This window comes from Desulfovibrio sp. TomC (assembly GCF_000801335.2).
Classification (GTDB): Bacteria; Desulfobacterota; Desulfovibrionia; order Desulfovibrionales; family Desulfovibrionaceae; genus Solidesulfovibrio.
Map to the genome: position 1 here is coordinate 1 of NZ_JSEH01000028.1, position 57,157 is coordinate 57,157.

Below are 57,157 nucleotides of genomic sequence, written 5' to 3' on the forward strand. Positions count from 1 at the left end.
CCAAAGGGGTCACCCCTTTGGCCGCCGAAGCAACGGTGGTTCCCGTCAGGCATCGACTTCGGCTGTCCCGGTCCACCGCCGACCAGATTGACAGCCAACGCAAAGAACCCATAACCCTTTGAAAATTTTTCCCATCCAGGGGGTCCGGGGGGGATGATCCCCCCGGCCGCCGGAGGCACTCTTATAATTCAAGCTGCCCTTTGGTCGCCGGGAGCGCCATGAAATACGTCACCATTGCCTGTATCGCGGCCATGCTGGCCTACTGCGGCTATCTGACCATGCTCTATGTCGGCCAGGACAGGATGGTTTTCCCCGGCCGGGCGGCCAATCCGGGCCGGGTGGACGAGATCAAGCATTATTACCCGCGGTTGGAACCGTTTGATCTGCCGGCTGCTGACGGGACGATGCTTCGCGGCTATTATCTGCCGCGCCAGCGCGACGGCCGCCTGCAGCCCGCGGTGCTCTATTTTTCCGGCAACGCCGAGGAACAGACCGGCTTTTTCCTATGGTCGCCCAACGAACTGCGGGCCTACACCGTGGCCGGCGTGGACTATCGGGGCTATGGCGGCTCTGACGGCAAACCGTCCGAGGCGCTCGTCAAAGCCGATGCCCTGGCCGTCTACGACGCGCTCATGCAAAAGCTCGGCCCGGACGGGCGCATCGTGGTCATGGGCCGCAGCCTTGGCTCGGGCGTGGCCGCCTTTGTCGCGGCCAACCGACCGGTGGCCGGCGTCATTTTGGTCACGCCCTACGACTCCCTGGCCGCCGTGGGACAGGCCGCCCATCCCCTGGCCCCGGTGCGGCTTTTAATGAAACACCCCTTTGACACAGCCCCGGATGCGGCCCGGATCACGGCTCCGAGCCTGTTTCTGGTGGCCGGCGACGACCGTCTCATCCCGCCGGTCCATGCCGAGCGGTTGTCAGCGCTGTGGCCCGGACCCAAGACCTACGAGGTCATTGCCGCCGCCACGCACAACAACATCATCGACAATCCTCAATACTGGAACATCATTCGGGAATTTCTCAAAGGGTGCCTGGGCTAAAGATGTTGCCTGAAATATCTTATCACACGTATTGATTTTTGCTTTGGCTGGTGTATTCCCCCGTAAAAGGCCCTGACCGGGCCGGGAGGGGACTATGCGCATTGACGCCCATTGCCACGTCTTCACTTTTGCGTCGTTTCTGACCGCAGCGGCTGAAACGAATCTCAAGGCCCGGCTCAAAAGCCGGCATCTGTCCGACGCAGCCTGCAATGACATTGTCGCTTTTGCCAAGGATGTGTTGTTTGGCGGCGCTGCCGAGGCGCGTCTGGCGGCTTTGGCCAAGAAATTCGGGTTGGTCGGCCATCCGGTGCTGGAGTTTTTGCGGCGCGGCTGTCGGCCATCCATCAGCGAGGTGACGGACGCGCTCATGGCCGACACCAAGGCTGCGGCTGCTCCGGATGGGGAGTACATGGCCGTGGCCCTGATGATGGATGTTGTTGACGGCGAGTCCTCGCAGCAGGACAAGGAACGCTTCGCCAGACAATACGACGATCCGTTGTTTCCATCCAAACCGTGCGCCGGGCAATACCATGACACGGTGTTGCAGGCCGTGCGCTATCCGGGCCGATTGCTTCCCTTCGTGGCCGTCAATCCCCTGCGCGGGGACGAAGCCCTGGCCATCATGCACCATGCCCTGGACAGCGGCGAGTGCGTGGGCGTCAAGCTTTATCCATCTTTGGGCTATGGCATAGACAATCCCATGGTGCAAACGATCATGCAGGAATGCGAGGCCTATAACGCGCCCATCACCATGCACTGCAACGACGGCGGATTTTGTGGGGCTGAGCAGCATGATTATTTCTACTGCTCGCCGGTGAGCTGGCGGGATGTGGTCAGGGACTACGAGGTTCGCTTCAATTTTGCCCATTTCGGCGATCAGACGCCGGGTAAACCCGGCTCCGACGTGTCCTGGCGGGATATCATCACCGCCGCGATGGACCGATGGCCAAAGCGCGTTTTTGCCGACGTGTCCTACCAGTCCGGACCTCTGGGCGACTCGGCCGCCCAGGACGCGTACGGGTCCTGGCTTGCCGCCCAGATGGCGACCGCGCACGGCCGCAACATCCTGTTTGGCACCGACTCCTTCATGCTGCTGCAGGTGGCCAGGGCCGTTGACTACTGGGGGTTCTTCAAGACTCGCCTGGGGGCCGACTTCAGCCGGCTGGCCTGCGCCAACCCCGCCCGTTTCCTCGGTTTCCAGTGGGACGGGGACGACTGCCCGCCAACCGATGCGGCCTGGGGGGTCGTTGCGGACAGCTCCCTGGAGCGCCACGCCCTGTACCTCCGGGACCGGCAGGCTGATCCGGCCTTTGGCACAGGCGCGGCCCCGGCTGACTGGCTTAAGCGTTGCTGGGCTGCGTTTCCGGCTCCGTCTCCAACGGGTTCGTAGTCTCGATTTTCTGGCGGGTCGGGCCGACATACACGCCCGGCCCGCTGCGCACCCGGTCCAGGATGGCTGTGGTCAGTTCGCCAAGGCCGTCGCGGGTCCTGGCCGAGAGCGTGATGGCCTCGGGAAAGAGGTTTCGCAGCGGCGCGCGCAGATCCTCGGGCACGGCGTCCCATTTGTTGAGCACAAACAGGCGCGGCACATCCCCCAGCTCCATTTCCTGTAAAATATCGGCCACGGCCGCGGCCTGCGCTTCCACTTCGGGATGGGAGGCGTCGGCCACGGCAATGAGCAGATCGGCCGCTTCCAATTCTTCCAGCGTGGCCCGGAAGGCCTCTTTGAGTTCCTTGGGCAGTTCGCGGATAAACCCGACGGTGTCGGTCAGGATGATCTCGTGGTCGCTGGGGAAACGCAGCCGGCGGCTGGTCGGGTCCAGCGTGGCAAACAGCCGGTTTTCCGCCAGCACGGCACTGCCGGTCAGCGTATTTAACAGCGTGGATTTGCCGGCGTTGGTGTAGCCGACCAGCGACACGACGGGCAGCCCGGCCCTGGCCCGGCCGGCCCGGGCGGCGGCCCGGCGCTTGCGCAGTTCTTTGAGTTCGTCCTTGATGCGGCCGATCCGTTCCCGGATGCGCCGACGGTCCACTTCGAGCTTGGTTTCGCCCGGTCCCCGGCCGCCGATGCCGCCCATGAGCCGGGACATGGCCCGGTCCTGGCGAACGAGGCGGGGCTGGAGATATTTGAGCTGGGCCATCTCCACTTGGAGCTTGCCCGAGCGGGTGGCGGCGTGCTGGGCAAAGATGTCGAGAATGAGCTGGGTGCGGTCGATGACCCGAAGCTGGGTCACCTCGGCCAAGTTTCTGATCTGGGACGGGGACAGTTCGCCGTCAAAGACGAGGAGCGAGGCCCCGGCCCGCAGGGCCGCGATCTCGATTTCGGCCAGCTTGCCCTTGCCCAGGAGAAATTTCGGATTGACGTTGGCCACGCGCTGCACCACCCGCTCGGCGATGTCCAGGCCGGCCGTGTCGGCCAGAGCGGCCAACTCGTCCAGCGACGCTTCCTGGGCGGCCTTGGGGGAACTGGCCACGCTGACCAGCACGGCGCGGTCCCGGCCCGAGGCGGATTTGCCCGGCGTGTCGATGCGCTCGCCCTCGCGGGACAGCTCGGCTTCCAGCGCCTCGGCCAGGGCGGTGAAATCCTCATCCACCCGGTCATAGGGGCGCGGCGGCAGTACGTCATAGGGCGCGTCCCCGGCCCCCGGCGGCAGCAAATGGGCCACGTGCAGGGCGACCGGCGCGGCCATGCCGTCGATGGTCAGCGCCGCCACCGAGTCCAGGCGCAAAAAGAGCATGTCGGTCAGGTCTTCTTCGTTGAGCGGCTCGCCGGCGAGGTGGACGTGCAGCAGGCGCAGCCCGCGTAACCGGCCGGCGCTTAAGCGCGCTCGGTCGAGTTCCGGTATGAGGATGCCCTTCTGGCTGCCGACGATGATGTGGGCCGGGCGGCCTTTGCGGTCGATGAGCAGGCCCACCTGTCGGCCGATGCCGTAGGCGATGGCCGCCAGTTCCCGGGCCTGATCGATGGTATAGCCGCCAACGGAGGGATACCGCCGTGTTCCGAGCCGTTCCAATGCTTTGAGCTGACTGGGCTTAAGCCCGATCACATTGCCGATGACCTTGGCAGCGATGGCGAATCCTTTTTGTTGGAGGGGGGGGCCGCAGAGGCGGCGACCGTGCGGCAAGAGCCGTACGCCGGGATTATAACGCGGCGACGGACCATCCGGCAAGAGGGGGCGGGCGGGCAGAACCTTTAGGCGGGGTCTGGAGAACGCGGCAAGTGAGTGAGAATGAGTTGCTGGACGCGCAGGGATGCAGCAAAGGCCTGCCGTCCATCTTCCTCGTCAGGCTCGTAGATGTCATCGGGATACCGGGATGCCGTGCCAAAATAGGCCAAGCTGCGGCAGGACGTTTCCAATGCGGTAAGGTCCGGTGTGAATTCCACACACAAAGCGAGCAGGGCAATCAGGTCGTGTGAGCGCGGCGGCAATGCGCCCTGGGCGACCAGGAAAGCTTTCAGGTATTTTTCTGCGGCCTGTTGGGCGTGAAAGCAGACGGTGTCCCAGGGAATCAGGGCCGCGTGCAGGTTGTTCCGAATATTGAGCAGATCATTTTCGGCTTTGGCCAGCCAGCGCCGGGCTGCGGCGTCAGCGCCGTTCATGGAGCACCACGCCTTCGGCCTGGATGCGCGAGAGAAACGAAGTCGGCTGTTGCGAAAGCCGCCGCGCCTCGGCCGGTGTGTGGACCAGCACGTCCAGCGACCATGTCCGCAGTCCGAAAAGAGCGGCAATGGCGGCGGTCCGGGCCGGCGGCCGCAAATCCGTCTCCATCTCCACATACAAATCGAGGTCGCTCTCCGGTCCGGCCTCGCCACGGGCATGGCTGCCGAACAGGATAATCCGGTTCGGGGCAAAAGCCTTGGCGATGGTGTCGGCGACGGTTTGAATATGGGTGCGGTCCATGGCAGCAATCAAGCATACGGCGGGGCGGCTGTCCAGGGGGTGCTGGAACAGAGACCTGCGGGCGGGATTGGGCGGTGGGGTAAAGGCAGAACGGCCTTGTCCGGACGCTTCGGTGGCGGTGCGGCTGTTCGATCTGCTGCACGCCCCCGAGGCGTCGGACACCTCGGCGCTGAAAAATTCCCCCTACCGCCGGGCCGACGTCGGGGAGTATCGCATCGTCTACCGCGTTGAGGATGATGTGTTGCTGGAGCCGCTCATTGGGAAACGGAACGACGGGGATGTATATAAGCGGTTGGGGCGGATGGGGTGAGTTGCGAGAATGAATTGGCAGATATTAAGTCGGCCGCTCCATGAACATGGAGCGGCCGACAGTTTTTGTTAGTTAAAATTAAATCGTTTCCACGGAATATTGCCGGGATGGACATGTGAAAGGAACGTCACGATGTCTGTCCTGCCTTGGTATTCGGGGAGGCCACGATGATCTTGCTTCATCAGTACAATGGGCATCCCTGGAAAATACCGTTGAAAGGCTGACCGGGCGTCATCCAGGCAGTTTTGGGAGTTAAATACGAATGGTTTGACCGCAACTACGGCAAACATGACATCTTGCTCTTTGATTACGGCAGCTTCGATGGTGGTCATAGCTTTTTCCACCTAGCCCCGGGGCGGACAGTCATCATTTCCATGACTGTCTTTCTGGCCGATCTGGCCGTTTTTGTTATGGATTACAAGTTCTGAGCCGATCTTGCTGCTGTGTTCCCGCGCCCAGTCAGTCGTTTCGCTCTTCTTGTCAAAGTGACGGGAGACGCGGGAGTTGCCGCTGTCCTTGGAATCCCAACCGCCGCGGGAGGAATTGGGGACAACATGTGTACTTTTAGCCATGATAAGTCCTTGTCCTGTTTTCACAGGATTTGGGCGGACTCAAGCTTGACATGGGAGGGTTGCGTGGCTAGAGATATAAGTGCAAGTTAATCTTAGCATGCAACCCGCATGCCAAGGGCCGCGAGTCCGCCGCGTGTGGGCAAGCGGCCTTTGTCTTTTTATATTGTCGGAGCCTTTTCAGGCTTCGTTGGTCAATTTTTCAAGCTGATTGCGCACCAACCCTTGGCCGACATGCTGGGCCAATATCCTATAGTTTTTCTGATCATGGCGAACTCTACCTGCGACAATAGCATCATGAATATGCAATTTTCGGGCTAAACTCTTGATGGAAGCAATGCGTGCGCTTTTAAAAGCGGTGTGCCCCATTTCAGTGCCGGGGATTGCCGCCTCTAACGCGACTGCATCCGCTTCACTCTCCTGCCCCGTAAACTCGATGTCGAGGTCGTCGAGATAGTAATCATCCTCTTCGGCTAAGTGTCCGCAAGCGAGATGTGCAAGCTCATGTAAAAGAACAAACCAAAAATTATCCAAGCGGTCATATCGGCATGTTTGTGCGATAATCGGCTTGCCGTCAACAAAAAAAACAGCACCATCAAGGTAAGTTCTTCTAAAGTGAGATAAATATATGTGCCCAATACCCTTGGTGCGCAACACCTCTAGGGCTTGATCAATGCCATCGGGTAAGGCACTCTTTTGAACAATATTACGTAAAAACTCAGTGGTTATCTCGGCTTGATTGAAATCGGTACCAGGGATTGCATTGCGCGCACGAGCCTTGGCGCAGAGCAACCAAGCTTGCGTAGCATAGGTGTCAGCCTTGGCACTCAAGCGGTTACCTTGTCGGAGGCATGCAGCCAGTGTCTTGTCGCAGGCAACGCCAGCCATGCGGCATGCTTCCGCCATGATTTCCTGGGCATCATTTTTATAGTCGAATTTTCCAGCAATTCGTAACGCCGCAGCAACTTCCTTGGTCGGATAGCGCGTCCAATCTATTGATATGGATGAATTCGAAGTGGTTTCATCTTCGCCAATCAACAGTTCCAGGGGGATTCCTAGATGCCTGTTCAGCGCACGAATCATCGAGAGCGTCAGGGGACGTTTTTCGGAGAGGACTGAAGAGACTTGGCTTCTGCTTCCAAGGAAAGGTTGCATATCTTTCGGGTTTAGGCGGCGATTGGTCATCACGCACCGGATGATTTCCAGTGGCGTTGGCTTCGCAGGCGAGCTAAAAATATGTAAGCGTTCATACTTACGCATTTCTGCCAGCAAACTTTCCAACGATTCGTACTCTGGGGAGTCCGGTGGTGTGCCGACAAGCGCTAAAAGCAATGTTCGGGCCTGCTCATACTGAGCGCCCGTCTGGATTGCTTTGATGGTTTGAACCCTGCTCATCGCCTAAACACCTGTCATTAAATGCTATATATTTGATAGCTGTAAAAGAGCGCGGGAAACACCCGCTGTCAACATGACGAATAGCCCGTCTCAAAATGCGTGTCAATCCCCAGATCCTCAACTTGGGAACAGATAGAATCGCAAGTAAATAAGGTTCCAGAGAACAGACGCAGTGGGCTTAAATAATTAGCAAATCTCCCCATACGTCAACCGTTCCTCGTATTCCGCCTGCTTGCCTTTGTTCCACAGCGACACCGGGCGATAATACCCCACGATGCGGGTGAACACTTCCGAGGCGGCGCCGCAGTCCGGGCACTCGAAGTGCTCGCCTTTGATGTAGCCGTGGGTCTTGCAGATGGAAAACGTCGGCGTAATCGACAGGTAGGGGATTTTCGTCAGGGTAAAGGCCTTGACGATAAACGACTTGAGCGCCTCCACATCGGCCACGGCTTCGCCTAAATAGGTGTGGAACACCGTGCCGCCGGTGTAGAGCGGCTGGAGCTTGTTTTGATGCTCCAGGGCGGCGAACACGTCGCGCGACAGCCCGACCGGCAGGGTGGTGGAATTGGTGTAGTACGGCGTGCCGTTGCCCGAGGCTTTGATATCGGCGTAGAGCGACTTGTCGATCTTGGCCAGACGGTAGCTGGTGCCCTCGGCCGGGGTGGCTTCGAGATTGTAGAGGTTGCCCGTTTCTTCCTGAAAGCCGGCGGTCAGCGTGCGCAGATGTTCAAGCATCCGGGTCATGAGCCGCACCCCGGCCTCGGTCTCGATGCCCTTGCCCAGGAGGTTTAAGCAGGCTTCGTGCCCGCCGACCAGCCCGATGGTGGAGAAATGGCCCTTGAAGCCGTTGGTCAGGTAGCGCTTGGTCCAAGGGAAAAGGCCGCGCTCCAGGTTGTCGCTGATCATCTTGCGCTTGAATTCCAGGGCGTCCTTGGCCAGCTCGGCATACTCGCCAACGAGATCGAGGAAGTCTTCCTCGCCCTGGGCCAGAAAGGCCAGCTTGGGCAGATTGAGCGTCACCACGCCGACCGATCCGGTCAGGTCGCCGGCCCCGAAAAGTCCGCCCACCTTGGTGCGCAACTGGCGCAAATCCATCTGCAACCGGCAGCACATGGAGCGCACGTCCTCGGGCGACAGATCGGAATTGATGAAGTTCTGGAAATAGGGCGCGCCGTACTTGGCGGTCAATTCCAGCAGCAGCCGGCCGATTTCGCCGTCCCAGGGAAACTCGGCCGTGATGTTGTAGGTGGGGATGGGAAACGAGAAAATGCGGCCGTCAAAATCCCCCTCGCCCATGACCTCCAAAAAGGCCCGGTTGATCATCTCCATTTCCGGCCCGAAGTCGCCGTAGACCGCGTCCTGCAGCACGCCGCCGATGATGACGGCCTCCTTGGCCAGATGCTTGGGCGGGGCCAGATCAAAGGTGAGGTTGGTAAATGGGCTTTGCCCGCCCCAGCGCGAGGTGGTGTTGAGGTTGAAGATGAATTTTTGCATGGCCTGGCGCACTTCGCGGTAGGTGAGCGCATCGTGGCGGATAAACGGGGCCAGGTAGGTATCGACGTTGTTGAAGGCCTGGGCTCCGGCCCATTCGTTTTGCAGCGTGCCCAGGAAATTGACCATCTGGCCTAGAGCGGTGTCGAAGTGGCGGGCCGGGCCGGCGCTGGAACGGCCCTGGAGATTGAAGCCTTCGAGCAGCAGATCGCGCAGGCTCCAGCCGGCGCAATAGCCGGCCAGCCCGAAGGACAGGTCGTGGATGTGGAAATAGCCGTGCTCGTGGGCGGCCCGGGCCTCTTCGGGATATTTGCCCAGGGCGTAGCGGGCCTGGACCGTGCCCGAGAGATGGAGCATGAGGCCCTGGAAACTGTGGGTCATGTTGGCGTTTTCCGCCACCCGCCAGTCGGTCTTGGCAATGTAGTTGTCGATGACGTCGGCGATGTCCAGGAAGGCGGCCTTTTGCTCGCGCAGCTCCCGGCGTTTTTCCCGGTAGACGATGTAGCGCCGGGCCACATTGTACAGCCGCGATTCCATGAGCACCAGTTCCACGGCATCCTGGACCTGTTCCTGCTCGGGCACGTCGTTGCCCAGTTCCGTCAGCTTGCCCTCCACCTTGCCGGCCAGCCGGGTGGCTAAAAGCGGGTCCTTGACGCCGCTGGCCTTGAGGGCTTTCAAGATGGCCTGGGCAATGCGCTGGGTGCTCCACGTTTCCAGACAACCGTCGCGTTTGCGAATCTGCTTAGGCATGTTCCCTCTCCTTCCCATGGCTGGCAATCGGTCTGAACGGTTGGAGCGTGAGCGCGTGTCCGGCCGGCAGCAGCGAGGCGATCTCCCGGAGGTCGGCTTCGGACAGCTCGGGCACGCGGGTGGTGCGAAACCGGATGCGCCCGGGATGGGCCTGGGCCAGGGCAAAGACCTGCTCCAGGCTGTGGCGGGCCGTGGCGGCATCGACGCGGTTGCCGGTAACGAGCGGATAGCTGGCAAAGGGGGCTTTGACGTCCACGGCCAGATGCACGTCCGGGTGGCCGGCTAACAGCGCGGCCAGGACGTCCGGACGCAGCCCGTTGGAATCGACCTTGACCGGCAGGCCCGAGGCGGCAAGGCCGACGGCCAGATCGACCAGCCCCGGGGTCAGGGTGGGTTCGCCGCCGGTGATGACCAGCCCGTCGAGCCAGCGCCTATGGGTGGCCACGAACCGGCGCACGTCTTTCTCGGCCACGAGCGGTCCGGCCTGGGCCGACCAGGCCAGGGCGGCGTTGTGACAATGGGGACAGCGCAGGTTGCAGCCGCCGAAAAAGAGCACGGCGCAGAGGCGTCCCGGCCAATCGCACAAGGACATGGGCTCGATGCCGCGCACGAGCGTCCAGGCGGATAAGTAGGTCATTTTGTAAGCGATGCCAGCGTGATGAAAAGGTGCGACCCCCGGCCCGCTCCCCAACGCGCCGAGGCTGGGACGTCCCCAACACTCCCCAAGCCGCATCTGTCATACGCCCGGGAACGGTGAAATCAAGAGGCCGGCCGGCCCTGCGGCAGATCGAAACCGGCAAGGCCGCGCCCTGCCGGGTAATCTTTTTTCAAGACATGTTTACACGGCGGCAATGTCCTCGCCGTCCGGAAGGTCCAGACGCACGGGCATGATCATAAACGGCATGCCCAGCCGGTAGATTTGGCGTTGCAGGGAGAAGACGACGTAGTTGTGCAGGAAGCGGGTGAAAAAGGTGTCGTGTTCAAAGACGATCTGGCCGCCGAAAAAGATGGCCTTGGGGAAGCGGTCCCGCAGGGGCGGGGCCAGCTCCAGGACCTCCTGGACGATGTCGGTGCCGACGGCCCAGTGGGCTTCGGCGTGGTAGCCGCGCTCGGTCATGACGCTGACGTATTTGCCAAGCCCTTCTTCCATCTCGGTCTTGAGCTGGTTGAGCTTGTCCGTGCCGCGAAAGACCGCCGCATCCACCACGCCGATCTGCACGAAGACGTAGTTGGCGATGTCCTTGCCGAAAAGGCGCACCACCGAAAGCAGGGTATGGACGCCCAGGCCGCTGAATCCGTTGACGAAGATGACGGCGGTCGGGGCCTGGGGATCGGGCTTGGGGCCGTGGGCGCTTTTGGGAATAGGCCGGGTGTAGGGGTTTTCGGGATCGATGACGGCGCGCAGCACGTCGAGCTTGCGGATGCTCTTCCACACCCGGTTGTAGTGGCGTTTGACGGCAAGGGCGGCCAGCACCAGCGCCCCGGTGATGACGATGGTCACCCAGCCGCCGGCATCGAATTTGACGATGGTCACGGTGATCAGGATAAAGCTCGTCAGGGCCAGTCCGAGGCCGTTTAAGAGCATGCCCTTGCCCCAGTGGGCGGAGGAGCCGCGCACCTGCCACCAGTGGCGCACCATGCCGAGCTGGGACAGCACGAAGGTGACAAAGACGTTGATGCTGTAAAGGACGATGAGGATGTCCACGGCCCCGTCGGTGGCCAGAAGCAGGATCAGGCCGGCTACCCCCATAAGGGCGATGCCGTTTTGGGTGACGAGGCGATCCGAGAGCAGGGCAAAGCGGGTGGGAAACCAGCGGTCCAGGGCCATGTTGGACAACACCCGGGGGCCGTCGACAAAGCCGGCCTGGGCGGCCACGAACAGCAACAGGGCCTCGGAGACCAGGGTGATAAGGACGAAGCCGCCGCCAACCGTCGGTCCGAAGCCGGCGGCCATGCTCTCAAACAGGACGGCGTTTAAGGTTTTGCCCGGCACGGCCGTCACCCGGTAGAGGATAAAGCACAAAATGAGTCCGACCACGGTCAGGGACAGGGACAGGGCCATGTAGAGCATGGTCCGCTTGCCGGTTTTCTCCTTGGGTTCGCGCAGGATGGGCAGGCCGTTGGACACGGCCTCGATGCCGGTATAGGTGCCCGCGCCCATGCTGTAGGCGTGCAGCACCAGGAGCAGCATGCCGACTGTGCCCAGTTCGCTTCTGGCCGCGCCGACATCGGCCCCAACCCGGGTGACCACGGCCGGCAGGTCCATGGCGTGGGACCAGAGGCCGTAGCCGATGCCCAGGGCGTGGGTGACGACGAAGACCATGAAGACCGGCACCAGGACCAGCACCGATTCCTTGACCCCGCGCAGGTTTAACAGCGTCAGGGCGATGATGCCGGCCGCAGCCACGGGCAGCCGGTAGGGCAGCCACTCGGGGGGCAGGAAGCTGAAAACGGCGTCGGCCCCGCTGGCAATGGAGATGGCGATGGTCAGCACGTAGTCGATGAGCAGGGCGCAGCCCGAGACCATGCCCACGGTTGGCGACAGGAGTTTGCTGGCCACGAGGTAGCCGCCGCCGCCCGAGGGAAAGAGTTCGATGATCTGGGAATAGGCGGCGCTGATGATGATGATGGTGGCGGCCGAGGCCAGGGCCACGAACACGGCCAGGAAGCCGTGCTGGCCCAGGGCCAGGTAGGCCTCGGCCGGGCCGTAGCAGGAGGAGGACAGGCCGTCGGCCCCAAGGCCCACCCAGGCGAAAAAGGCGATGAGCGAGAGATTATGGAATACCGAGTGGTCGGCCAGATTGAGCGAGCGGCCAAACAGCACGCGGCGCAACCAGGCCAGGGGCCGGATGGGGGAATCGGACATGGTTTTTCCTCGCAACGACGCAGGCACGGGCCATTGGCTGGTCACAACCAGCCAACAGAGGCGAAAAGGGGAGCAGGGGAACGGGGCCAGCCTCAGACGACGGCGAGGAGGCGTCCTGGCGGATGGGCCTTGGCAAGGAAGGCAGGACGAAAAGGATCGGGATCGGACAGGAGCGGGCGCAGCCCGGGAGCATGGGCGTCGAACAACATGAGGCATCCCTCCGGAGACCGGTTGCGGGAAACCTGCCTGGCGACAAGCGGTTTCCCCTTCGACGTCTACGAGGTTAGCTGACGGGCTCGGGCCGAAGAGGTTGCCCTACGCCGGAAGACCGGCGATACGCCCCGGGAAAGTGGGTCCCCCGCTTCCGCCACGGGCGGAACTCGACGTTGGAAGCCAGATAACGCCGGCCTTGGCCGGCGTCAAGCGTTTGCCGCCGGGGCCAGGACGGGGGCGTCGTCGTCCTGCCCGGGAAGCAGCCCGTGGCGGGCCAGGAATTGTTCGGGCGTGCCGGGATAGGTGAGCATTTTGTGCGTGAAAATGGCGCTAAACTGTTCGGCAAAGGGTTCGCGCCGACCTTCGCGCTCATAGAGGGCCTCGATGAGCCGGATGAAATCCTGCCGCTGCTCCCGGATTTTGAGCAGGGTGCGCAGCCGCACCACCCGGGGGGACAGGTCCTGGGCGATCAGGTCGGCCACGGCGGCGGCAACGGCCCGGGGGTCAGGTTCCACCACCCGGCTGATTTCCGGATCGAGGAAGGCGTCGCGTCCGCCCTGGCTCGGGGTGGAGACCACGGGCAGACCGCAGAGCATGTACTCGGTGGTGGCGTAATTGCCGCCTTCCACCTGGGACAGGCACAGCCCCACCCTGGCCCGGTTGATGGCCTGGCACATGGCGGCGGGACCAAGCTTGCGGTACGCGCCGTCAACCGGATCATGATTGGGCAGGACCATGCCGGGCATGGTGCGCGTCAGGTGGCGCACATAGGTCTGCTGCTTGTCCGGGTCGGTCGGGTCGAAATAGTACAAAAGCTCCCAGGACGGGATGCGTCGGGCCAGGGTATGGCGTTTGAAGGGGAGCGGCCGGGCGGTATAGACGGCGTCGAGGTCCTTGTTCACGTCCGGCAGGGGACGAAAGATCGCTTCGTCGAGAAAGGCGTTGTGGTGGCACAGGTAGTTGGGCAGGCCGATGCGTTCGAGCAGGGCGTTTTCTTCCTGGGCGTTGGTCAGGAAGATGTACTCATGCAGCGGGTACATGTCACGCATGAGACTGTAGAACTGTTTGGTGCGCACGAGCACGCCGCGATCCAGCAGCGACCACCAGTTGCCCATGAGGAAATAGGCTTTGCGATGCGCCAGATAGGGAGAAAGCTGCATGGGCGCGCCAAGGGGCAGTCCGTAGGAGATGATGATGAGCGGATCCCGGCTGACCAGATGGCAGCGCAGGGTTTCGCGTACGGAAAGGCGGAAGGCAGAGCTTGGCGGCGTGGTCATGCGGCTCCCTCTTGGCGTGGTTTGCCTGTCCGGACATGTCTCGGGCGGGCCGGAGCAAGGAGATGCAGGAACCGGGCCAGGAAAAAGTCGCCACTCGGATCAGAAAAACACGCCCTCCCCCAGGGTCCACAGCTGGGACCAGCGGCCGGTCAGTTCCAGGTCGACGGCCGTCTCCCGGTTTTGGAGCCAGTCCGGGACCGCGAATTCATAGCGGGCGCTGATCGGGGTCCAGTTGTCGGTGTGGTTTTGCAGGGCGAACAGGAGGCGGCGTTGGCCGTCCGGGCGGGTGGCCCAGACCTGCACCATGCCGTCCAGGCCGACCCGGGGGAAAAACGACAACCGGGAGCGGTCGGTTGTCAGCGTCAGATGCATGACGCCGGGCCGGGACGCCAGGGCCGGGGCGACGGCCGACCAGGCTCCCAGGACGTTGTCCGGGATGCCGGCGAGGTTGTCGCGGCCGGTGATGCGGGTGGCCTGGGGCGTGTCGGCTGACTCGGCAAAGCGTTCTTCCAGATAATTTGTCAACTGGTTGGCAATGAGCTGGCCTTCGGCGTCCTTGAGGCAGCCGGCGGCGTCCCGGGTTGGGCAGAAAAAGGCTTCCAGGCCGGTCAGGCGCAGGGTCTCCTGGCTGCCGCCGCTGAGCGTCGGGGTGCGGCCGGCGCCGTGCAGGAGGAGGTCCACGGTCATGACGGCGTAAGGGGCGTCGCGCTGCAGGGCGATCTGACGCTGATGGGTGGGGTCGTAGCCGGTGGAAAGGGGATGGACGGTGGGCGGTTCGTCGTCGAAGCGGACCACGGCGGTCAGGGTGTTGCCCTGGCCGGTGTTGTCGAAAAGGACGTTTAAGCGAATGTCCTGGGGCTCGGGCGGGGCCAGCAGGGCAAAGGCGGCCCGGACCTGTCCCTCGGTCTGGTTGTGGATGGGAATGATGGCCGGCCCCCGGGCGTTTTGGTGGTGGTGGACCCCCTTGGCGATGTTGGCCGTGGCGAAAAAATCCCGGTAGCCCATGGACAGGCCGGCCCGGGCCGGCAGGGCGGTGATGCGGCGAACCGGATCGCGGGGAACGGCCAGGGCCATGACCGTCGAGGTCTCGATGCGGTGGCGCACCGCCCCGGGGCCGAAACGCGCTTCGAAATCGTCGGCGTCTTTGGCCAGATAGCCCCAATGGGCGCCGGCGGCAAAAAGCAGGTTGGCGGTCTGGTCGTCCGGGGTCAGGCCCGGGTTGTCCACGGCGTTTGGCCGGGGCGACTGGTCCAGATACCAGGACACGGCGTTGCCGTAATAGGCGTTGCCAAAGGAGACCACCGTGGCCGGGCCGTACAGCCGGGCAATCCCGGCGGCGGCCAGTTTGTAGTTGTTGCCGATAATCGGCACCTGATAGCTGTCGACGGTGTAGAACTGTTCCCGGTGCCAGACGAGCGGGTCCAGGGCGGCCAGGACCAGCACGGCGACGGTGATGGCCGGCAAGCGGGGGGCCAGTCGGGGCAGGCGGCCCAGGGCGGCGGCCATGGTCAGGGCGATGGGAATGCCCAGGCTCGACAGGTGGCGGGCATAGAGCCCGGTGGCCTTGCCCAGGACCACCAGGATGGCGATCGGGGCCAGGGTGAGGATGGCCAGCAGGAGAAAAGCCCGGCGGTCGGTCCGAAACAGGGTGAAAAAGCCCAGGCCGGCGGCGGTTCCCGCCAACAGCCGGGCCAGGGGAAGGTCGAAGAGGTACAGGACGCCGCCCAGGGCCTCGCCCACGGCCCGGGCGGCGTCGGCTGCGGTCTCGTCGGCTGCGGCAATGAGGGCCGGGGTGGCGCTTGTGCGGATGAGGCCGAAATAGGCTGCGGCAGTAATGGCGGCGCAGCCGGCGGCATAGCACACAATGGCCGGCAGCCGGGAGCGGGGCCGAGCCAGGGGCGGGATGGCCAGCAGGCAGCCGCCCATGGCGGCCAGCAGGGGAAAGGACAGGTAGTGGGTGGCGACCATGAAGGCGGCGCTGGCGAGCAGCCCCCAAATGGAGCGCAACCGGCCGTCCTTGAGGAAGCCGGCCAGGAAATACAGGGCGCACAGGTAGAAAAAGAGCCACAGGGAATAGGGCCGGGCCATGCGCGACAGCCACAGGTCCTGGGGCATGGCCAGCCACAGCGCCGCGGCAAGCAGACCCACGGACCGGGAAAAGAAACGCGTTCCGACAGCCATGACCATGGCCACGCAGCCAAGGCCGGCCAGGGCCGGCAGCAGGCGCACCAGGAAATCGGTCCGGCCCAGGTTGAGAAAGGCCTTGAGCAGCAGGTAGAACAGGGGCGGGTGTTCTTCCAGGGTCCGCGACAGCTCCAGGATGGCTTCGGTCGAGAGATGGGCGTTGAGCGGCGCGGCAACCTCGTCAAGCCACAACGACGGCGTCCCGAGGTCGTGGATGATCAGGAAGGCTGCAACACCAAGAATGAGAAAAGAAACAATGCGGTATGGGCGCATGACAACTGCACCCCACAAATCAGCCACGGTCCACCACCATTCCGCCCTCGACGACCTTAACTGCAATGGATATGATATTATTGAAAAAGTCAATGTGATACAAGGGGTGTGGCTAAAACGTCACGGCCCCGGGCCATAGGGCTGCTCCATTCCTGCCTGCCTGTTTCCCGTCGGCCATCGCCGCCGTTGCTCCCGGGCCGGGCCTCGGCTACTGTGCCCCCATGCAAAGAGCCGGCTTTTCCTTTCTGGTGTGTCCCGACCCGGAAATCATCCGGGAACGGGTGGAGCGTCTGCTGGCGGATTGCGGCCAGTCGTTTGCCCGGGAGGTGTTCTGGGGCGATGAGGAGATTGGCGCGCCGTTTTGGAGCGCCTTGACCGTGGCCAGTCTGTTTGCCGGCCGCCGGGCCGTGGTGGTGCGCCGGGCCGAGGCCTTGCCGGCGGAATTCTGGCCCAAGCTGACGCCGGCGCTCAAGGGGTTTAACGACGCGGTCTGGCCGTTTTTTTGCCTGGAAGGCCCGCTCGACCGCAAAGGCGGACCGAAACTGCCCAAAACCCTGGCCGAACAGCCCTATTTCCAGGTGGCCCAAAAGCGCAAATGGGTGTTTGTCTCGCCGGGCCTGACGCGGCGGGACATGGGACCGCGTCTGTCGGACTGGGCCGCCCGCCGGGGGCTGGTCCTGGGGCCGGGCGTGGCCGAGGCCCTGGCCGGGGCGCTGCCGCCCTCCCTGGCCCATGCCGACAACGAGCTGGCCAAGCTCGAGCTGGCCCTGGGGGATCGCACCAGCCTGGAGCTGGCCGATCTGGGCCTCTTGTCCCACCACGAGGGCATGGACGGCTTTGCCTTTCTCGACGCCCTGGCCGGCGGACGCGACCCGACCCTGGTGTGGCAGGAAATTTTCGACAAGGAACTGGCCGGGGAGGAGATGATTTTCCCCTTTATCGGGCTGTTGCTCTATGAAGCCCGGATGATGTGGCGTCTGGCCGTGGGCGAGGCCGACGACGTGCGCCTGCCGCCCCAGGTGCGCCAGAAAAAAGAGGCCATGGCCAGAAGGCTGGGATCGGCCGGGCTGACCCGGATCTTCGAAGCGGCCTTTGCCGCCGAAGCCGGCATCAAAACCGGGGCCAGAAAGCCGGATCAGGCCATGGAATTTCTGACCGCCGAGCTTTTCCGGCTTTTTAGCGGCCAGATGCGGGCTTCCTCCCGGATTTCGCCATGATGGGGCCGGCCTTTCCCGTGTTTCCGGCCGAAATTTGCCGAGTTTTCCCGCGTATCCGCCACAAACGCCTTGCCCGGACCGCAAACCATGCTTAGTAAGAAAGAATCGCCACACTATATCGGCCACCGCCGCCGCCTCAAAGACCGGTTGCTGGAAAATTCGCGCGCCCTGGCCGATTATGAAGTGCTGGAGCTGGTGCTGGGCTATGTCAATATCCGCCGCGACAACAAGCCCCTGGCCAAGGAGCTCTTGAGGCGGTTTGGCAATGTGCGCGGGGTGCTGACAGCCCGACTGGAAGAGATGCGGGACGTTGACGGGTTTGGCCCGGGCGCCGAGGAATTTTTGACCCTGTGGCGCGAGGTCTGGGCCCGGTTTCACGAGCAGCCGCTCAAGGACCGCATGGTGCTCAACAGCCCCGAGATCGTGGCCGAAATGGGCCGCTCGCGCATCGGGGTCAAGGAGCACGAGGAATTCTGGATGGCCCTGGTGGACACCAAGAACCGGCTGATCGGCTGGGAGCAAGTGAGCAAGGGCACGGTGGACCAGGCGGCGGTCTATCCCCGGGATGTCATTGCCGCGGCCCTGCGCCACAAGGCCAGCGGCGTGATTCTGGTCCACAACCACCCCGGGGCCGATCCCAGGCCCTCGGTTGAGGACGTGGAATTTACCCGGCGCATTGTCAGCGCCGCCAGGGAAATGGACATCCGGGTCCTGGACCATCTGGTGGTGACGGAAAACCGGTTTTTCAGCTTTCAGGCTGAAGGTATGATCTAATCCAAGGAGGCGCTCCATGACGGCGACGGATGCGACGGCCAAGGCGACGCCAAGCCTGCACGCCACCATTTCCGGCACGGTGCAGGGCGTGTATTTCCGGGCCTGGGTTTGTGATCAGGCCGTCAGCCTCGGCCTTCACGGCTGGGTGCGCAATCTGGCCGATGGCCAGGTGGAAGTGCTGGCCCAGGGCGCTCCCGAAGCCCTGGACGCCCTGAAGGAACGCCTGCCCCAAGGTTCGCCCCTGTCCCGGGTGGACCGCGTGACAGCGAACATGATCGAGTATGACAAGGCCTTCACGGCCTTTACCATTCGCGGCTAGGCCGCCATTCCGTTGAGGCCGCCTCCTCCGGGAGGCGTGATCGGCCCCTGTGCCGCTTGCGACGCAGACAAGGAGTCTGAGTATTATGGACAAGGAACACGACCCGAAGGCGGTCTCCGAGACGGAAGCCCCCGAGGCCGACGCGCCCAAGGCCGACACCGCTGCGGTGGCTGCCGGGAACGAAAGCGACGAGGCGACGCCGCCGGATATTCCGACCGAATTGCCGGTGTTGCCCGTGCGCGACATCGTGGTCTTCAATTATATGATCCTGCCGCTGTTTGTCGGCCGCGACAAGTCGGTCCAGGCCGTGGACGCGGCCCTAAACGGCTCGCGCTACATCCTGGTGCTCACCCAGAAGGACGAAAAGGTCGACGACCCCGGGGTGGACGACCTCTACCGGGTCGGCACGGTGGGCATGATCATGCGCATGCTCAAGATGCCTGACGGCCGGCTCAAAGTGCTGGTCCAGGGCCTGACCCGGGCCCGGGTGAAGGACTTCAGCTCGTCTGAGCCGTATCTCCAGGCCTCGGTGGAAGTGCTGGCCGAGCACGACCCCAAGGAAGCGACCCTGGAGCAGGAAGCCATGATGCGGGCCGCCCGGGAGCAGAGCGAAAAGATCCTGTCGCTTCGGGGCATGGCCTCGGCCGACATCATGGCCGTTTTAAACAGCGTCAACGAACCCGGCCGGCTGGCCGACCTGGTGGCCTCCAACCTGCGGATGCGGGTGGAAGAGGCCCAGCGGCTGCTGGAGTGCGAGGACCCGGTGGAGCGGTTGCGGCTGGTCAACGACCAGCTGGTCAAGGAAGCCGAAGTGGCCACCATGCAGGCCAAGATCCAGAACATGGCCAAAGAGGGCATGGACAAGGCGCAAAAGGACTTCTTCCTGCGCGAACAGCTCAAGGCCATTCGCCGGGAACTCGGCGAGGGCGGCGAGGAGTCCGACGACCTTGAGGAGCTCAAAGAGGCCCTGGACAAGGTCGGGATGCCCAAGGAAGTGAAAAAGGAGACGGACAAGCAGCTCAAGAGGCTGGTGTCCATGCATCCCGATTCCTCCGAGGCCGGCGTCATCCGCACCTATCTCGACTGGATGGTGGACCTGCCCTGGAAAAAGATGTCCAAGGACCGGCTCGACATCAAGGAAGCCAAGCGCATTCTCGACGACGACCATTTCGATCTGGAAAAGGTCAAGGAGCGCATCCTCGAATACCTGTCGGTCAGAAAGCTCAATCCGGGCATGAAAGGCCCCATCCTGTGCTTCGTCGGCCCTCCGGGCGTGGGCAAGACCTCGCTTGGCCGGTCCATTGCCCGGGCCCTTGGCCGCAAGTTCGTGCGCATGTCGCTCGGCGGGATGCGCGACGAGGCGGAAATCCGGGGGCACCGGCGCACCTACATCGGCTCCATGCCCGGCCGGGTCATCCAGAGCATCAAACAGGCCGGCACCCGAAACCCGGTCATCATGCTCGATGAGATTGACAAGGTCGGTTCGGACTTCCGGGGCGATCCGTCTTCGGCCCTCCTTGAGGTGCTCGATCCCGAACAGAACAATTCCTTCTCGGACCACTACTTAAACGTGCCCTTTGACCTGTCCAAGGTGATGTTCATCTGTACGGCCAACATGCTCGACACCATTCCGGCGGCGCTGCTTGACCGCATGGAAGTGATCCGCCTGCCCGGCTACACCGAGCAGGAGAAGGTCAAGATCGGCCGGCGCTACATTCTGCCGCGTCAGATCGAGGAAAACGGCCTGACCGCCGACGACGTGTCCATCTCCGATCTGGTGCTGGGCCGGGTGATCCGCGACTACACCCGCGAGGCCGGGCTTCGCAACTTCGAGCGCGAGGTCGGTTCGGTGTGCCGCAAACTGGCCCGCAGAAAGGCCGAGGGCGAGACGCCGCCGTTTCGGGTGACCATCTCGGCCCTGGAAAAGCTGCTTGGACCGGCGCGGTTCATGGACGACGAGCGCGAGGCCGATCTGCCGCCGGGCGTGGCCGTCGGGCTGGCCTGGACCCCGGTTGGCGGGGTGCTTTTGCACATCGAGGCGGCCACCACCCCGGGCAAGGGCGCGGTGCATCTGACCGGCAAGCTTGGCGAGGTCATGAAGGAATCGGCCCAGGCCGCGCTCACCTATGCCAAGTCCCGGGCCAAGGAACTCGGCATCGACCCCGAGGCCTTTGAGAAAAACGACATCCACATCCACGTGCCGGCCGGAGCCACGCCCAAGGACGGCCCGTCGGCCGGCGTCACCCTGGTCACGGCGCTCATCTCGCTTTTGACCAACACGCCGGTGTGCAACGATCTGGCCATGACCGGCGAGATTACCTTGCGCGGCCGGGTGCTGCCGGTTGGCGGCATCAAGGAGAAGATCCTGGCGGCGGTGGCGGCCGGCATGAAGCAGGTCATCATTCCGGCCAAGAATATGAAGGACATCCTGGATATTCCCAAGGATCTGCGCGGGCGCATCAAGATCATGCCGGTGGAGCGCATCGACGAGGTCTGGCCGTTGGCCTGCGCCAAGCCCGGGCTTGCGGCCAAGGCTGCGGCAACGCAGACGCCCGAGGCAACGGCTTAGGCGAAAAGTCTGTACGGACGGCTTGAAAAGGCCGGAGCGGCGACGCTCCGGCCTTTTGGCGTGTGATGGGGATACCGAAGCAGGATCGTTTGCGCGTCTCCCCTCCAGACAGCTTTTCTGGCGGCCGCTTGGGCGATGACGCAAAAGCGATCGAAGGCGCGGCCTCGGCGGAATGTGAAGAGACGTCGGCCGGCAGTCCTCCGAAACGGTCCTATTGGTCGGTGGTCTGTAGAAAACGTCTTGCGACCCATCCCTCTTCGCCTGATGCGAGCGTGGACTTGCACGTATCGCTCGACTTCTGTTCCTCTATTTTAACATGTGCAAAGACAGGTTCGTATCTGTCGACGCTGGAATCATACTCAACGCTGCTCATGAGTGTCAGTGTTGTCCCTTTGCACAGAATCCCTTCAGTTGATCCGTGTCCAAAATAGGGTTGTCTTCTCAGTTTCGTCCTGTCAGCAACAACTATTACTTTGGTGTCTTTTTCCCAGGGAAGGTTGTGGTCAAAGAACATTTCTTCTTCATGACTGGAGTCCCACGATCTTGAGCGGGGCGACGAGTAGATTCTTACAGATGCGGGCAGTTGGTCGGCCGATATCAATGCCCATTTGGCATGATGCGGGCTGGCACTAGCAGCTATTTCGAACACGCCGGAGTCGGATGGACGGATCTGTGTGGCAGTTATTTCCTTGTTAAGCAGTAATTGTTTGATGCAATCTTTGTGGTTGTCTGCTGCATTGCACTTCTCGGTGAAGTAAGTATTTCCCGCTGCAAGGTCTACGAGGATGGAGGTTATTTTTGATTTGTCGATGGTTTTGTTGTCGATCAACTTCGTATCGCTTGTCTGTTTCGCAAAATCCTGCATGATATGATACTGAATATCATATTTCAGTTCGTCGTTAATGGGGAGCAGGACAAACCAGCACTCTTTTGGATCGTAGAATTTCAATATGTCTCCCCCTTTCAGCGTATTGCATCCAAGATAGGTCTTATTGCTCGTCATTTCATCTTCTGTCGACACGTTGTCGGGACGTATCGTCTTTGAGTATACGAGTTGCGGCACCCGGTCTAAGTAGTAGAGGGCCGTATTGTTCGTCTTCTTTAGAAATTCGACTTGTTCCGCGAGGTTTGCCTTTGCATTGTTTGTCGCTATAAAAGTGCATATTGCCGCAATGAGCCCGATGATGATAATGGTAATGCGCAATGAAGCGGAAATTGATTTTTGTGTATACGAGGTTACGGTCTTGAGGTTGTGCATTTCTTGCGAATCGATAATGCCCTGCACGTAATCTGTTTCCAAGAGTGAAAGGAGGAGAGGGAGCGCCGCTAAAAATAAACTGCAAAAGAATAGGAAACCATCGTTCATTTGAAACCTCCTTTTCGAGAAATGCGTATGGAAATAGCCCCGGGAGTGGTATTGCTCTTGATGCGCAGGGGAACTCGGCTGGTCGTCGGAAATGTAATGGCTAAGCGATAGCTTGTCTGCGGAAAAATGTTAATGCCTTTTTTGAAATTGGCAGCGCTTATTTTTTTGTAAGCATATTCCCGAAGTTATGTCGGGCGCGGCAACAGCTTTTTGCTCCCTTCGGCATGTGCGATGGTGGCAATCACCATGGATTTGGTGTACTCATCCGGGCGGGGAGAGGAGGTCGTTTGGCCAATCGCCGAAAGACCAATTTGCTGATATATAAGGCTAAAATTTAAGCCGCCTTCCGGCGGCCACACTTTTTCATGCAACCGAAATCGGTTAGGAACTTCCGCCCATGACCCACCTGCCCTTGCCCGCCGATCTGCCCGAGGCTGCTATCAACGACAACGCCATGGTGGTTCTGTCCAAGCGCTACCTCAAAAAGAACCCAGACGGCTCACCCGAGGAGGATGTCCGGGGACTGTTCTGGCGCGTGGCCGCGGCCATTGCCGCCGAAGAAGCCAAATATCCCGAGTCGTCCTGCACCCCTGAGGCCTTGGCCCGGAAATTTTACGACCTCATGGTCGGGATGCGCTTTCTGCCCAATTCCCCCACCCTCATGAACGCCGGCACGCCGCTTGGGCAGCTGGCCGCCTGCTTCGTGCTGCCGGTGGGCGATTCCATGGACGAAATTTTCGACGCCGTGAAATTTGCCGCCCTGATCCACAAATCCGGCGGCGGCACCGGCTTTTCTTTTTCCCGGCTTCGCCCCAAAAAAAGCCGCGTCGGCTCCACCGGCGGCGTGGCCTCCGGGCCGGTGTCGTTCATGCGGATTTTCAACACCGCAACCGAGCAGGTCAAACAGGGCGGCACGAGGCGCGGGGCCAACATGGGCATCCTGCGCATCGACCATCCCGACATCCTGGAATTTATTTCCTGCAAGGAACGCGAAAACGAGCTGCAAAATTTCAATATCTCGGTGGCGCTGACCGAGCGCTTCATGCAGGCCGTGGAAAAGGGCGAGGACTATGACCTGATCGACCCCCGGGACGGCTCGGTGCGAAGCCGGCTCTCGGCCAACGAGGTTTTTGCCCTGCTCGTGCGCAAGGCCTGGGAGTCGGGCGATCCGGGCATCGTCTTTCTCGACCGCATCAACCGCGACAACCCCACCCCGGCCCTGGGCGAGATCGAATCGACCAATCCCTGCGGCGAACAGCCCCTGCTGCCCTTTGAGGCCTGCAACCTCGGCTCCATCAATCTGTCGGTCTTCTACGATCCCCAGGCCAAGGACGGCATCGACTGGAAGGGCCTGACCGAAACCGTGCATCTGGCCGTGCGCTTCCTCGACAACGTCATCGACGCCTCGCGCTATCCCTTTGAGCAGATCACCGAAATGGTCCACGCCAACCGCAAGATCGGCCTTGGCGTCATGGGCTTTGCCGACCTGCTCTATCTGCTCGGCGTGCCCTACGACAGTACCGAAGCCCTGTCCCTGGCCGAAAAGCTCATGGAAACCATCCAGGCCGAGGCCCGGTCCGCCTCCAAGCTCCTGGCCGCCGAACGCGGCCCCTTCCCGGCCTATCCCGACTCCGTCTACGGCAAGCGCAATCTTGGCCCCTATCGAAACGCCACCACCACCACCATCGCCCCAACCGGCACGCTGTCCATCATCGCCGGCTGCTCGTCGGGCATCGAACCGCTGTTTGCCCTGTCCTTTGCCCGCCACGTCATGGATGGGGAAAAGCTCGTGGAGGCCAACCCCCACTTTGTGGCCGCCCTCAAGGCCGCCGGCGCCCACTCCGACGCGCTCATGGAAGAGGTCACCCGCAAAGGCTCCATCGCCCATATCGGCATGCTGCCCGAGAGCCTGCGCGAGGTCTTTGTCACCGCCATGGACATCGAGCCGGTCTGGCACCTCAAGATGCAGGCCGCCTTCCAGAAATATACCGACAATGCCGTGTCCAAGACCGTGAACCTGCCAGGCTCCGCCACCCAGGAAGACATCCGGGGCATTTACTGGCTGGCCTACGAACTGGGCTGCAAAGGCGTGACCGTCTACCGCGACGGCTGCAAGGCCAATCAGGTGCTGTGCACCGGCGACGGCGCGCCGGTCGATCCGGCCAAGCCGCAAAGCAAGGTGCGCACCCGGCCGGACATCGTCTTCGGCTTCACCCAGAAGGTCAAAACCGGCATGGGCGAACTCTACCTCACCGTCAACGAGATCGACGGCAAACCCTTCGAGGTCTTCGCCACCATCGGCAAATCCGGCCGTTCGGTGACGGCCAAGGCCGAGGCCATCGGCCGCCTCGTCTCCCTGGCCTTGCGCTCCGGAGTCGGCGTGGAAGCCATCGTGGGCCAGCTCAAAGGCATTGGCGGCGAAAACCCGGTGTTCCAGAAAAAGGGCCTGCTGCTCTCCATCCCCGACGCCGTGTCCTGGGTGCTGGAAAACCGCTACATGGAAGGCCGGACCGTGCGCGACGACACCGCCAACCTCGGCCACCCGCAATGCCCGGACTGCGGCGCAGACCTCGTCTTCGAAGAAGGCTGCCACGCCTGCAAGAACTGCGGCTATACCAAGTGCGGTTGAGGCGAGAGAAGCGAAAAGATGCCTCCGGCGGCCGGGGGGATGATCCCCCCGGACCCCGCAACGGGAGAAGTTGTTAAGGGGTTCTTGGCGCTGGCTGCTAATCCGGTCGGTCGTGGACCGGAAGCAGCCCAAGCAGAGGCTTGACGGGAACCACCGTGGCTCCGGCGGCTGGAGGGAAAATAGTCCCCGGCCCGCTTGATAGAAAGGGGGGAGCGCAACGTCGCACTGGCGCGACATCTTTTTGGAAAAAACGTCTGGCCCCCTCGCCCCCCCCGTCAGGGAGGGTCCGGGAGGGGGTTACCCCCTCCCGGCCGCCGGAGGCATCTTCTCTTACGCGAGCACGAGGTTTTTTTGAGTAAAATAGACGACATCATCGCCCGCATGGAGGCTCTGGAAAAGGAGTTGGCGCAGGAGTTCGAGCAGGTCGGCGCCGAGGTCCGCTACACCATCGAACGCAAGAAGGTTCATTTCACCAAGGAAGTACAGCAGCAGCATCAGCTTTTGGCCACAAAGTGGTCGGCGTATGTTGCGGAGTCCGGTTTCCTGAGAATGCTCTCCATGCCGCTTATCTGGGGAGCCGTCATTCCGGCCTTTTTCATGGACGTGACCGTCACCTTTTACCAGTTTGTCTGCTTTCCCATCTACGGCATCCCCAAGGTACGGCGCGGCGAGTATATCGTCATCGACCGCCACGCCCTGTCCTATCTCAATTGGATCGAAAAACTGAGCTGCGTCTACTGCGGCTATTTCAATGGTCTGCTCGCTTTCGTGCGCGAAGTGGCCGCCCGCACCGAACAGTACTGGTGTCCCATCCGCCACGCCCGCACCCCCAAGTCCACCCACTCCCGCTACCGTTTCTTCCTGGAATACGGCGACGCCGAAGGCTACCGGGCGCGCCTGGAAACCGTGCGCCGCCAGTTCGACGACCTGCGCGGACGCGGGAAAGGGTAGGGGGAGAGGGGGAGAAGAGAGGAAAGAGGGCCTCCGGCGGCCGGGGGGATGATCCCCCCGGACCCCTGCAAAGGGAAAGGGGGGGTGAAGCCAGCAGGCACAGGGTGGGTTGCGTGGTCAAGAATACGCCGTGAACCACAGGCCTAACGGGTCGCCGCGCGTCCACCCACCCTTTGAAAAGAAAAAAGTTTTTGGGGAGGGAGGGGTTCCCTCCCCCACATTCCCTCGCCCTCTCGCCCTTTTGCCACCCGTGGCTACTTGCACAACCACAGGGCCGCGTGTTCGATGCCGCGCAGGATTTTAAGGCTGGTGGTGGCGAAGATGTGTTCCAGCGAGGACGGCTTGTGGCTGGTGCGGCCGATGGCCACGGCCGCGTATTTGCCGTTCTCGGCTTCGGCCAGGATGGTCCGGGCCGGGTTGGCCGAGGTGAGCACTTTGACGCTGATGCGCTCATCAGGCACGCCGTTGGCTTTGATTTCGGCCAGGGCGCGGCCGAAAATCTGCTCTGCGTCGACGCAGCGGTCATCACCGCAGACATGCAGCAGGGTGATGGCATGCTCCGGGTCGTGGCGCACCATGAACCCGGCATGGTCGGCCACCCGCATACATTCTTCCGACCCATCCACGCACACCAGCACGTTTTTGCGGCCGCGCTCCGGGTTGCGGCAGATCCAGATGGGAAACGACAGCGATTCCCAAAGAATGCGGTGCGACACTGAATCCGTCACCATCTCCTCAAACCAGGACAGGCCGCGCCGGCCCAGCACCGCCGCATCATAGAGCCCTTCCTCGGATTCCCGGACGATCTCCTTGACCGTGCCGAGTTTGCCCTGGGAAAACTTGACCAGCACCTGCTCTTTGGAAAACCCCATGGAATACAGCCACTCCTTGGCCTTTCCCATGGCCGGCACACCGCGCGTAACCTTGTCTTCCTCGATATGCACGATGGCTTCAGGGTTGGCTTCGAGATCAATGGGGTCAAGCCGCCAGTCGGGCTTGCGCGGCACCACATAAAAGAGCGTGAGTTTGAGGTCTTCGCGGTTGGCGAAAAAATTATGTACGAACCGAAGGCTTTGGGAGGTTTGGTACTCGTTGCTGACGGTCACCAGGAGATGTTTTTCCATGAGCCTGATCCTTGGGGCGCAGGAGCCCGTGTTCAAGGGTGTTCGTTAAATGTTTGCGCGGGAATCCTTACGGGGAAGCCCCCGGCCCCCCCAAAAAAATGGGTCAAGGGGAGTGGCGTTGCCGCGACGGCGAGCGGGAGCGGGGAAAAAATTGAGCGTGCAGTGAACCACCGTTGCTCCGGCGGCCAAAGGGCCGGGACAGTTTAAAACAAGTATGGTTTCAGCATGTTGTCTGCTCGGGCCAAGCCATGCCCGGGATCTGGAAATGGGCTTGGTACAGACGGACTATCAGGTTTGGATAAAACATCTTGCGTCGGGTTGGAAAGCGCTTATTGTCTCTTTCGACGTTGAGAGTCAATTTCAAGGAGTCCGGTCTATGGATACGCTCATCGTGGCTGTGATTGTGGCGGCGGCGGCCTGGTACGTCTTTCGCAAATTTTTCGGCAAAAAGGCCGGGGCCTGCGGCTGCGGCTGTAGCGGCGGCTCCTGCGGCAACGGGACCAGGCCGCAACCAGGCGGCTCGTGTTGCGAACCGGGCAGGCGTCTGTAGAGACGCTGTGGTCTGGGGCTGGTATCGGAGCGCGAAGGGCGCCTGAGGCAACAGACAAACCGGAAAGGCCAAGAGCTTCCGGTTTGTCTGTTTGATGCCGCCCGGGTCGGGCTATTGCCTCTTGTCGTCAGGGCCGGGCCGTTTCGGCCGACTGTCCGGTTGACTTAAAAATTCTCAAACTCGTTTTCATCGTTGGAGCCTGATGTCCCTTGCAGGTCAATGCGTGTGCCGCTTGGCCGAGGCCGGGCGGCGTGGGCCAGGGCTTTCGGAGCCTTCCCCGCGCTCATGGCCCGGCGCGGCGCATCGGCGGCAGGCCGGGGTATCCGCCTCGGGGCCTCGACCTGGAAAAAGGCGATGGTGGCCCGGAGTTGTTCCGACTGGCCGGAGAGTTCCTCGGCCGTCGAGGCCAGTTCTTCCGAGGCGCTGGCGTTTTGCTGGATGGTCTGGTCGAGCTGTTGCAGGGCCTGGTTGACCTGCCCGGCTCCCTGGCTCTGCTCCTGGCTGGCGGCGCTGATTTCCTGGACCAGTTCGGCGGTGCGCTGGATATTGGGCACGAGCTGGGCGAGCAGGGTGTTGGCCTGGACCGCCACCTCGGTGCTGTCCTTGGCCAGTTTGGTGATTTCCGAGGCGGCCTGCTGGCTGCGCTCGGCCAGTTTGCGCACTTCCGACGCCACCACGGCAAAGCCCCGGCCGTGTTCGCCGGCCCGGGCCGCCTCGACTGCGGCATTGAGGGCCAGCAGATCGGTCTGGCGGGCGATTTCCTCAATGATCGAAATTTTCCCGGCGATCTCCTTCATGGCCGCCATGGTCTGTACCATGGCTTCGCCCGAAGACTGGGCATCCCGGGCGGCCTTGACGGCGATGGCCTCGGTTTGCCGGGCGTTTTCGGCATTCTGCTGGATGCCGGAGCTCATCTCCTCCATGGAAGAGGAGGATTGCTCCACCGCCGCCGCCTGTTCCGTGGCTCCCTGGGAGATGGCTTCGGCCGAGGCGGAAAGCTCTTCGCTGCCGGCGGCCACGTTGTCCGTGCCGGATTGCACGTCCACGACAATTTCGGTCAGTGTTTCGATCATCTTGGCCAGGGATTCGAGCATGACGTCGTTTTCCGAGCGTTTGGAAACCTTGACGCGCAGGTCGCCGGCGGCCAGCTGTTTGGCGGCTTGGGCCACGGCTTTTTCCGACGCCGCCAGTTCGCGGATGGACATGAGCAGGGAATCTTCCGGCCCCCGGGGCGTGATCACCACGGAAAGATCGCCTTTGGCAATGTGCGCCGCCACCTCGGCCACCTGTTTTTCCGAGGCCGCAACCAGTCGCAGGGCATCGGCCAGCTGGCCCAGTTCGTCACGCTGCGACACGGCCAGCGTCTGCCCCAGGTCGCCCTGGGCCAGACTCTGGGCAAAAGCGGAGCCGGCAGCCAGCGGGCGGGTGATGGAGCGGGCGGTCATGATGGAGATGAAAAAAGCCAGTACAGCTCCAAGGATGGTCATGGCGGCGGTGATGCGGGTGGCGTCCCGGCGTTGGCTGTCAAAGGCTTCGTCCCCGGTCTGATTGTCTTTGGCCAGGGCATTGGAGATTTCTTCGAGGGGTTTGAGCGTGGCCACGCGGATGGTATCCACCTGCCCGTCCAGTTGCCGGATTTCCTCTGTAAGCGCCTCGGTGGCGCTGCCTTCTTTGGTCGCTGCCGCAAGATCAGCCAGCTTGGGCAGCATCTTTTTTTCGAAGTGGTCGAGGTAGTTCTGGTAATTGTCGGCAAAGTGGCTGGCCAGGGTCCGTTCTTCGGCAGTGTCGGCCAGCGACTGGACGAGACGGATGTCTTTTTTGGCCTGGTCCTTGGCGGTGGCGAAATCAGCTTTGGTCTGGGTCAGATCCCGATTGATCTGGGCATCGGCAATGATGGTGTAGAGCCCGCTGACCCGCAGGGCGACCTCCATCACGGCCTTGTCGTCCAGCGCCCGCTTGGCCCCGGCATCCTGGATGCCGCCCAGATGCTCCAGGGTGACGACCTGATAGACGGCCAGCGCGATGAAGATGGCGATGACCAGGGTGAACCCGCCGAAGAGTTTGGACCCCACCTTGATGTGCTTAAACATGCCGACACCTCATTGTGAAGCATACGACCGTCCGGGCGGGACGTGCCGGGAAAGGTCTGACCGGGGTCAGAGCGTTTGACGAGTGCTCTCCATTTCTAGAACAAAAGGGACGTTGTTGTCTATTGCATGCCCAGAGAGCAGATTGACGTTTGTGTGACCGTTTGCGGTCGGCCGGCCAGGTGGGCGACGCCGCGACTTCCCCGGGACGGGCCGGCCTGCGCCTCGGGAGAACCGGTTGGCGGCTGACCGTCCTGCTGGCTGCAGGCATCACTGGGGACAACCGGGGCAAGGGTTGCCTCCGGAGCAGGCGCTTGATCCGGGGGCTTTCGGGCTGGCAGGGGAAGGCGGGCAAAGGGCGCGACCCGAAAGGCTGATGCCGTATTTCGTGTCGCGCCCATGGGCGTTGGCGCGGTTTGGCCGGTTGCGGGCAGGAGTGTGCGGGGCGCGGGATCGTGGGCGCTAGATGTTCTGGCGTACCCAGGTCACGATGTCGTTGGCGCTTCTGGCCCCGGAAATGCGGGCCTTTTCCTTGCCGGCGAGAAACAGGGCCAATGTCGGCACGCCCTGGATGCGCATCCGGTTGGCGATGGCCTGTTCCTCCTGGGTGTCGCATTTGGCCAGGATCACCCGCGGGTGGAGCATGGCCGCGGCCTGGTCATAGGCCGGAGCCATGCTCCGGCACGGGGCGCACCAGGGAGCCCAGAAATCCACCAGCACGGGCAGGTCGCTTTTGGCCAAAAACACGTCGAAATTGGCTGCCGTCAGGGTGATGGGATGGGGGGCCAGAATGGGGGCGCGGCATTTGCCGCACACCGGGCCGCTGTCCAGGCGTCCGGTCTGGACGCGGTTTATGGCCTGACACTTGGGGCACACCGCATGAATGGAATCGGGCATGGCGTCCTCTCGGGTGTTAGTCGCTCATGGAGAAATCGACGCGGATTTTAAAGAGCCGGTCGGCCGGCAGGTTCAGGATGGAGATGCCGGTCTTGGCCGTGATTTCGGCCAGCCCTTCCCGGATGGCCTCGCGGGAGGGGCCGATCATGGTGAACCAGATGTTCAGCGTGTGGGCGCGCAGATAGTTGTGGGTGACGCCGGGATGGGCGTTGACCACGGCCGTGAAGTCGTCAAGCTTCTCCGGCGGCACCGATGCGGCGCACAGGGTCGATTTGAAGCCGATCTTGGCCGACTGGAAATTGGCCCCGATGCGGCGGATGATGCCCGAGGCCTTAAGCGCCCGGACCCGGGCCAGGGCTTCGGCTTCGGTCAGGCCCACCTGTTCCCCGATGGCCGCATACGGGCGCGGGGCAATGGGAAAACCGGTCTGGATGATGTCGAGAATGCGTTTGTCCGTGGCGTCCATGGTTACCGTACTTCTGTTTGGGGCGGGGATTCTCGCTCCACCCGGTTGCGTCCGCCGGCCTTGGCCCGGTACAGGGCCTCGTCGGCGCGTTTGAGCAGGTCTTCGGGCCTATCGTGTGGCCGGTAGGCCGCCGCGCCAAAGCTGGCGGTCACCGGGCCGGCGGCGGCAAAGGGCGTCTCGGCCACGGCTTGGCGCAGGCGTTCGGCCATTTCCACCGCGCCCTTGGCGTCGATGCCCGGGGCCGTCACCACGAATTCCTCGCCGCCGAACCGGGCCAGGCGGTCCACCTGGCGCAGGCCGGCCGACAAACGGGCCGTCAGTTCCATGAGGACGCGGTCGCCCACGTCGTGGCCGTAGGTATCGTTTATGGCCTTGAAGTGGTCGATGTCCAGCATGACCACGGCCAAGGGCGTGGCGTAGCGTTGGCTCCGGGCCGTCTCGGCGGCCAGGACGTCGCCGAGTTTGCGGCGGTTAAGCGCCTTGGTCAGGGGGTCGCGGTTGGCCAGATCGAGCAGTTCCCGGCGTTCCAGCTCCAGTTCCGTGACGTCGGTCAGGGTGAGCAGGCAGCGGTTGCGACCCGGCAGCCGCGTGACGCCGACCTGGAAGACCTGCGGCGGACTGTGGGGCCGGTCCGGGCGCGCCAGCCGCAGCCGGTGGTCGCGATCCAGGGCGTCGTCGGGCAGGCGGCAGGCCCAGGCGGCCAGCCCCCCCGGCGGCGGCGGATCAGCCAGAAACCGGTCCAGGATCAGGCCCCGGGCCTTGAATTCGCCAAAGCTGCCAAGGCCCATGAAGCGCAGGAAGGCCTGATTGAGGCTGGCCACCTCCGCCCCATGGAGCACGGCCGAGGGGTTGGGCGATTCGTCCAGCAGATGGCGCACGAGCTGCCAACCCTCGTCGGCGAAACGGCGCGCGGCAATGTCGCCGGCCGCCTCGTCCAGGGCCTCTTCCAGGGCCTTTGGGGCAAAGGGCCGGACCAGACAGCGCAGCCCCGGCAGGGCCACGGTGGACAGCACGGCCAAAACGTCCTCGGGCGTGCCGGCCAGGAACACGGGAACAGGCGGCCTGCCGCCCTGCATGGCGGCCAGCAGTCCGGCGACCGGACCATCGGGCAGGCGGGCGGCCACGACGGCCAGATCGGGCTGGCCGGCCAGGACCTTTTCCCGGGCCTCGGCCAGGGTGCCGGCCAGGAGAACCACGGCAAAGCGCGGCTTCAAACTCTCGGCCAACACGTCCCGGACCGCCGGGTCAGGCTCGACCAGCAAGGCGGTGAGGCGGCGGGAGGCGGCGGGCGTCTCCGAGGGCTGGTGGGTCATGGCCGGGTCTCCATAGCGAGAGAAATAAGACGGATGGCAGGCCTTGTCATCGTCTTGCGAATGGGACACAGTGTCATGGTCGGCATTGTCCCGGCAAGGAGGCAAACCATGCGCCGTCATCGTCCATTGCGTCTACTGCTGGTTCTGGCTTTTTGTCTGGCCGGACTGTTGGCCGGCGGCGAGGCTGCGGCCCAGCCGGCCGTAGTGGTCTACCCACCCGGGTATTATCCGCCGCCGCCCGGCTATGGGCCGTACCCGCCGTATCCGCCGTATCCGGCCTATCCCGGCTACCCGGCCTATCCCTATCCTGCCTACCCCGCGCCCGGTCCGGGCGTTGTCGTCAATCCCTGGGGCGCGCTGGGACTTATCCCCGGTCCCGGCTACGGTCCCGGTCCCCGGCCCGGTCCTGGTTACGTTCCCGGTCCCCGGCCCGGCCCCGGCTTCGGGCCTGTGGGACCCGCTCCGGTGCCGGTGCCTGTTCCCGGCCGGGGGATCGGTCCCCGGCCCGGCCCCATCGGTCCTGGTCCCATCGGTCCCGGCCCCATGGGTCCGGGGCGGCCCGGCGGGCGTTGACGCCCCCGGAGCGCCCTTTCGTCGAAAAGCCCGGCCCGGGCGGGCCAAGCCGTTAAGGAGGAGTCGTCCATGCTGCGTATGGTCCCGTTTGTCCTTGTTGTGCTCCTGCTGGCCGGATGCGCCGGCAAGGGGACGGCCTCCCGTCCGGAGCTGGCCGGCACGCCCACGGTCTATGCCGATGTGCTCAGCAAACCCAATCCGCTCCTGGTCGGCTGCTTCATGCGGTCGCGGCCCTCGGAATTCAACCGTCCCAACAGCTACCACTATTGCCTGGTGGAACAGGGCGGGAAATACGCCGTGTATTACAACTGGCGCGACGGCAAATCCGGCGAGGAGCACAAGGGGTGGATGCCGTTTACCGTTGACGGCGACAAGCTCATAAGCGGCACGGACCCCAGTTCCTTTGTGGTCAAAAACGGGTCGGTCTGGCACAGCTACGGCGGCCGCGAAACCCTGCACCGCATGTTGCCGGAATAGGGGCGCCTGCGAAATCCGTTTCTGCGAAGAGACAGGGGAACACCCTCTCATCGGTATTTTTTTAGGGACACCACAGGAGTTTGACGTCTGGCCTGTGAACCGGCGCACGTCGGTTCGCAGGCCCCAACGTGCAGGCCCCAACGCGCAGGCCCCAATGCGCAGGCCCTCGGACCAGACGCAGCGGTGTTTTGGTGCGGGGGCCTGCGCCTGTTTTGGGCCGGGGACAGGGACCTGTTTGGGGGTTCTCCCTCTTGGCCGACCGGACGATTGCTTTCGTGCCCGGGCACTGTGCAGGGTGTCCGGCCGCAGCAGCCGGCGGCCGGCGCCTGACCGGACGGCCCAGCCTCACCCCCGGAGTCCACGCCTCGGGATTCAAAGTTTTTTTTCTTCCAACATGCGTCATTTAAGAGTAATATACAGGAGAATATACATGTTCTCCTTGGTCGTGCCGCCTGGGGCAAGAGCCTGCCGCCGACAGAGCGGCAGGCTGTCGTTTCACGGTATTTGTTGCGTCGCAGATGGCTGTGCAGACGGAGTACATTTAAAACGATGAGGCGGACCATGGCGAAACCAACGAAATTGTTTCATCGAGTAAGCGTCAAACTGTCTTTAAGCTATGCCATTTTGGTCATAGCCCTCATGTTGGTTGGTTTCACCGGGTTCTATGCGGCCAAAGTGATCAGCAGCAATCTGGACGCCCTCTTTGGCCGGTTCCTGCCGAGCATCGATTTCCTCATCGAGGCCGACCGCGACCTCCACCAATTGCTTGTGGCCGAGCGCTCCATGCTGTTTACCGACGTGGAGTCCGAGCAGTTCAAGAAGCTTCTCGGCGTCTATACCCTGAACCTCAAGCAGGCCAAGGATCGCTTCGGCTCATTTAAGGCCCTGGCGACCACGCCGGAAGAAAAGAATCTGGCCGGCCAGTTCGACCAGGCCATGCAGAAGTGGGAAGCGACCTCGGCCAAGGTGCTTAAGTTCCGGCAGGCCAATACCGCCGAGTCGACCGCCGAGGCCATTGCCCTGTCCCAGGGCGAGGCCGACCAGCAGTTCGAGTTTATGCGGGAGTTTATCAACAAGCTCACCGAGATCGAATTGGCCTTTTCCAGCGAGCGCAACACCGAATCCAAGGCCCTGTACGAGCGCACCGTCCAGGTCATCGTGGGACTGACCGGGGCCATGATCCTGTTTGCCATCCTGACAGGCTGGCTGATCGTCCGGGGACTGTTGCGAAAGCTTGGCGGCGAACCGGACGAGATTGCCGCCATTGCCCGGCAGGTGGCTGTCGGCGACCTGTCTCTGGCTTTTCACGACTGCGCCCACCCGGAAAGCATCTACGAGGCCATGCGGGCCATGGTGGCTTCCTCGACGCTGGTGGCCGAGGCCGTGGCCAAGCTGGCCCAGGGCGATCTCAACGTCAGCGTGGCCGAGCGGTCGGACAAAGACACCCTCATGCGCTCCCTGGCCGCGCTTATTGCAGCGGAAACCGACATTGCCGCCCTGGCCGGCAAATTGGCCCTGGGCGATCTCAACGTCACGGTCACCAAGCGTTCGGAAAGCGACCAACTGCTTTTGGCCATCGAGCGCCTGGTGGCGGCGGAAACCGACATCGCCTGCATCATGGGACGCTTAAGCGACGGCGATCTGGCCCTGACCGTCACGCCGCGCGACCCGGCCGACAAGCTGTTGCACGGCCTGCGCGAAATGATCGCCAAGGTCAGCGCAGTCATCCGCGAGGTCCAGGATGGTTCGGTCAACGTGGCCTCGGGCAGCGAACAGTTAAGCGCCTCCTCCTCCTCCCTGTCCCAAGGCTCCACCGAGCAGGCCTCGGCCGTTGAGGAATCCTCCTCGGCCATGGAGGAAATGGCCGCCAGCATCAGCCAGACCGCCGACAACGCCAAGCAGACCGAGGCCATTGCCGTCAAGGCCGCCCGGGACGCCCAGTCTTCGGGCGAGGCCGTGGTGCAGACCATGACCGCCATGAAGGCCATCACCAGCAAGATTTCGATCATTGAGGAAATCGCCCGCCAGACCGACCTGCTGGCCCTCAATGCCGCAGTCGAGGCGGCCCGGGCCGGCGAACACGGCCGGGGTTTTGCCGTGGTGGCGTCGGAAGTTCGCAAACTGGCCGAACGCAGCCAGGCTGCGGCGGCTGAAATCACCGGACTGGCCGCGACCTCGACGGAAATCGCCGATACGGCCGGCCAACTGTTGCAAAAGCTTGTGCCTGATATTCAAAAGACTGCCGAGCTGGTTCAGGAGATCAATGCCGCCAGCCAGGAGCAGAGCCAGGGAGCCGGGCAGGTCAACCAGGCCCTGCAACAGCTCGATCAGGTCATCCAGCAAAACGCCGCCGCCGCGGAAGAGATTGCCTCCACCTCGGAGGAACTCTCGGCCCAGGCCTCCCAATTGCAGCAGACCAGCGCCTTTTTCCAGGTGCAGCGCGACGACGACTACCCGCAGCCCGCCGGTCGCGGCGGCCGGCGTCAGGGCCTGTCCCCCTCGCCCCGGGGCAAGGCCCTGCCGCGCCAGACCCGTCGGACCATGCCGGGCTCGGTCATCGCCCTGGATGATTCCGACCCGGACAACGCGCAATTCGAACGCTACTAAGGCTTGTTGGGCCGGGAGCGCGCCCGGCCCTGCCTGGATACAGGAAGGCCGGCGGGACAGGCGTCCCGCCGGCCTTGTCGTTATTGGACTGAGGCTTCGCTGCGTCTGGCGTCCAGAAAATAGAGCACCGGCACCACCATGCGCGAGAAGATGGTGGCGGCCACTTCCCCGGCCATGAGCGATATGGCCAGTCCCTGGAAGATGGGATCAAACAGGATCACGAAGGCACCGGCCACGACGCTCACTGCGGTCAGCAGCATGGGTCGAAACCGCACCGCTCCGGCCTCTTCCACGGCCTGGGCCAGGGGGACGCCCTCGGCCCGGCGCAGCTCGATGAAATCCACCAGGATGATGGAATTTCGCACCACAATGCCGGCCCCGGCAATGAAGCCGATCATGGAGGTGGCCGTGAAAAACGCCCCGGCCACGGCATGGGCTGGGATGATGCCGATGAGCGACAGCGGGATCGGGGCCATGATGGCCAGGGGAATGGTGTAGGAACCGAACCAGCCCACCACCAGCACGTAAATAAGCACGATGACCACGGCAAAGGCCAGCCCCATGTCCCGGAACACCTCGTAGGTGATCTGCCATTCCCCGTCCCATTTGAGGCTGTAGTCAAAGGTCTGGGTCGGGGTGCCGTTCCAGAGAATGGACAGCGGCGTTTTGGCCGCCTCCTGCCAGACCCCAAGGCCCCGGTTTCCCAGGTCGGCCAGGGCGTCGTTGACCCGGCCGATGGCGTAGATCGGGCTTTCCTCGCTGCCGGCCACATCACCGGTGACATAGACCACGGGCAGCAGGTTTTTGTGATAGATGCGTCCGGGCTGCGTAACCGTGGTCATGGCCGCGATCTGGGCCAGGGACACCATCTTGCCGCCGGCCCCGGCCACGGCCACGGAGTCCAGGCTGCCGGCGTCCGGGCGCGACCGGGGCGGCAGGCGCACCACGATGGGGGCGTCTTCCCGGGCGGCTTCGTCATGGAGCAGCCCGGCCACCGTGCCGGAAAAGGACGCGGCCACGTCGCGGAGCGCCCGGTCCGGGTCGATGCCGGCGGCCAGGGCCTTGTCGCGTTCGATGCGAATGACCTTTTCGGGCCGGGGGTCGTCCACGAACCAGTCCACATCCACCACGTCCGGCGTGGTCAGCATGGTGTCGCGCACTTGCCTGGCCAGTCGTTCCCGGCCGGCATCGGTCGGGCCGTAGATCTCGGCCACGAGCGTTTGCAGCACCGGCGGTCCGGGCGGGGCCTCCACCACCTTGATCCTGGCCCCGTAGCGGGCGGCGAGGGGAATAAGCGTCTCGCGCACGGCCTTGGCAATGGCGTGGCTTTGCTGGCTGCGCTCGCTTTTGGGCAGCAGGTTGAGGCTGATTTCCGCCTCGTTCTGGCCGCTTCGCAGGTAGTAGTGGCGGATCAGGCCGTTAAAGCTCATGGGCGCGGCCGTGCCGGCGTAGATGACGGCGTCGGTGGCGTTGGCCTTGGCGATGGCCGCGTCGGCCAGGACCCGGGAGACGGCCGTGGTCTGTTCCAGGGTCGTGCCGCGCGGCATATCGACGATGACGGAAAATTCGCTCTTGTTGTCAAAGGGGAGCATCTTGACCAGCACGGCCTTGGCCGGAAAAAGCGCGCAGGCCCCGGCAAACAGGGCGGCAACAAGGCCGAGGAAGCCCCATCGCCACACCGGGCGCTTGAGCAGCCGGTCCATGAGGCGCAGATACAGCCGCGTGCCGACGTCGTCGGGGATGGCGGCGTGTTCGGTTTTCCCTGGCCGAAGGGCGCGTTTGGCGGTCCAGGGGGTGACCAGAAAGGCCACCAGCATGGACAGCAGCATGGCCACGGACGCGCCGACCGGCATGGGCCGCATATAGGGGCCCATGAGGCCCCCGACATAGGCCATGGGGGCGATGGCGGCGATGACGGTGAAGGTGGCCAGGACCAGCGGGGCGCGCACTTCGCCAACGGCCGCGACAATGACGTCGGACAGGCGTTTTTGCCGCGCCCCGGGCAGGCCCAGGTGGCGCACGATGTTTTCCACGTCAACAATGGGATCGTCGACCAGGATGCCGATGCAAAAGATCAGGGCAAAAAGGGTCACGCGGTTAAGCGTGTAGCCCATGAGCCAGTAGGTGGCGAGCGTCACAGCCAGGGTGACCGGCACGGCCACCATGACCACCAGACTGGCCCGCAGCCCGAGGAATACGGCCACCACGCCGCCGACGGTCACGGCGGCCAGGATGAGGTGCATGAGCAGTTCGTCGACCTTGTGCTTGGCCGTCTCGCCGTGGTTGCGGGTGACGGTCAATTGCACGTCGGCCGGCAGGATGTAGCCGCGAAGGGCCTCGATGCGCCTAAGCGCCGTGTCGGCCAGTCTGGCGGCGTTTTCTCCGGCCCGCTTGGCAATGGACAGGGTGACGGCCGGGTGGGCCTCGCCCGGGCGCACGACGTCACCAACCGTGGCCATGGCCGGTCCGGGAACGAACAAGACGTAGTCGTCCGGGTCGTCAAAGGCGTCGCGCACCGTGGCCACGTCGCCGAGATAGACGGGCCGGCCGCCCTCGACGGCAATAACGGCCCGGGAAAGCTCCTTTTGGCTGCGAAAGAAATTGTCCAGGCGAACGGCCAGGGCCGTGCCGGTCTGGTAGGTCTCGCCCACGGCGCTGGCGGTGTTTTGTTCGCCAAGGGCCGTTATGACGTCCACGGCGTCCAGGCCCCGGGAGCGCAGACGGTCGGCGTCGAGTTCCACCATGACGGCCCGTTTGCGCCCGCCGGCGACGATGGTCTCGCCAATGCCCGGGATGCGGCGCACCTCGTCGTTGACCGCCGCCGCCATGGTGCGCAGCTGCCGGGAGTCGTAGGGGCCGCCCCACAGGGTCACGGCCAGGATCGGCACGTCGTCAATGGAGCGCGGCTTCAAAAGAGGCCGGCTGCATCCGGGCGGAATCCAGTCGAGGTGCTGGTAGAGCTTGGCATAGGCGGCAATCAGGCTGCGCTCGATGTCGGCTCCCACGGCAAAGCGCACCACGGTCATGGCCTCGCCGTCGCCGGCCGTGGAATAGAGGTATTCCACCCCGGCGATTTCCCACAGGATGCGCTCCATGGGCGCGATCACCCGGTTCTCGATCTCCTTGGGCGTGGCTCCGGGCATGGAGACGTGGACGTCGATCATGGGCACGACGATCTGCGGCTCTTCTTCGCTGGGCGTGGCGTAAACGGCCATGACCCCGGTGAGGACGGCGGCCAGGATAATGAGCGGCGCGAGCTTGGAATCAACGAACAGGGCGGTTATGCGGGTCAGCCAGTCGCCGTGATGGCCATGGGGTTGGGGATCGGTCACTGGGGCGCTCCGGGGAGACGGTCGCCGTCGCGAAGGACGGCGGTTCCCGGGCAGGCCAGTTTGTCGCCGTTTTCCACCCCGCTTATGATTTCCACGTAGCGTTCGTGTTCGGGGCTGGCGTCAAAGGCTTCGGAGTCGGTGACGTAGGTGGCCCCGCCGAAGTCCACGGCCAGGAAGGAGCCGCCGGTTTTGACCACGCCCAGGCGCAGGGTCCCGCCGGAGTCGGCCACGGCCACCAGGGGCAGGTCGCCGCGAAGGCTTAAACACTGGGCCGGCACGAGGAGCTTGGCCACGGTGCGGGCCGGCACGAACACCCGGCCGAACATCCCGGCCCGGGGGGGGCCTGTGGCCCCGGGCACATCGCCTGGCAGGGCGCATTTGAGCTTGAAGGTGCGGTTGCCCGGATCGATCCGGCCGACGATGGCCGAGACGGTGACGGCAAAGGGGCGCGGGGCCAGGGAGGGCACGCCGGCGATGATGGTCTGGCCCTGGCGCACGGCCGTCAGCAGGGATTCGTCCACCTGGGCGGTCAGCTCAAAGCCGCCGGCGGAGGCGTCGATGAGGGCCAGCGGCGCGCCGGCGGCGACATAGGCCCCCTGGTCCACATAGCGCCGGGCCAGGATGCCGTCGAAGGGGGCGGTGATGCGGGTATAACTCTCCAGGGCGGTCAGTTCGCCCAGTTTGGAGACCACGGTCTGTTCCTTGGCCGCGGCCGCGTCGATCTGGCGGGACACGGCGTCGTACTCGGCCTTGGCCTTGTCGAAATCCTCCTGGCTGACCGCCCGCTGGGCCAGCAGCCGGCCGATGCGCTCCATGGTGGTCTTGGCCAGCCCGGCCCGGGCCACGAGCGCCTGGCGTTCCCGGGAAACCTGCTCGCGCTCGGCGAAAAGCCCCTGGCGCTGGCTGAGGAGATCCTTGTCGTCCAGGCGCATGATGGCCGCGCCGGTGGTCAGACGGTCGCCCTCCCGGGCCATGACCGCTTCCACCGTGCCGGAAATCTTGCTGGCCAGGGTAACGCTTTGTTCCGACTCCACCTGGGCCGGAAACGACCGGCATTCCACCACATCGGTTCGAGCGGCGGCGCGCACCGGCACATCGACGACGCGCGCTGCCGGCGTCTGGGAGGATTTATCGCCGGAACAGCCGGTCAGACAGGCTGCGACAAGACACAGGGCCACGAGGATGTATTGCATGATCCAGGCAATTGCATCGCCGGGCGTCCTTGTCAACGCACAGGACGTCTTTTAAACGTCTGATCCTGCAATGGCCCAAAAGGAATTTCATAGAGGAAAGATGGGGAATCGGGCGGTTTACGGGCCGGGAAAGCGCCAGGGCGCGATCGGGGCCAGATTGAGGCCGTCCACCCGCCAGCAGTCCGGGCCGAGATCGAGCAGGTTTAAGCGGCAGTAGTCCTGGCCCAGGCGGAACAGCCGGGACAGGTCAATGCCAAGGGCATGGCACAGGATGGTCCGGTTGACCCCGCCATGGGCCACCACCAGCACGTTGCCGCAAAGCGGCTGCAGTTCGGTCAGGACGGCCACAGCCCGGCTCTGGACGGCGGCAAAGCTTTCGCCGCCCTGGGGGCAAAAGCCGGCAATGTCGCAGCCCCGGCGTTCGTAGGCCCCGGGGTAGCGTTGCCGGACCTCGTCCACGGTCAGGCCCTCGAAGGCCCCCAGGGCAATTTCGCGCAGGCGCGGTTCCGGGCGCACGGCCAGATCGCGTCCGCCAAGGACGATCGCGGCGGTCTCGCGGCAGCGGCACAGATCCGAGGACACGGCGGCGGCAAAGGGCACGTCGGAGAGCACCTCGCTCCACAGGGCGGCCTGCCGGCGGCCGGCCTCGGTCAGGGGATGGTCGGTCTGGCCGATGAACCGGCGGGGTTCCTGCTGGAGGATGGCCCCGTGGCGCAGGAGAAACAGCGTGCTCATGATTGATCCTCCCAGGGCAGGCCGGTTTGGGCCAGGACGTCGGCCAGGGGATGGGCCAGGGCCTTTTCCACCCGGGCCAACACGGTCAGGGCGTTGGCCCGGCGGCGGGTGATGGCGGCAACGGCTTCCGGGTCGTGGGCAAACAGCGCCAGTTTCTGGCCGAAGCGTTCCGGCACGGACACCAGCCGGCTGCCGTGCACGAACTTGTCGGCCAGATAGACGATTTCGGCTTCGGTGATGGGGGCCTGCGGCGGCAGGGCGATGTCGCGGTGGGCGGCGACAATGGCTGCGGCCCGGGAAAAGCCCAGGCTCTCAAGGAGCCGGCCGCCTTCGGCCTCATGGCGGGGCCGGCCCTTGGCCACGTCGTGGAGCAGGGCGGCGGCTTCGATCAGTTCGAGGTCAAGGGCGGCCCCGGCGGCATTGAGCGACCTCGCCAGCGCCACGGCCACGGCGGCCACGCCCCGGGCATGGCCCAGCCCCTGGGGCGGCACGGCCTGGATGGCCAGCAGGGCCTCGGCCTCGGCCGGAGTGGGGCTCTCCAGACGGTTGGCCAGGACGGTCAGGGCGGCGTAGTCCTCCGGGGTGTCCATGTCGGCCAGGGTCAGGCCGTCGGGCACAGGGAGTTCCTCGAAGGGATACGGGGCCAGGGCGGCGCGCAGGCCGCCGCCGCCGTCGTAGGCCAGGATGGCCGGGATGAGGCCGGCGTCCAGGCAGGGCGGGTGGCCGCGCTGGCCGGCAAAGGCCGGGTAGAGGACGGGCGGGGCGCTTGCTGCCTCGGCCCGGTTAAGCAGCCGGGCCACGGTTGCCGGGCGGAAAAGCGGCACATCGGCCGGGGTCAGGAGCAGGCGGCGGCAGTGCGGCCACTGTGCGGCCACAGCCGCCAGGGCGGCCGTGACCGTCGAGAACATGCCGCGCTGGTAGTACGGATTGTTGACGAAGCGCAGGCCGATGCGGGCGGCTTCGGCGGCGACTTCGTCGCCCCGGTGTCCGCCGGCCACGAGGATGTGTTCGACGCCGGCCTGGCGAAAGGTGTCGGCCAGCCGGGCCAGGGGGGTGGCCCCGGCCAGGGGGAGCAGCGGTTTGAGCGGTCCGGCCATGCGCGAGGACAGGCCGCCGGCCAGGATGACGGCGCAGACAGCGGGACGGAGGGCGTCGGGTGGTCGTGGCATGGGGCAAGTGTCGGGGCTGGCCGTGTCCCTGTCAAGACTGGGCGGCCCTGGGAAAGGTCAGGGTGAAGACGGCGCCGCCTTCGTTGCGGGCGGACAGGCCGCCGCCGAGCTGCTGGGCCAGATTGAGGACGAGCTGCATCCCGAGGGTCCCGGTCTGGCTGGGTTCGAAGTCGGGCGGCAGTCCCGGTCCGTTGTCGGCGATAACGATGATCACGTCCTGGACGGTTTCGCGCAGGTCCACCCGCAGCCAAGCCCCTTCCCGGGAGGGAAGGGCGTGTTTGTGGGCGTTGGTCAACAGCTCGTTGACCGCCAGCCCGGCCGGCACGGCCTGCTCAATGGGCACGGTCACCGGGTCGAGCCGGCAGTGGAGGGCTAAGCCCGGGTTGGACGGTGACGAGCCGAAGATTTTTGGCAGCAGGTCCTGGATATAGGTGTCCAGGCGAATGTGGGAGAGATCGGCCGAGCGGTAGATCTCCTCGTGGACCAGGGCCATGGAGGCAATGCGGTTGCGGCTGACCCGGAAACTCTCCAGAGCCACCGGGTCCTCGACCAGTTCGGACTGGAGATAGAGCAGGCTGGAGATGATTTGCAGGTTGTTTTTGACCCGGTGGTGGATTTCCTTGAGCAGGATGTCTTTTTCGGCCAGGGAGGCCCGGATGGCCCGTTCGGCCCGCACCCGCTCGGTGACGTCCTTGTCCACGCCGCGATACCCCTGGAAATGGCCGGTTTCGTCGTGCCAGGCCACCCCGCTGGTCATGAGGCAATGGCGGGAGCCATCGGTCGCCAACCGCCAGTTGACCAGATCGCGGATGGGCTCGCGTCTGGCCCAGGCCGTTTCGATGATCGGGCGCAGGGTCTGTTCCTCGCCCGGGGCCAGGAGGTCGAAGAAGGTTTTGCCGATCAGATCGGCCGGGGCATAGCCCAGGGAGTCCCGGACCCTCTCGCCGACATGGGTGCAACGGCCGCCGGCGTCCATTTCCCAGATCCAGTCGGCCATGGAGGCGGCGATGTGGGCCATGCGTTCCTGGCTTTGGCGCAGGGCGGCCAAGGCCCGTTCCTTGGCCGCGTCATTGGCGGCGAGCAGATCGGCCATGGCGTCCAGGCTGGTTGCCACCTTGGCGATGCCCGACGGCCCGTGGAGCAGGCCGGTGCGGGCCTGGCGTTCGCCCTGGCCGATGCGGGCGGCGGTGTCGGCGATGCGGTCGAGACGCCCGGCAATGACGGCCCCGCCGACCAACCAGGCCACGGCCAGGGCCAAGGCTCCGGCTGCCCCGAGCAGGATCAGGTTTTCCTGCAGGGCCTGCCGGCTGGGGCCGAGCACACTGTCTTCCGGCACGCCGACCACAAAGGTCATGTAGGCCGGCATCGCCGACGACAAATGCAGCTTATGGAAGGCGTAATAACGCTGGACGCCGTCGGAGCCGGGCAACAGGGCCACGCCCTCGGCGCCGCCGGCGTCGATGGCCTGCCAGACTGCGGCCCGGATGGGTTTGCCCGGGAGATTGGTCGCGGTGGTCGGCTGGTGATACAGCCGGACGCCGTTGCGATCGCAGATGCCGAAGACCGACCCGGCCGGCATGCGCAGCTGCCTGAAGGCGGCGTCAAAAGCATCGAGCCTGATGGAAGCTACGACAAGGCCTCCGAGGGTCCCGTCCTGGCTTTTAAACGGCAGGACAAAGGGGAAGGCCGGCTCGCCCGAGGTGCGGCTTATGATATATTCGCCGGCCGTGAACTGCTGCATGGCCATGGCTTCGCGGAAATGCTTGCGGTCGCTTAAATTGACGTGGCCAAAGGGCAGGCCCGAGGCGAAGACGTCGCCCTGGTCGTTGGCGGCCAGGATGTTGGCGTAGATGGGATTCTGGTTGAGCAGGGTGGCAAACAGGCTGCCGCAGGCGGCGCTGTCCATGGCGCGGAGTTCAGGCATGGCGGCCAGGGCGGTCAGGAGCAGGCGGGTGCTGTCGGTGATGTGCTCCTGGACCTGGGCCAGGGCGGCGGCGGCCCGGGAGGCTTCGGCCATGGCGTCGGTGACCAGATGGGCGCGGCGTTTGTGCCCGTCGTAGAGCTGGAGCGCCAGGGCCGGCAGCACGCACAAAAGGGCCAGCAGGACCAGGCCGCCCCGAATGGACATGGTGGAAAAGAGCTTCACCTCGCGCCTCTTGCCGTCCTCATGCCCCGAAGGGGGCAGGGTTTGGACGCCGGTCAGCGCCCGCGGATCCGGGCAACAAACCAGCGGGCGATCCCCAGGCCCAGGGTCAGGTTGTTGAGGCTGCGGGAGAAGGCCGCGCGGCCAAGACTCGCTTCCAGGCGCGCCAATCGGCGGGAGAGCTCTCCCCGCAGGGCAATGGCCCGGCGTTTGTCGGCCAGGGCGCGCAGTTGTCCGTCTAGAAACATGCCCGGTCCTTTTTCAGTTCCTCCACGGATTGGGAAAAGGCCAGGGGCAGCCGGGCCAGCCGGCGGCGCAGGGCAAAAAGGGTCAGCGCCCCGGCCACAAGCAGCGCCGCGCCCCCTCCCGCCGCCACAGCGAGACGCCACTGGGGCGGCAGGGCCAGGAACACGGCCAGGATGGCCAGGGCCAGGCCCATCAGAAACAGGGCTGCGCCCAAAAACGCCAGCAGCATCAGTTGGACGAGGCGGATTTTCACCTCGCGGGCCTCAAGCCCCAACAGTTCCAGGCGGTCTGCGGCGATATCCAAGGCCAGCCCGGCCATGCGCCCGGCCGTGCCCATCAGCTCCGAGAGGGCGGCAAACGTGTCGGCCACGCTACTTGCGGCTCATGAACCAGCCAAGCAGCAGCCCGAAGAGAAACGAGCCGCCCACGGCATGGTAGGGTTTTTCGTGGATGATGCGATCGGCAGCCTGGATTTTGGCATCGAGGATGTCGTCCAGGTCGGCGTATTTGCTCTTGGCGGCCTCCAGCCGTTTCCCCAAAAGTTCGCGGGCCTTCTGGACGCGTTCGTCGGCTTCTTCAGCCGTGGCGTCGACCAGGACGCCGGCATGGCGGATGAGTTCGCGCAGTTCTGCGGCCATGGCCTCGGCGGGGGGTGTCTTTGCAGCCATTGTCATGCCTCCTTGGCAGTGGGCCATTGCCCATTACTCCTCTTACTGCGAATTGCCGGGCATTGTCCATGCAGCTGTATCGGAGGCCGCTGTTCCGTGGTCATCCGGCGCAAAGAGACCGGCCAGCCCGTCCAGGAACGGTCCTTTCTGGATGGGCTTGGTGAGCAGGACGGCGGCCCCGGCGGCGGCGGCCCGACCGCTTTCTTCGCGGAAGGCAAAGGCGGTGACCACCATGATCGGGGTGGTGGGGCGTCCGGCGGCGGCTTCACGCCGGCGGAGCTCCTCAATGACGGTGATCCCGTCGATGTCGGGCAGCTGGATATCCATGATCACGGCGTCAAATTGGGCGGTCTCGAGTCGTTCCAGGGCCTGGGCGCCGGTATGGGCGTAGGTGACGGCCAGGGGCAGGCCTTCCAGAAAGGCTTCATACAACAGGCGATTGGGTTCGCTGTCCTCGACAATGAGCAGGCTGCGCCGATCGGTCGCCGCCGGGCGGGCCTGACGGGCGGAAATGGTCTGGAGCAGCTGGGCGGGCGGCTCATTGTGTCTGCGGGCGTCGCGAGGCAGGGCGCAGTAAAACGCGCTGCCGGCCCCGGCCGTGGATTCCACCCACAACCGGCCGTCCATGCCGTCGACCAGCAGGGAACAGATGGCCAGCCCCAGTCCCGTGCCGCCGTAGGCCCGGGTGGTGGAGGAGTCGGCCTGGGTGAAGGGCTTGAAAATGGCTTCGCGTTTTTCCGAAGCGATGCCGATGCCGGTGTCGGACACGCAAAAGAGCAGATCCTCCCGGGCCAGCCGGGCCGGCAGCACGGACAGGCGCAGGACCACTTCGCCCTTGGCGGTGAATTTCACGGCATTGCCGGCCAGATTGACCAGGATCTGGCTGATGCGCCCCGGGTCGCCCCAGGCCTCCCTGGGCACGTCCGGGGCGGATTCGACGCGCACGACCAGGCCCTTGGCCGTGGCCTGGGGAGTGAGGAGGGCGGCGGCGTGGTGCAACAGTTCGACCGGATCATAGGCTTCCCGGGTCAGTTCCAGGACGCCGGACTCGATCTTGGACAGTTCGAGAATGTCGGTCAAAAGAGCCATGAGGGATTCGCCGGCCACTTCCAGGGTGCGCAGGAAGTCCTGCTGCCGGGAGGAGAGCGGCGTGTCGCGCAAGACATCCACCATGCCGAGGATGGTGTTCATGGGGGTTCGGATTTCGTGGCTCATGGTGGACAGGAAGCGGCTCTTGGCCTGATTGGCCGCTTCGGCCGAATCCTTGGCCAGGCGCAGGGCCTCTTCCATGGTTTTGCGGCCGGTGATGTCCACGATCACGGACAGCAGGCAGGCCTCGCCGTAGGCCTCCATGGGCGTGCACGACAACAGGACCGTGCCCAGCTGGCCGCTGCGCATCCGCAGCCGCAGTTCCATGTTGCGCACCTGCCCGTCACGTTCGATGGCCTGGGTGATGCGGTCCCGGTCGGTCGGATTGAGCCACAGGCCCAGTTCCCCGGGGGTGCGGTCGATGACGTCGCTGCGGGCATACCCGGAGATGGTGTAAAACGCCTCGTTGACGTCGAGATAACGGCCCTCGGCCAGGGTGCTGATGGTGACCACCACCGGGGAGAGGCGGAAAATGTTGGCCAGGCGTTCCTGGCTCTGGCGCAGGGCCTGATCGGCGGCCAGCTGTTCGGTGACGTCCCGGGCGTAGATGGCCAGACGCAGTTTGCCGCCGGGGGCCGTCGGTATGGGATAGACGGTGTTTTCGTAGATATGTCCGGCGCGTTTGTCGGTGAAGCGCTCGGGCAGGCCGGTTTCCTGCACGTTGCGGTAGCGCTCGCGCCGGGCGGCGGCCACGGGCGCGTCGGTCAGTTCCAGGATGCCCCGGCCCAGCATGGATTCGACGGCCAGCCCGAAACGCTCGGCCCCGGTTTTGTTGATCATGACCACGTGGTAGGATTCGTCGAGGACCATGATGGCGTCGCTTGTGGCGTTGAGCACGGCTTCAAGCATTTCCCGGTGCTGGTTGAGGTCGTACTCGGTGGCTTTTCGCCGGGCCACCTCGGTGCGCAGGCGGCGTCGCCACCACCAGACCGCGCTCACCAGCAGTCCGGCCAGAGCGCCGACCAGGAGCCAGCGCCCGGGCAGCCGTTTCGGGGATTGTCCGGGAAAAGTCGCCGCGTCGAACCAGCGGGCGGCCAGGGCGGTTTTGCGTTCCTGGGGGATGGCGTCCAGGGCTTTTTGCAGGATGGAGGCCAGTACGGCGTCGGGCGAGCCCATGCAGATGGCGTTGTCGGGCCAGGGCATGGTGGCGACGATGCGCAGATTGTCAAAGCCGTGTTCCCGGATGATGCCTGTTGCCGCCACGAGATTGAGAAAACAGGCGTCAGCCTGGCCATTGGCCACGGCGGTCACGGCCTCAATGGCGTTGCGTTTGAAATCGAATTGCGCCCCCAGATCGGGGCGTTCGTTTTGCAGGCGTTCGTAGGCAAAAAACGTGGGGGCCACGGCCACGGTCCGGCCGGCCAGATCGGCCAGGTTCCAGGCCATATCCGGGCCGGACCGGGCGATCATGACGTAGGGATGGCTGGCATAGGGCCGGGTCAGGTGCAAAAAGGTCCGGCGGGAGGGGGTGTCGGTGATGCAGGCAAACAGGTCGATGCCGCCGGTCTGGGCCATCTCCAGGGCGCGGGTGAAGGTGATGTCAAAGGCCGGGCTGAAGGTCACCTCGAGCATGGCGGACAGGACATCGAGATAGTCGGCGGCCAATCCCTGGAAGCGGGGCGTGCCGTCGGGGGCGCGCACGATGCTTTGGAAGGGCGTCTGGCCGTTGGACACGCCCACGCGCAACACCGGATGGGCGTCCAGGTAGGCCTGTTCGGCCTCGGTCAGCCGGGAGCGGATATCGATGCCTGGCGGCGTCCGGGGCGCGGCCTGGACCGGCGTGCCCCCGAGGCACAGCAGCCACGGCAGCCACAGCAGTATCCCCAGCAGGCGAACAGGGCCGGGCCTGCGGCCTGAGCCGCGCACGGCCGTTGCGGCCAGGGGCCGGGGCTGGACAGGGAGGCGACCAGAGGCGTTCATGTCCGGTCGCCTGGGCGGCTACATGAAGGCGTACGAGGCGTCGCCGTGCTGCCGGCGCACCCGGTCGATGACTGCGGCCCGTTCAGGCGAGGCCTGGCCGGCCGGGCTGGTGGCGCAGACCAGTTCGGCCGGGCTGAACCGATAGCCTTCCAGGATGACGAAACGGCGGCGTTCCCACTTGTTTTTGCATTCGCCAAGGGCCCAGCGAAATTGCGGGTCCTCATGCAGGCGGGCGACAAAGGCCTTGGCACTTTCAAGCGACATAACGTGGTCCTCCCCGAAAAATCAGGGATGGTCTTTGCACGTCGCGCGCCAAACGGGCGTTGGGGCGGTGAATTCCATATATGACAAGTCATTTTAAGCGGTTGCCTATGAATTGTCCGACGCTGTCAGCCGTGACCGTCCAGTCGGGCGATACACTTTTTTATATTGTGGCCAGGGTTGTCGACAAACCTCAAACGCCCGGGGCCTGCGCCGGCGCCAGTCCGCCATGCCTTTGGAGGTGTCCGGACGCAAAGGGTCACTCGGCGTAGTTGCTGTTGCAGTATTTGGTGCACCAGGCGAGTCCGACGCCAATGGTTGGCATGCAGCCGTTGAACTGATTGGGGCCGGTCAGCGCGTTGCTTGTGGCGGCGCAAGCGTCAACGCAGGCTTTACGGGATGTATGTTTGACCGAAATAGCCTGGGAATCGTACGTGTTGCAGATGTTGATGGTGTCGCACGAGTTGCTCCGCCCTCCCTCGGAGGTATAGCAGAAGCCCCGAAATTCCGAATCGGTTACCGGCTTGGGCGTACAGGCGGCGATCAGGCAGACGGCCACGAGACAGCCAGTGGCGAGAAGAATCGGACGCATAGAATTTCTCTGTGGGTTAGAGGGTGCGGGGGGATTCCCGGGCGTTATCCAGGGTCCACACTATACCCGGCCCGTATCTTTTGCCAGAGGGTGCATCCGGTGCGGCAGTGGATTGTGCAAAATCTTGTACCCGCTTTGGCGGCCTGGTTCGGCCGGTACAATATTCTGTACTCCGACGCCGACGCACACGGGGTCTGAGGACATCGGACGCTGTTTTTAACTCACTGGAACATCTTGTTTTTTTACGATTGGAGGAGAGTTTTCCCTATTGGCCCGGCTCTTGCTAAAAAGGAAATATCCTTCCTCTTCAGACACAATTTTAGAAAAAGGACTTCAGGGATGGCGACCCGGAAGTCCTTTTTCATTTGCGGCGCCGGGGGCGCGACGCCTGGCCAGACCGGTCCCCTGGGCTTCCCTGAAGCGACTGGGCCGGCTGGGCTGGGCGACCGTTGCCAATCTTTTCCCCCGTGCGCCTCAGACGCGAAAACACCGCGCGCATTGATGGATGCGCGCAGTGTTCTGTCTCGTTCGGCTGGCCGCCGCCCGCCCCGGCCCCTGAAGGGCGGGCGGCCGGGGCGTTCAAATCCTTTTACCGGCCGCCCTTGGTCCAGGAATCCTTGAGCGCCACCGAGCGGTTGAACACCCGCTTGGCCGCGGTCGAATCCCTGTCCACGCAGAAGTAACCCAGCCGCTCGAACTGGACGTTTTCGCCGACGGCAATGTCGGCCAGAGCCGGTTCGATGAGCGCGTTTTCGATGACCTCAAGGGAATCGGGGTTGAGCGAGTCCTTGAAATCGCCTTTGCCCTCGGACGGGTTTTCCTTGGTGAAAAGCCGGTCGTAGAGGCGCACCTCGGCCGGCAGGGCATGGGCGGCCGAAACCCAGTGGATGGTGCCCTTGACCTTGCGGCCGTCGTCGGACCAGCCGCCCTTGGTGGCCGGGTCGTGGGTGCAGCGCAGTTCCGTCACCTCGCCGGTGGCCGGGTCTTTGATCACCGCGGTGCAGGTCACGTAGTAGGCGTGGCGCAGGCGGACCTCGGCCCCCGGGGCCAGCCGGAACCATTTCTTGGCCGGCGTTTCCATGAAGTCGTCGCGTTCGACATAGAGCTCGCGGGTAAAGGGCACGGTGCGCGCCCCCATGGACTCGTCCTCGGGGTGGTAGGGGAAGTGGATGTCCTCCACCTTGCCCTCGGGATAGTTCTCGATGACGAGCTTGAGCGGCCGCAGCACGGCCATGAGCCGCTTGGCCCGGCGGTTTAAATCCTCGCGCAGGCAGTGTTCCAAAAGGGCCATGTCCACCTGGCTGTCGGCCTTGGACACGCCGATGCGCTCGCAGAAATCCCGCATGGCTTCGGGGGTGTACCCCCGGCGGCGGATGCCGCTTAAGGTCGGCAGGCGGGGGTCGTCCCAGCCGGATACCGCCTTTTCCGTGACCAGCTGGATGAGCTTGCGTTTGCTGAGCACGGTATAGGACAGGTTGAGCCGGGCAAATTCGATCTGCTGCGGATGGCCGGGCACCGGCAGGTTGTTAAGCACCCAGTCATAGAGCGGCCGGTTGTTCTCGAATTCCAGCGAGCAGATGGAATGGGTGATGCCTTCCAGGGCGTCGGAAATGCAGTGGGTGTAGTCGTACATGGGATAGATGCACCAGGCGTTGCCCGTGCGGTGGTGCTCCACATGCTTGATGCGGTAGATGACCGGGTCGCGCAGCACCACGTTGGGGCTTTGCATGTCGATTTTCGCCCGCAGCACCTTGGCCCCGTCGGGAAATTCGCCGGCCCGCATCCGCCGGAAGAGGTCGAGGTTTTCGGCCGGGGCGCGGTCCCGGTAGGGGCTGTTTTTGCCGACCTCGGTCAATGTGCCGCGGTAGGCCCGGATTTCCTCCTGGGAGAGGTCGTCGACGTAGGCCAGACCCTTTTCGATGAGCTGCTCGGCAAAGGCGTAGAGCTTCTCGAAATAGTCCGAGGCATAAAACATCCGGTCGTCCCAGGAAAAGCCGAGCCAGCGCACGTCGTCCTTGATGGCGTCGACGTATTCCACTTCTTCCTTGGCCGGATTGGTGTCGTCAAAGCGCAGGTTGCACATGCCCCCGAAGTCCCGGGCCAGCCCGAAATTGAGGCAGATGGACTTGGCGTGGCCGATGTGCAGGTAGCCGTTGGGTTCGGGCGGAAAACGGGTATGGACGCGGCCGCCCCATTTGCCGGTGCGGTTGTCCTCGTCGACGATCTGACGGATGAAGTCCCGGGCCGGGGCCGGGGCGGATTTGGCCGACTCTTCCGCGTCGCGTGCGGGCATGGCTGGACCTCGTGGAGACAGGATTGGGCACGGCCGGAGGCCGGCCGCAGGAAAACGGGAATTTTACGGGAATAGGCTGGCGAGGTCAAATCGGATCGGGGTCCGGAACAACGCCGCCCGAGGCGGCGTTGTTCCGGCCGTTGTCTGCTCTGCCCGGACCGGGGCGGGCCGGCGGTCTAGAAAATGTTGTTCGTGTTGACCCAGCCGTACAGGTTGATGCTTGGCACGTGCACCAAAGCCCAGCCTTCCCGGTCGTCGACCAGGATGTCCACCGGGGTGCAGCTGGGCATTTTGGCCAGCTCGCCGCAGTAGGTCCCTTCACAGTTGCGAAGCGGCAACCCCGTGAACCCCGTCCTGGCCGTCCGCTGGGGGGTCAGGGTCCAGGCCTCGGCCAGGATGGCCCGCTGTTGCGAGCTCAGGCCCATCGCCATGGCCTGGGTTCCCATGGGCTGCGTCATCGGAGCCTGTTTCATGGCTGGCGGCGTGGCCTGGGCCGCAGCGGTACAGGCAAAGAACAAGGCGGACACAAACGCGAGCGCAAACAGTGGGAAGATGAGACGACTCTTCATAAAAGCCTCCTTCATGTTTTGCCGCGCCGGTTGGCGCGCCGCCAGCAAACGCGCGGCGGTGACGTCCTGTTCCCCATGGAAGAGGATTTCACAGCATCCCCGTTATACCCCCTGATTTTCGCCCGTCAATGTTGAATATTCCTTTTGCCCGCTCGGCGGCCGGTCTGGCCGTTTCTCGCCAGGGCAACCGGGTACGATCATTGACAAAAGTGTAGCAAAACTGTTTTGTTCTATAATTTAATTCCAATATTTCAGGATGTTGACAATCAAACGTCCTTGTTGCAAAGCTCCCGCATCTTTACCAGGGGCGACAGTATGGCCATGCATTCCCCGGGGCTGCTCCCCGATGTCCCGGAAGACGTCCACCAGCGCATCTTCCAATGCTCTCCCAACGCAGCCCTCTTGCGCGATGCCGACGGTATCGTGCTTGCAGTCAATGCCGCCTTTGAGGCCCTCTTTGGCGTGGACGCGGCCGAGGTTGTCGGGCGGGATCTGCGGGCGGTGGTGCGTCCGGCCGTGGACAGGGACGGCGACGGGGGGGGCGAGGTCTGGAGTCTGTCCGGCGCGGCCTTTTTGCGGGAAACCCGCTGGGGCGCCCACGACGGCGGCACGGTGGATGTGAGCCTGTCCCAGTTTCCGGTGGGGGACAGCGGCGGCAAGACCATCTCCTGCGTGATTTTTCGGGATATTTCCGGGCGTCGCCGGGCCGAGGAACAGCTCGACGCGGCCGAGCGCAAGTACCGCTCCATCTTTGAAAATGCCGTCGAGGGCATCTTTCAGACCACCCCCGGCGGCCGCTATCTGGAGGCCAATCGCACCCTGGCCCGCATCTACGGCTTTGTATCCGTGGCCGAGATGACCGAGTATTTCCGGGACATCAAAAACCAGCTCTACGTCGATCCCAGGCGGCGCGACGACTTCGTGCGCCGGCTTTCGGCCCATGACGAGGTGCACAACTTCGAGTCGCAGATCCGGAAAAAAGACGGGGCCGTCATCTGGATTTCCGAAAATGCCCGGGTGGTGCGCGATGCCTCCGGCGAGGCGGTCTACTACGAAGGCACGGTGGTGGACATCACCGACCGCAAGCGGGCCGAGGAACAGCTGGCCGCCCAGCGGGCCTATTTCGACCAGCTTTTTGCCAATTCCCCCCAGGCCATTGCGCTTATCGACATGCACCGCAACATCGTGGACGCCAACCACGCCTTTGAAAATCTTTTCGGCTTCAGGGCTGAGGAGATCAAGGGTTTCGGCATGCGCACCTATATCGTGCCCGATCACCTGCTTGGCGAGTGCGAGAGCACCCGAAACGCCATTTTGTCGGGCAACACGCTGGTGCGCGAGACGTTTCGGCAGCACCGCGACGGCCGGCTCATCCCGGTGTCCATGATCGGCTTTCCCATTGAAATCGGCGGCCGGGTCCAGGGCATCGTCTACGTGTATCAGGACATCTCCGAGCGCAAGGCCTTTGAGGAGCAGATCACCCATCAGGCCTTCCACGACGCCCTGACCGGGCTGCCCAACCGCAGCCTGTTTGCCGACCGCCTGGACCGGGCGCTGACGCGCGGCAAACGCCGCAGCGACTACCAGTATGCCGTGCTCATGATCGACCTCAACAAGTTCAAGGGCATAAACGACACCCTGGGGCATCAGGCCGGGGACCAGCTGCTCATCGAAGTGTCGCGGCGGCTGTTGTCCTGCGTGCGCACCATGGACACCGTGGCCCGCCTGGGCGGAGACGAGTTCGCCATCATCCTGGAGGAACTCAAGTCCAAGAAAGAGGTCATGACCGTGGTCGAACGCATCGGCACGGTCCTTGGCCGGCCCTGCGTCCTGTGCGGCTCCACGGTCACTCCCGGGGCCAGCATCGGCATTGTGCTGCGCACCCTGGACTACACGAGCGCCGAAGACATTTTGCGCGACGCCGACATCGCCATGTACCGGGCCAAGGAATCGGGCCGCACCTCCATGATCTTTGATCGCCAGATGCACCAGGAAATCCTTGAGGCCATCACCCTGGAAGCCGATCTGCGCGCGGCCCTGGAGCGGGGCGAGCTGCTGCTCCACTACCAGCCCATTGTCGATGTCCAAAGCGGTCGGATCGAGGGTTTTGAGGCCCTGGTGCGCTGGGATCATCCCATCCGGGGGCTGGTGCCGCCGGTGCGCTTTATCCCGCTGGCCGAGGAGACCGGGCTGATCCTGCCGCTTGGCCGTTTCGTCATCACCGAGGCCTGCCGCCAGCTGCGGTCCTGGCAGCTTACGATGCCCGAGGCCGGGGCGCTTTCGGTCAGCGTCAACGTGTCCTGCCGCCAGTTCGTCAAGGACGGGCTGGTGGAACATGTGTCCGGGGTGCTGGCCGAAACCGGATTGGACCCGGCCTGCCTCAAGCTTGAGATCACCGAGTCGGTGCTCATGCACGACGCCCAGCACACGGCCGGGGAACTCAACCGCTTAAAGAAGCTCGGAGTCAAGATCGCCATCGACGACTTCGGCACCGGCTATTCCTCCCTGTCCTATCTGCGCCAGCTGCCCATCGACCACCTGAAGATCGACCGGTCCTTTATCAGCGGCGACGACTGCAACGGCGAGAGCCAGGAAATCGTCAAATCCATCATCGCCCTGGCCCGCAGCCTGGGCCTGACCGTCATTGCCGAGGGGGTCGAGCATCAGGACCAGCTCGACAAACTGCGCTTTGCCGATTGCGACAAGGCGCAGGGCTTCATGTTCTCGCGCCCGGTGGACAAGGACGCGGCCCTGCAGCTGCTCCGGGAGGCCTTGGACGGCGGCTGCGGCTGCTCTCCGGTCTGACGTCCGTGGCCGGGCCGCCGGCCTGACGTTCTTCCCTGCCCCGGGCCGCCGGTTTCGCCGTGCCCCTTTTTCTCCCAACGTCCCCTTTTGTGCCGTTATTTCTGTAACCGGTTGTCTTCGGCCGGCGTCTTTTCGTATAGAAGGCAGAGCCTCCGGAGAGAAAAGCAGCGCCCGAGGCTCTGGGGAACTATGTCGGCCAAGAGCCGACAGGAAGTTGACAAAATATACGATGGCAGAGTGTACAGTACTGTGCGCTCTGCCATTATTTATTTGCAGTGCAAAAGAATGTGACGCCTTTTGTTTGCAAAAGATACAGAATTCATAAAAAATTATTGTCGCTATTTTTTTTATTTCTGTCCTAAACAATCAGAAATGTCGTCCGATAGGTGCTCATACAAAAGGAGGTTGCCATGGCAGCCATTGATACGTCCCTGACACTGTATGCGAACACCTCCCAGTCGCTCACCTCTGCCAGTTCGGGCCTCACGGCCACCGCCAAAACGACCTCGGGCGGCTCGTCTTCGAGCACGTCCGCTTCCGGCGACACCGTGACCATCTCGGACGAGGGCAAAGCCCTGGCCTACAGTCTGGGCACGGGCCAGACGGCCAGCAACGCCGCGACCACCGCCGCCTCGGCGACCACGGCCACGACCGAGGAAGCCTCCGCCACGTCCACGACCACTGCTGCCGCCGGTTCGAGCGCCGCCGAGTCCACCGCCTCGGCCCAGGGCAGCGGCGGGGCCAAGGGCTCCGGCTCGGCCAGCAGCAGTGATTCGGAGGACGAAACAGACACCACCACCTCGGACGAACTCAAGGATCAGATCGAGCAGCTACAAAAGGAAATTGAGCAGCTTGATAGCGAGCAGCTTTCCGAGGACGAGAAAAAGACGCAGAAGATGGAATTGCAAAACGAATTGGCCCAACTCCAGACCGCCTACGCCGAGGCGCTCCAGAATGAAGAGAGTTCGAGCTCGTCGACCAGCGGCAACACGGCCGCCACAGCCCTGGGCGGCGCATCCTGATGCCGTCGGTGTTTCCGGCGGCGTCGGCTGGCCCATGGACCAGCCAACGCCGCCGGCGGCCGGGGTTGCGAGGGTTTGCCGCTTGGCGATCTACTGGCTGCCGCAGCAGCGGGCGGTCTTGAAGGCGGAGCAGGGCAGGGGATCAATGGCCACGGTGATGCAGCCGGCAGTGGTGTCCCGGATGATGCGCCCGGACGGCATCCGGCCATGCCACACCCGGCTGGAGAAGATGGCCAGATCGCCGTTTATCTGGACGTAGAAGTCGGCGAACCCTTTGGCATAGTGGCTGTTGAACACGTAGACGCCGTCGCGGATGCCAAGGAAGCTGTACTTTTCCGGCTCCTTGCAGGTCAAAATGGCCAGAGCCTGGCGGAAAGCGCAGATCAGCACGGCCTGTTCGTCAAAGGCTGCCGCCCGGCTGGGCAGGCTGCCCAGGCTAAGCGTCAGGACCAGGATCACGAGTAGCATGCGTTTCATCGTTTCCTCCCCGGCCGCCCGGCCGTCTTCAGCCATCCCTTCGGCTCTTCCAATCGATTCTTAAGGGAGCGGGGCTGCATCCGCAGTCCAGTCTTGTCGCCCAAACGTCGCCCGCAGTCTACCAAGTGGACGCGGTCGCAGGGGCAAGAGAAAAGGGGGGAGGCATGCCTCCGGCGGCCGGGGGCCTGAGGCCCCCGGACCCCCCAACTGGGGTAAGGGGGTGGTGGCGTTGCCGCGACGTTGAGCGGGAGCGTGAAAAAAAAGCGCTTGATGGGGGACGTTTGATTTGACAGGGCGCGATGCCGAGCCGGTGAGCGGCAGTTGCGCGAGGGGGGCCTTCTCGCCACGATCCCCTTTCCCCCTGTCAGGGAGGGTCCGGGAGGGGGTTACC

At 63.8% G+C, this 57,157-nt stretch carries 46 protein-coding genes and 1 riboswitch; of the genes, 15 read left to right on the forward strand and 31 right to left on the reverse strand.

What is annotated here, in order from left to right:
* Nucleotides 1-218 precede the first annotated feature (218 nt).
* Both NY78_RS19210 and NY78_RS19215 read left to right on the forward strand, forming a co-directional pair.
* On the forward strand, nucleotides 219-1,043 hold the full coding sequence (locus NY78_RS19210) for an alpha/beta hydrolase (RefSeq protein ID WP_043639777.1): 825 nt from the start codon (nucleotides 219-221) through the stop codon (nucleotides 1,041-1,043).
* A 94-nt stretch (nucleotides 1,044-1,137) separates the two neighbouring features.
* The gene (locus tag NY78_RS19215; protein WP_047960297.1) at nucleotides 1,138-2,433 is read left to right on the forward strand and encodes an amidohydrolase family protein; all 1,296 of its coding nucleotides are present in this window, start codon (nucleotides 1,138-1,140) and stop codon (nucleotides 2,431-2,433) included.
* Here NY78_RS19215 and hflX read toward each other — a convergent pair.
* The 3 genes from hflX to NY78_RS19230 all read right to left on the reverse strand — a co-directional run bounded on the left by hflX (nucleotide 2,384) and on the right by NY78_RS19230 (nucleotide 4,945).
* The gene (hflX, locus tag NY78_RS19220) at nucleotides 2,384-4,009 is read right to left on the reverse strand and encodes a GTPase HflX (RefSeq protein WP_231584047.1); all 1,626 of its coding nucleotides are present in this window, start codon (nucleotides 4,007-4,009) and stop codon (nucleotides 2,384-2,386) included. The two genes, NY78_RS19215 and hflX, sit on opposite strands and share 50 nt — an antisense overlap.
* A 227-nt stretch (nucleotides 4,010-4,236) precedes the next feature.
* On the reverse strand, nucleotides 4,237-4,644 hold the full coding sequence (locus NY78_RS19225) for a HEPN domain-containing protein (protein WP_043639779.1): 408 nt from the start codon (nucleotides 4,642-4,644) through the stop codon (nucleotides 4,237-4,239).
* On the reverse strand, nucleotides 4,631-4,945 hold the full coding sequence (locus tag NY78_RS19230) for a nucleotidyltransferase domain-containing protein (RefSeq protein WP_043639781.1): 315 nt from the start codon (nucleotides 4,943-4,945) through the stop codon (nucleotides 4,631-4,633). The genes NY78_RS19225 and NY78_RS19230 overlap by 14 nt, the downstream gene beginning before the upstream one ends.
* On the opposite strand from NY78_RS19230, the gene NY78_RS19235 reads away from it, so the two are divergent.
* The gene (locus tag NY78_RS19235) at nucleotides 4,944-5,255 is read left to right on the forward strand and encodes a type II toxin-antitoxin system RelE family toxin (protein ID WP_053062272.1); all 312 of its coding nucleotides are present in this window, start codon (nucleotides 4,944-4,946) and stop codon (nucleotides 5,253-5,255) included. The two genes, NY78_RS19230 and NY78_RS19235, sit on opposite strands and share 2 nt — an antisense overlap.
* A 68-nt stretch (nucleotides 5,256-5,323) precedes the next feature.
* Here the strand turns inward: NY78_RS19235 and NY78_RS23975 are convergent, their stop codons facing one another.
* The 8 genes from NY78_RS23975 to NY78_RS19270 form a co-directional block, all read right to left on the reverse strand.
* Nucleotides 5,324-5,587 (reverse strand): hypothetical protein, encoded by a 264-nt coding sequence (locus tag NY78_RS23975; protein WP_082140106.1) that lies wholly within the window; start codon nucleotides 5,585-5,587, stop codon nucleotides 5,324-5,326.
* A 12-nt stretch (nucleotides 5,588-5,599) separates the two neighbouring features.
* Complete coding sequence (locus NY78_RS23980) at nucleotides 5,600-5,827, reverse strand: DUF2188 domain-containing protein (RefSeq protein WP_082140107.1); 228 nt, start codon at nucleotides 5,825-5,827, stop codon at nucleotides 5,600-5,602.
* Between the two features lie 177 nt (nucleotides 5,828-6,004).
* Entirely contained in the window at nucleotides 6,005-7,219 is a 1,215-nt protein-coding gene (locus NY78_RS19245) for a hypothetical protein (RefSeq protein WP_043639786.1), read from the reverse strand.
* Between the two features lie 186 nt (nucleotides 7,220-7,405).
* The gene (locus tag NY78_RS19250) at nucleotides 7,406-9,460 is read right to left on the reverse strand and encodes a ribonucleoside triphosphate reductase (RefSeq protein ID WP_043639788.1); all 2,055 of its coding nucleotides are present in this window, start codon (nucleotides 9,458-9,460) and stop codon (nucleotides 7,406-7,408) included.
* On the reverse strand, nucleotides 9,453-10,097 hold the full coding sequence (locus NY78_RS19255; protein WP_043639791.1) for an anaerobic ribonucleoside-triphosphate reductase activating protein: 645 nt from the start codon (nucleotides 10,095-10,097) through the stop codon (nucleotides 9,453-9,455). Before NY78_RS19255 ends, NY78_RS19250 begins: the two co-directional genes overlap by 8 nt.
* 201 nt (nucleotides 10,098-10,298) lie before the next feature.
* The gene (locus NY78_RS19260) at nucleotides 10,299-12,326 is read right to left on the reverse strand and encodes an APC family permease (RefSeq protein ID WP_043639793.1); all 2,028 of its coding nucleotides are present in this window, start codon (nucleotides 12,324-12,326) and stop codon (nucleotides 10,299-10,301) included.
* A 257-nt stretch (nucleotides 12,327-12,583) separates the two neighbouring features.
* Nucleotides 12,584-12,722, reverse strand: a riboswitch (cyclic di-AMP (ydaO/yuaA leader).
* Between the two features lie 23 nt (nucleotides 12,723-12,745).
* Nucleotides 12,746-13,816 (reverse strand): glycosyltransferase, encoded by a 1,071-nt coding sequence (locus NY78_RS19265; protein WP_047960298.1) that lies wholly within the window; start codon nucleotides 13,814-13,816, stop codon nucleotides 12,746-12,748.
* Nucleotides 13,817-13,915: 99 nt separating this feature from the next.
* The gene (locus NY78_RS19270) at nucleotides 13,916-16,273 is read right to left on the reverse strand and encodes a glycosyltransferase family 39 protein (RefSeq protein ID WP_043639796.1); all 2,358 of its coding nucleotides are present in this window, start codon (nucleotides 16,271-16,273) and stop codon (nucleotides 13,916-13,918) included.
* 221 nt (nucleotides 16,274-16,494) lie between these two features.
* On the opposite strand from NY78_RS19270, the gene NY78_RS19275 reads away from it, so the two are divergent.
* The 4 genes from NY78_RS19275 to lon all read left to right on the forward strand — a co-directional run bounded on the left by NY78_RS19275 (nucleotide 16,495) and on the right by lon (nucleotide 21,152).
* Nucleotides 16,495-17,490: a DNA polymerase III subunit delta gene (locus NY78_RS19275; protein WP_043639799.1), complete on the forward strand. Its 996-nt coding sequence runs from the start codon at nucleotides 16,495-16,497 to the stop codon at nucleotides 17,488-17,490.
* An 87-nt stretch (nucleotides 17,491-17,577) separates the two neighbouring features.
* A complete protein-coding gene (gene radC / locus NY78_RS19280; RefSeq protein WP_043639800.1) occupies nucleotides 17,578-18,264 on the forward strand; it encodes a RadC family protein in 687 nt (228 codons plus the stop codon).
* Between the two features lie 16 nt (nucleotides 18,265-18,280).
* On the forward strand, nucleotides 18,281-18,583 hold the full coding sequence (locus NY78_RS19285; RefSeq protein WP_043639802.1) for an acylphosphatase: 303 nt from the start codon (nucleotides 18,281-18,283) through the stop codon (nucleotides 18,581-18,583).
* A gap of 85 nt (nucleotides 18,584-18,668) precedes the next feature.
* Nucleotides 18,669-21,152: an endopeptidase La gene (gene lon, locus NY78_RS19290; protein ID WP_047960299.1), complete on the forward strand. Its 2,484-nt coding sequence runs from the start codon at nucleotides 18,669-18,671 to the stop codon at nucleotides 21,150-21,152.
* A gap of 211 nt (nucleotides 21,153-21,363) precedes the next feature.
* Here lon and NY78_RS19295 read toward each other — a convergent pair whose 3' ends face one another.
* Nucleotides 21,364-22,518 carry a hypothetical protein gene (locus NY78_RS19295; protein ID WP_043639805.1) on the reverse strand — a complete coding sequence of 385 codons (1,155 nt, stop codon included), beginning with the start codon at nucleotides 22,516-22,518 and terminating at the stop codon, nucleotides 21,364-21,366.
* Nucleotides 22,519-22,915: 397 nt separating this feature from the next.
* Here NY78_RS19295 and NY78_RS19300 point away from each other — a divergent pair, with 397 nt between their 5' ends.
* Nucleotides 22,916-25,147, forward strand: a complete 2,232-nt coding sequence (locus NY78_RS19300) for a vitamin B12-dependent ribonucleotide reductase (RefSeq protein WP_043639808.1) — start codon at nucleotides 22,916-22,918, stop codon at nucleotides 25,145-25,147.
* A gap of 351 nt (nucleotides 25,148-25,498) precedes the next feature.
* Nucleotides 25,499-26,098 (forward strand): hypothetical protein, encoded by a 600-nt coding sequence (locus tag NY78_RS19305; protein WP_043639812.1) that lies wholly within the window; start codon nucleotides 25,499-25,501, stop codon nucleotides 26,096-26,098.
* Nucleotides 26,099-26,352: 254 nt separating this feature from the next.
* Here NY78_RS19305 and NY78_RS19310 read toward each other — a convergent pair whose 3' ends face one another.
* Nucleotides 26,353-27,222 (reverse strand): universal stress protein, encoded by an 870-nt coding sequence (locus NY78_RS19310; RefSeq protein ID WP_043639815.1) that lies wholly within the window; start codon nucleotides 27,220-27,222, stop codon nucleotides 26,353-26,355.
* Nucleotides 27,223-27,598: 376 nt separating this feature from the next.
* On the opposite strand from NY78_RS19310, the gene NY78_RS23985 reads away from it, so the two are divergent.
* Nucleotides 27,599-27,772 carry a FeoB-associated Cys-rich membrane protein gene (locus NY78_RS23985; protein WP_082140108.1) on the forward strand — a complete coding sequence of 58 codons (174 nt, stop codon included), beginning with the start codon at nucleotides 27,599-27,601 and terminating at the stop codon, nucleotides 27,770-27,772.
* Between the two features lie 164 nt (nucleotides 27,773-27,936).
* Here NY78_RS23985 and NY78_RS19315 read toward each other — a convergent pair whose 3' ends face one another.
* From NY78_RS19315 to NY78_RS19330, 4 genes are all read right to left on the reverse strand, one after another.
* A complete protein-coding gene (locus tag NY78_RS19315) occupies nucleotides 27,937-29,862 on the reverse strand; it encodes a methyl-accepting chemotaxis protein (protein ID WP_043639817.1) in 1,926 nt (641 codons plus the stop codon).
* A gap of 459 nt (nucleotides 29,863-30,321) precedes the next feature.
* A complete protein-coding gene (locus tag NY78_RS19320; RefSeq protein WP_043639819.1) occupies nucleotides 30,322-30,756 on the reverse strand; it encodes a thioredoxin family protein in 435 nt (144 codons plus the stop codon).
* Nucleotides 30,757-30,772: 16 nt separating this feature from the next.
* Complete coding sequence (ahbA, locus tag NY78_RS19325) at nucleotides 30,773-31,222, reverse strand: siroheme decarboxylase subunit alpha (protein ID WP_043639823.1); 450 nt, start codon at nucleotides 31,220-31,222, stop codon at nucleotides 30,773-30,775.
* A gap of 2 nt (nucleotides 31,223-31,224) precedes the next feature.
* Nucleotides 31,225-32,535 (reverse strand): GGDEF domain-containing protein, encoded by a 1,311-nt coding sequence (locus tag NY78_RS19330; RefSeq protein WP_043639826.1) that lies wholly within the window; start codon nucleotides 32,533-32,535, stop codon nucleotides 31,225-31,227.
* Nucleotides 32,536-32,643: 108 nt separating this feature from the next.
* Between NY78_RS19330 and NY78_RS19335 the strand changes: the two genes are divergently transcribed.
* The 3 genes from NY78_RS19335 (at nucleotide 32,644) to NY78_RS19345 (ending at nucleotide 36,192) form a co-directional block, all read left to right on the forward strand.
* On the forward strand, nucleotides 32,644-33,108 hold the full coding sequence (locus tag NY78_RS19335) for a hypothetical protein (protein ID WP_053062273.1): 465 nt from the start codon (nucleotides 32,644-32,646) through the stop codon (nucleotides 33,106-33,108).
* A gap of 69 nt (nucleotides 33,109-33,177) precedes the next feature.
* Entirely contained in the window at nucleotides 33,178-33,585 is a 408-nt protein-coding gene (locus NY78_RS19340) for a hypothetical protein (RefSeq protein ID WP_043639829.1), read from the forward strand.
* A 561-nt stretch (nucleotides 33,586-34,146) separates the two neighbouring features.
* Nucleotides 34,147-36,192 carry a HAMP domain-containing methyl-accepting chemotaxis protein gene (locus NY78_RS19345; protein ID WP_043639832.1) on the forward strand — a complete coding sequence of 682 codons (2,046 nt, stop codon included), beginning with the start codon at nucleotides 34,147-34,149 and terminating at the stop codon, nucleotides 36,190-36,192.
* A gap of 80 nt (nucleotides 36,193-36,272) precedes the next feature.
* On the opposite strand, the gene NY78_RS19350 is transcribed toward NY78_RS19345, so the two are convergent.
* The 13 genes from NY78_RS19350 to NY78_RS19410 form a co-directional block, all read right to left on the reverse strand.
* Nucleotides 36,273-39,524, reverse strand: a complete 3,252-nt coding sequence (locus NY78_RS19350) for an efflux RND transporter permease subunit (RefSeq protein WP_043639835.1) — start codon at nucleotides 39,522-39,524, stop codon at nucleotides 36,273-36,275.
* Nucleotides 39,521-40,717, reverse strand: a complete 1,197-nt coding sequence (locus tag NY78_RS19355; protein WP_043639838.1) for an efflux RND transporter periplasmic adaptor subunit — start codon at nucleotides 40,715-40,717, stop codon at nucleotides 39,521-39,523. Before NY78_RS19355 ends, NY78_RS19350 begins: the two co-directional genes overlap by 4 nt.
* 117 nt (nucleotides 40,718-40,834) lie before the next feature.
* Nucleotides 40,835-41,452 (reverse strand): histidine phosphatase family protein, encoded by a 618-nt coding sequence (locus NY78_RS19360; RefSeq protein WP_043639841.1) that lies wholly within the window; start codon nucleotides 41,450-41,452, stop codon nucleotides 40,835-40,837.
* Nucleotides 41,449-42,621 carry a DVU_1551 family NTP transferase gene (locus tag NY78_RS19365; protein ID WP_047960300.1) on the reverse strand — a complete coding sequence of 391 codons (1,173 nt, stop codon included), beginning with the start codon at nucleotides 42,619-42,621 and terminating at the stop codon, nucleotides 41,449-41,451. Before NY78_RS19365 ends, NY78_RS19360 begins: the two co-directional genes overlap by 4 nt.
* A 31-nt stretch (nucleotides 42,622-42,652) precedes the next feature.
* Nucleotides 42,653-44,767, reverse strand: a complete 2,115-nt coding sequence (locus tag NY78_RS19370; RefSeq protein ID WP_043639844.1) for a histidine kinase dimerization/phosphoacceptor domain -containing protein — start codon at nucleotides 44,765-44,767, stop codon at nucleotides 42,653-42,655.
* A gap of 53 nt (nucleotides 44,768-44,820) precedes the next feature.
* Nucleotides 44,821-45,012 carry a hypothetical protein gene (locus tag NY78_RS19375; protein WP_043639847.1) on the reverse strand — a complete coding sequence of 64 codons (192 nt, stop codon included), beginning with the start codon at nucleotides 45,010-45,012 and terminating at the stop codon, nucleotides 44,821-44,823.
* Complete coding sequence (locus NY78_RS19380) at nucleotides 45,003-45,380, reverse strand: phage holin family protein (RefSeq protein WP_082140110.1); 378 nt, start codon at nucleotides 45,378-45,380, stop codon at nucleotides 45,003-45,005. Before NY78_RS19380 ends, NY78_RS19375 begins: the two co-directional genes overlap by 10 nt.
* Nucleotide 45,381: 1 nt before the next feature.
* The gene (locus tag NY78_RS19385; protein ID WP_043639849.1) at nucleotides 45,382-45,678 is read right to left on the reverse strand and encodes a DUF883 family protein; all 297 of its coding nucleotides are present in this window, start codon (nucleotides 45,676-45,678) and stop codon (nucleotides 45,382-45,384) included.
* Nucleotides 45,679-45,720: 42 nt separating this feature from the next.
* A complete protein-coding gene (locus tag NY78_RS23275; RefSeq protein ID WP_053062274.1) occupies nucleotides 45,721-48,747 on the reverse strand; it encodes a PAS domain S-box protein in 3,027 nt (1,008 codons plus the stop codon).
* Nucleotides 48,748-48,765: 18 nt separating this feature from the next.
* A complete protein-coding gene (locus NY78_RS19395) occupies nucleotides 48,766-49,011 on the reverse strand; it encodes a Nif11-like leader peptide family natural product precursor (protein WP_043639851.1) in 246 nt (81 codons plus the stop codon).
* A gap of 256 nt (nucleotides 49,012-49,267) precedes the next feature.
* Nucleotides 49,268-49,600, reverse strand: coding sequence for a hypothetical protein (locus tag NY78_RS19400; protein WP_053062275.1), 333 nt, complete (start codon nucleotides 49,598-49,600; stop codon nucleotides 49,268-49,270).
* Nucleotides 49,601-50,189: 589 nt separating this feature from the next.
* Complete coding sequence (locus NY78_RS19405; protein ID WP_043639854.1) at nucleotides 50,190-51,893, reverse strand: glutamine--tRNA ligase/YqeY domain fusion protein; 1,704 nt, start codon at nucleotides 51,891-51,893, stop codon at nucleotides 50,190-50,192.
* Nucleotides 51,894-52,069: 176 nt separating this feature from the next.
* The gene (locus NY78_RS19410) at nucleotides 52,070-52,462 is read right to left on the reverse strand and encodes a hypothetical protein (protein ID WP_043639857.1); all 393 of its coding nucleotides are present in this window, start codon (nucleotides 52,460-52,462) and stop codon (nucleotides 52,070-52,072) included.
* Between the two features lie 315 nt (nucleotides 52,463-52,777).
* Between NY78_RS19410 and NY78_RS19415 the strand changes: the two genes are divergently transcribed.
* Nucleotides 52,778-55,267, forward strand: coding sequence for a sensor domain-containing protein (locus NY78_RS19415; RefSeq protein ID WP_043639859.1), 2,490 nt, complete (start codon nucleotides 52,778-52,780; stop codon nucleotides 55,265-55,267).
* A gap of 410 nt (nucleotides 55,268-55,677) precedes the next feature.
* The gene (locus tag NY78_RS19420; protein WP_043639862.1) at nucleotides 55,678-56,289 is read left to right on the forward strand and encodes a hypothetical protein; all 612 of its coding nucleotides are present in this window, start codon (nucleotides 55,678-55,680) and stop codon (nucleotides 56,287-56,289) included.
* A 90-nt stretch (nucleotides 56,290-56,379) separates the two neighbouring features.
* Here the strand turns inward: NY78_RS19420 and NY78_RS19425 are convergent, their stop codons facing one another.
* Nucleotides 56,380-56,766, reverse strand: coding sequence for a hypothetical protein (locus NY78_RS19425; protein ID WP_043639890.1), 387 nt, complete (start codon nucleotides 56,764-56,766; stop codon nucleotides 56,380-56,382).
* Nucleotides 56,767-57,157 lie beyond the last annotated feature (391 nt).

Coding starts and splice junctions, on each gene's coding strand:
- NY78_RS19210 (WP_043639777.1), top strand. CDS start 219: ATGAAATACGTCACCATTGCCTGTATCGCGGCCATGCTGGCCTACTGC.
- NY78_RS19215 (WP_047960297.1), top strand. CDS start 1,138: ATGCGCATTGACGCCCATTGCCACGTCTTCACTTTTGCGTCGTTTCTG.
- NY78_RS19225 (WP_043639779.1), bottom strand. CDS start 4,644: ATGAACGGCGCTGACGCCGCAGCCCGGCGCTGGCTGGCCAAAGCCGAA.
- NY78_RS19235 (WP_053062272.1), top strand. CDS start 4,944: ATGGCAGCAATCAAGCATACGGCGGGGCGGCTGTCCAGGGGGTGCTGG.
- NY78_RS19230 (WP_043639781.1), bottom strand. CDS start 4,945: ATGGACCGCACCCATATTCAAACCGTCGCCGACACCATCGCCAAGGCT.
- NY78_RS23975 (WP_082140106.1), bottom strand. CDS start 5,587: ATGACCACCATCGAAGCTGCCGTAATCAAAGAGCAAGATGTCATGTTT.
- NY78_RS23980 (WP_082140107.1), bottom strand. CDS start 5,827: ATGGCTAAAAGTACACATGTTGTCCCCAATTCCTCCCGCGGCGGTTGG.
- NY78_RS19245 (WP_043639786.1), bottom strand. CDS start 7,219: ATGAGCAGGGTTCAAACCATCAAAGCAATCCAGACGGGCGCTCAGTAT.
- NY78_RS19250 (WP_043639788.1), bottom strand. CDS start 9,460: ATGCCTAAGCAGATTCGCAAACGCGACGGTTGTCTGGAAACGTGGAGC.
- NY78_RS19255 (WP_043639791.1), bottom strand. CDS start 10,097: ATGACCTACTTATCCGCCTGGACGCTCGTGCGCGGCATCGAGCCCATG.
- NY78_RS19260 (WP_043639793.1), bottom strand. CDS start 12,326: ATGTCCGATTCCCCCATCCGGCCCCTGGCCTGGTTGCGCCGCGTGCTG.
- NY78_RS19265 (WP_047960298.1), bottom strand. CDS start 13,816: ATGACCACGCCGCCAAGCTCTGCCTTCCGCCTTTCCGTACGCGAAACC.
- NY78_RS19270 (WP_043639796.1), bottom strand. CDS start 16,273: ATGCGCCCATACCGCATTGTTTCTTTTCTCATTCTTGGTGTTGCAGCC.
- NY78_RS19275 (WP_043639799.1), top strand. CDS start 16,495: ATGCAAAGAGCCGGCTTTTCCTTTCTGGTGTGTCCCGACCCGGAAATC.
- radC (WP_043639800.1), top strand. CDS start 17,578: ATGCTTAGTAAGAAAGAATCGCCACACTATATCGGCCACCGCCGCCGC.
- NY78_RS19285 (WP_043639802.1), top strand. CDS start 18,281: ATGACGGCGACGGATGCGACGGCCAAGGCGACGCCAAGCCTGCACGCC.
- lon (WP_047960299.1), top strand. CDS start 18,669: ATGGACAAGGAACACGACCCGAAGGCGGTCTCCGAGACGGAAGCCCCC.
- NY78_RS19295 (WP_043639805.1), bottom strand. CDS start 22,518: ATGAACGATGGTTTCCTATTCTTTTGCAGTTTATTTTTAGCGGCGCTC.
- NY78_RS19300 (WP_043639808.1), top strand. CDS start 22,916: ATGACCCACCTGCCCTTGCCCGCCGATCTGCCCGAGGCTGCTATCAAC.
- NY78_RS19310 (WP_043639815.1), bottom strand. CDS start 27,222: ATGGAAAAACATCTCCTGGTGACCGTCAGCAACGAGTACCAAACCTCC.
- NY78_RS23985 (WP_082140108.1), top strand. CDS start 27,599: ATGGATACGCTCATCGTGGCTGTGATTGTGGCGGCGGCGGCCTGGTAC.
- NY78_RS19315 (WP_043639817.1), bottom strand. CDS start 29,862: ATGTTTAAGCACATCAAGGTGGGGTCCAAACTCTTCGGCGGGTTCACC.
- NY78_RS19320 (WP_043639819.1), bottom strand. CDS start 30,756: ATGCCCGATTCCATTCATGCGGTGTGCCCCAAGTGTCAGGCCATAAAC.
- ahbA (WP_043639823.1), bottom strand. CDS start 31,222: ATGGACGCCACGGACAAACGCATTCTCGACATCATCCAGACCGGTTTT.
- NY78_RS19330 (WP_043639826.1), bottom strand. CDS start 32,535: ATGACCCACCAGCCCTCGGAGACGCCCGCCGCCTCCCGCCGCCTCACC.
- NY78_RS19335 (WP_053062273.1), top strand. CDS start 32,644: ATGCGCCGTCATCGTCCATTGCGTCTACTGCTGGTTCTGGCTTTTTGT.
- NY78_RS19340 (WP_043639829.1), top strand. CDS start 33,178: ATGCTGCGTATGGTCCCGTTTGTCCTTGTTGTGCTCCTGCTGGCCGGA.
- NY78_RS19345 (WP_043639832.1), top strand. CDS start 34,147: ATGGCGAAACCAACGAAATTGTTTCATCGAGTAAGCGTCAAACTGTCT.
- NY78_RS19355 (WP_043639838.1), bottom strand. CDS start 40,717: ATGCAATACATCCTCGTGGCCCTGTGTCTTGTCGCAGCCTGTCTGACC.
- NY78_RS19360 (WP_043639841.1), bottom strand. CDS start 41,452: ATGAGCACGCTGTTTCTCCTGCGCCACGGGGCCATCCTCCAGCAGGAA.
- NY78_RS19365 (WP_047960300.1), bottom strand. CDS start 42,621: ATGCCACGACCACCCGACGCCCTCCGTCCCGCTGTCTGCGCCGTCATC.
- NY78_RS19375 (WP_043639847.1), bottom strand. CDS start 45,012: ATGTTTCTAGACGGACAACTGCGCGCCCTGGCCGACAAACGCCGGGCC.
- NY78_RS19385 (WP_043639849.1), bottom strand. CDS start 45,678: ATGGCTGCAAAGACACCCCCCGCCGAGGCCATGGCCGCAGAACTGCGC.
- NY78_RS23275 (WP_053062274.1), bottom strand. CDS start 48,747: ATGAACGCCTCTGGTCGCCTCCCTGTCCAGCCCCGGCCCCTGGCCGCA.
- NY78_RS19395 (WP_043639851.1), bottom strand. CDS start 49,011: ATGTCGCTTGAAAGTGCCAAGGCCTTTGTCGCCCGCCTGCATGAGGAC.
- NY78_RS19400 (WP_053062275.1), bottom strand. CDS start 49,600: ATGCGTCCGATTCTTCTCGCCACTGGCTGTCTCGTGGCCGTCTGCCTG.
- NY78_RS19405 (WP_043639854.1), bottom strand. CDS start 51,893: ATGCCCGCACGCGACGCGGAAGAGTCGGCCAAATCCGCCCCGGCCCCG.
- NY78_RS19410 (WP_043639857.1), bottom strand. CDS start 52,462: ATGAAGAGTCGTCTCATCTTCCCACTGTTTGCGCTCGCGTTTGTGTCC.
- NY78_RS19415 (WP_043639859.1), top strand. CDS start 52,778: ATGGCCATGCATTCCCCGGGGCTGCTCCCCGATGTCCCGGAAGACGTC.
- NY78_RS19420 (WP_043639862.1), top strand. CDS start 55,678: ATGGCAGCCATTGATACGTCCCTGACACTGTATGCGAACACCTCCCAG.
- NY78_RS19425 (WP_043639890.1), bottom strand. CDS start 56,766: ATGAAACGCATGCTACTCGTGATCCTGGTCCTGACGCTTAGCCTGGGC.